Annotated in this window: 49 protein-coding genes, 2 tRNA genes and 5 pseudogenes (1 of these 56 cut by a window edge); 33 read left to right on the top strand and 23 right to left on the bottom strand. The window is 50.2% G+C overall.

The window, feature by feature from the left end; genetic code table 11:
- Positions 1 to 393, top strand: the 3' portion of a protein-coding gene (locus tag BSZ32_RS12075; protein ID WP_105043647.1) for a DOMON domain-containing protein. Its footprint begins 210 nt before the window's first position; the window shows 393 of its 603 coding nt (coding positions 211-603); its start codon lies off the left edge, out of view; the stop codon is at positions 391 to 393.
- Positions 394 to 727: 334 nt separating this feature from the next.
- Here BSZ32_RS12075 and BSZ32_RS18905 read toward each other — a convergent pair whose 3' ends face one another.
- The gene (locus BSZ32_RS18905) at positions 728 to 1345 is read right to left on the bottom strand and encodes a S1 family peptidase (RefSeq protein ID WP_165788814.1); all 618 of its coding nucleotides are present in this window, start codon (positions 1343 to 1345) and stop codon (positions 728 to 730) included.
- Positions 1346 to 1349: 4 nt separating this feature from the next.
- Positions 1350 to 2600 carry a hypothetical protein gene (locus tag BSZ32_RS12065; RefSeq protein ID WP_206018831.1) on the bottom strand — a complete coding sequence of 417 codons (1251 nt, stop codon included), beginning with the start codon at positions 2598 to 2600 and terminating at the stop codon, positions 1350 to 1352.
- 204 nt (positions 2601 to 2804) lie between these two features.
- Here BSZ32_RS12065 and BSZ32_RS12060 point away from each other — a divergent pair, with 204 nt between their 5' ends.
- The 3 genes from BSZ32_RS12060 (at position 2805) to BSZ32_RS12050 (ending at position 4806) form a co-directional block, all read left to right on the top strand.
- Positions 2805 to 3401: a rhomboid family intramembrane serine protease gene (locus BSZ32_RS12060; RefSeq protein ID WP_206018830.1), complete on the top strand. Its 597-nt coding sequence runs from the start codon at positions 2805 to 2807 to the stop codon at positions 3399 to 3401.
- A gap of 109 nt (positions 3402 to 3510) precedes the next feature.
- Positions 3511 to 4311: an inositol monophosphatase family protein gene (locus tag BSZ32_RS12055; protein ID WP_105043645.1), complete on the top strand. Its 801-nt coding sequence runs from the start codon at positions 3511 to 3513 to the stop codon at positions 4309 to 4311.
- A 39-nt stretch (positions 4312 to 4350) separates the two neighbouring features.
- Positions 4351 to 4806 (top strand): 6-pyruvoyl trahydropterin synthase family protein, encoded by a 456-nt coding sequence (locus BSZ32_RS12050; protein ID WP_240610627.1) that lies wholly within the window; start codon positions 4351 to 4353, stop codon positions 4804 to 4806.
- A gap of 98 nt (positions 4807 to 4904) precedes the next feature.
- Here the strand turns inward: BSZ32_RS12050 and BSZ32_RS12045 are convergent, their stop codons facing one another.
- Positions 4905 to 6083: an AraC family transcriptional regulator gene (locus BSZ32_RS12045; protein WP_105043644.1), complete on the bottom strand. Its 1179-nt coding sequence runs from the start codon at positions 6081 to 6083 to the stop codon at positions 4905 to 4907.
- A gap of 266 nt (positions 6084 to 6349) precedes the next feature.
- Here BSZ32_RS12045 and BSZ32_RS12040 point away from each other — a divergent pair, with 266 nt between their 5' ends.
- Positions 6350 to 7273: a homoserine O-succinyltransferase gene (locus BSZ32_RS12040; RefSeq protein WP_105043643.1), complete on the top strand. Its 924-nt coding sequence runs from the start codon at positions 6350 to 6352 to the stop codon at positions 7271 to 7273.
- 60 nt (positions 7274 to 7333) lie between these two features.
- Here BSZ32_RS12040 and BSZ32_RS12035 read toward each other — a convergent pair whose 3' ends face one another.
- The gene (locus BSZ32_RS12035; protein WP_105043642.1) at positions 7334 to 7744 is read right to left on the bottom strand and encodes an AIR carboxylase family protein; all 411 of its coding nucleotides are present in this window, start codon (positions 7742 to 7744) and stop codon (positions 7334 to 7336) included.
- A 96-nt stretch (positions 7745 to 7840) separates the two neighbouring features.
- On the opposite strand from BSZ32_RS12035, the gene BSZ32_RS12030 reads away from it, so the two are divergent.
- The 3 genes from BSZ32_RS12030 to BSZ32_RS12020 all read left to right on the top strand — a co-directional run bounded on the left by BSZ32_RS12030 (position 7841) and on the right by BSZ32_RS12020 (position 10620).
- A complete protein-coding gene (locus BSZ32_RS12030; RefSeq protein WP_165788813.1) occupies positions 7841 to 8266 on the top strand; it encodes an RNA-binding S4 domain-containing protein in 426 nt (141 codons plus the stop codon).
- A gap of 470 nt (positions 8267 to 8736) precedes the next feature.
- On the top strand, positions 8737 to 9456 hold the full coding sequence (locus BSZ32_RS12025) for a phosphatase PAP2 family protein (RefSeq protein ID WP_105043640.1): 720 nt from the start codon (positions 8737 to 8739) through the stop codon (positions 9454 to 9456).
- A gap of 717 nt (positions 9457 to 10173) precedes the next feature.
- The gene (locus BSZ32_RS12020) at positions 10174 to 10620 is read left to right on the top strand and encodes a hypothetical protein (RefSeq protein WP_105043639.1); all 447 of its coding nucleotides are present in this window, start codon (positions 10174 to 10176) and stop codon (positions 10618 to 10620) included.
- A gap of 78 nt (positions 10621 to 10698) precedes the next feature.
- Here the strand turns inward: BSZ32_RS12020 and BSZ32_RS12015 are convergent, their stop codons facing one another.
- Positions 10699 to 12171 carry a catalase gene (locus BSZ32_RS12015; protein WP_105043638.1) on the bottom strand — a complete coding sequence of 491 codons (1473 nt, stop codon included), beginning with the start codon at positions 12169 to 12171 and terminating at the stop codon, positions 10699 to 10701.
- Between the two features lie 123 nt (positions 12172 to 12294).
- Between BSZ32_RS12015 and BSZ32_RS12010 the strand changes: the two genes are divergently transcribed.
- Together BSZ32_RS12010 and rph are read left to right on the top strand one after the other, a co-directional pair.
- Entirely contained in the window at positions 12295 to 13167 is an 873-nt protein-coding gene (locus tag BSZ32_RS12010; RefSeq protein ID WP_165788812.1) for a LysR family transcriptional regulator, read from the top strand.
- 245 nt (positions 13168 to 13412) lie between these two features.
- Positions 13413 to 14192 (top strand): ribonuclease PH, encoded by a 780-nt coding sequence (gene rph / locus BSZ32_RS12005; protein ID WP_105043636.1) that lies wholly within the window; start codon positions 13413 to 13415, stop codon positions 14190 to 14192.
- Between the two features lie 79 nt (positions 14193 to 14271).
- Here the strand turns inward: rph and BSZ32_RS12000 are convergent, their stop codons facing one another.
- Positions 14272 to 15651, bottom strand: coding sequence for a mechanosensitive ion channel family protein (locus tag BSZ32_RS12000; protein ID WP_105043635.1), 1380 nt, complete (start codon positions 15649 to 15651; stop codon positions 14272 to 14274).
- 158 nt (positions 15652 to 15809) lie between these two features.
- On the opposite strand from BSZ32_RS12000, the gene BSZ32_RS18900 reads away from it, so the two are divergent.
- From BSZ32_RS18900 to BSZ32_RS11960, 9 genes and pseudogenes are all read left to right on the top strand, one after another.
- Positions 15810 to 15974: a hypothetical protein gene (locus tag BSZ32_RS18900; RefSeq protein WP_165788811.1), complete on the top strand. Its 165-nt coding sequence runs from the start codon at positions 15810 to 15812 to the stop codon at positions 15972 to 15974.
- A 247-nt stretch (positions 15975 to 16221) separates the two neighbouring features.
- Positions 16222 to 17817, top strand: a complete 1596-nt coding sequence (locus BSZ32_RS11990; RefSeq protein ID WP_105043633.1) for a glycine--tRNA ligase — start codon at positions 16222 to 16224, stop codon at positions 17815 to 17817.
- Positions 17818 to 18334: 517 nt separating this feature from the next.
- On the top strand, positions 18335 to 18919 hold the full coding sequence (locus tag BSZ32_RS11985; protein WP_105043632.1) for a TetR/AcrR family transcriptional regulator: 585 nt from the start codon (positions 18335 to 18337) through the stop codon (positions 18917 to 18919).
- An 82-nt stretch (positions 18920 to 19001) separates the two neighbouring features.
- Positions 19002 to 19124 carry a hypothetical protein gene (locus BSZ32_RS20140; protein WP_276308434.1) on the top strand — a complete coding sequence of 41 codons (123 nt, stop codon included), beginning with the start codon at positions 19002 to 19004 and terminating at the stop codon, positions 19122 to 19124.
- 24 nt (positions 19125 to 19148) lie between these two features.
- A pseudogene (locus BSZ32_RS11980) lies at positions 19149 to 19970 on the top strand (alpha/beta fold hydrolase); the annotation flags it as partial.
- Positions 19971 to 20249: 279 nt separating this feature from the next.
- Positions 20250 to 20678 (top strand): nuclear transport factor 2 family protein, encoded by a 429-nt coding sequence (locus tag BSZ32_RS11975; protein WP_105043631.1) that lies wholly within the window; start codon positions 20250 to 20252, stop codon positions 20676 to 20678.
- Positions 20679 to 20806: 128 nt separating this feature from the next.
- A complete protein-coding gene (moeB, locus tag BSZ32_RS11970) occupies positions 20807 to 21934 on the top strand; it encodes a molybdopterin-synthase adenylyltransferase MoeB (protein WP_105043630.1) in 1128 nt (375 codons plus the stop codon).
- A 53-nt stretch (positions 21935 to 21987) separates the two neighbouring features.
- Positions 21988 to 22266 (top strand): annotated as a pseudogene (locus tag BSZ32_RS11965) (phosphate acyltransferase); the annotation flags it as partial.
- 5 nt (positions 22267 to 22271) lie between these two features.
- Positions 22272 to 23258, top strand: coding sequence for a transposase (locus BSZ32_RS11960; RefSeq protein WP_105043628.1), 987 nt, complete (start codon positions 22272 to 22274; stop codon positions 23256 to 23258).
- A 209-nt stretch (positions 23259 to 23467) separates the two neighbouring features.
- Here BSZ32_RS11960 and BSZ32_RS18895 read toward each other — a convergent pair.
- A tRNA-Sec gene (locus BSZ32_RS18895) sits at positions 23468 to 23563 on the bottom strand.
- Between the two features lie 232 nt (positions 23564 to 23795).
- Between BSZ32_RS18895 and rpoN the strand changes: the two genes are divergently transcribed.
- Together rpoN and BSZ32_RS11950 are read left to right on the top strand one after the other, a co-directional pair.
- Entirely contained in the window at positions 23796 to 25190 is a 1395-nt protein-coding gene (gene rpoN / locus BSZ32_RS11955) for an RNA polymerase factor sigma-54 (RefSeq protein WP_105043627.1), read from the top strand.
- A gap of 191 nt (positions 25191 to 25381) precedes the next feature.
- Positions 25382 to 25454: transfer RNA gene (locus BSZ32_RS11950), tRNA-Lys, on the top strand.
- Positions 25455 to 25742: 288 nt separating this feature from the next.
- Here BSZ32_RS11950 and BSZ32_RS11945 read toward each other — a convergent pair.
- Complete coding sequence (locus BSZ32_RS11945; protein WP_105043626.1) at positions 25743 to 26114, bottom strand: glutaredoxin family protein; 372 nt, start codon at positions 26112 to 26114, stop codon at positions 25743 to 25745.
- 219 nt (positions 26115 to 26333) lie between these two features.
- On the opposite strand from BSZ32_RS11945, the gene rplS reads away from it, so the two are divergent.
- The 3 genes from rplS (at position 26334) to ychF (ending at position 29091) form a co-directional block, all read left to right on the top strand.
- On the top strand, positions 26334 to 26684 hold the full coding sequence (gene rplS, locus BSZ32_RS11940; protein ID WP_105043625.1) for a 50S ribosomal protein L19: 351 nt from the start codon (positions 26334 to 26336) through the stop codon (positions 26682 to 26684).
- A gap of 198 nt (positions 26685 to 26882) precedes the next feature.
- The gene (locus BSZ32_RS11935) at positions 26883 to 27845 is read left to right on the top strand and encodes a hypothetical protein (protein WP_105043624.1); all 963 of its coding nucleotides are present in this window, start codon (positions 26883 to 26885) and stop codon (positions 27843 to 27845) included.
- Positions 27846 to 27975: 130 nt separating this feature from the next.
- Complete coding sequence (gene ychF / locus BSZ32_RS11930) at positions 27976 to 29091, top strand: redox-regulated ATPase YchF (protein ID WP_105043623.1); 1116 nt, start codon at positions 27976 to 27978, stop codon at positions 29089 to 29091.
- 80 nt (positions 29092 to 29171) lie between these two features.
- On the opposite strand, the gene BSZ32_RS11925 is transcribed toward ychF, so the two are convergent.
- The 3 genes from BSZ32_RS11925 to BSZ32_RS11915 all read right to left on the bottom strand — a co-directional run bounded on the left by BSZ32_RS11925 (position 29172) and on the right by BSZ32_RS11915 (position 31987).
- On the bottom strand, positions 29172 to 30704 hold the full coding sequence (locus BSZ32_RS11925; RefSeq protein WP_105043622.1) for a cell division protein FtsZ: 1533 nt from the start codon (positions 30702 to 30704) through the stop codon (positions 29172 to 29174).
- A 121-nt stretch (positions 30705 to 30825) separates the two neighbouring features.
- Complete coding sequence (locus BSZ32_RS11920; RefSeq protein WP_105043621.1) at positions 30826 to 31122, bottom strand: DUF971 domain-containing protein; 297 nt, start codon at positions 31120 to 31122, stop codon at positions 30826 to 30828.
- Positions 31123 to 31267: 145 nt separating this feature from the next.
- Entirely contained in the window at positions 31268 to 31987 is a 720-nt protein-coding gene (locus BSZ32_RS11915) for a YggS family pyridoxal phosphate-dependent enzyme (RefSeq protein WP_240610626.1), read from the bottom strand.
- A gap of 1032 nt (positions 31988 to 33019) precedes the next feature.
- Here BSZ32_RS11915 and BSZ32_RS11910 point away from each other — a divergent pair.
- The 4 genes and pseudogenes from BSZ32_RS11910 to BSZ32_RS11895 all read left to right on the top strand — a co-directional run.
- Positions 33020 to 33496 (top strand): annotated as a pseudogene (locus tag BSZ32_RS11910) (RNA-dependent RNA polymerase family protein); the annotation flags it as partial.
- A gap of 251 nt (positions 33497 to 33747) precedes the next feature.
- On the top strand, positions 33748 to 38358 hold the full coding sequence (gltB, locus tag BSZ32_RS11905; protein ID WP_105043619.1) for a glutamate synthase large subunit: 4611 nt from the start codon (positions 33748 to 33750) through the stop codon (positions 38356 to 38358).
- Between the two features lie 914 nt (positions 38359 to 39272).
- The gene (locus BSZ32_RS11900) at positions 39273 to 39476 is read left to right on the top strand and encodes a hypothetical protein (protein WP_105043618.1); all 204 of its coding nucleotides are present in this window, start codon (positions 39273 to 39275) and stop codon (positions 39474 to 39476) included.
- 142 nt (positions 39477 to 39618) lie between these two features.
- Entirely contained in the window at positions 39619 to 40038 is a 420-nt protein-coding gene (locus tag BSZ32_RS11895; protein ID WP_129589734.1) for a Fic family protein, read from the top strand.
- A 180-nt stretch (positions 40039 to 40218) separates the two neighbouring features.
- Here BSZ32_RS11895 and BSZ32_RS11890 read toward each other — a convergent pair whose 3' ends face one another.
- From BSZ32_RS11890 to BSZ32_RS11880, 3 genes are all read right to left on the bottom strand, one after another.
- Positions 40219 to 41175 (bottom strand): Fic family protein, encoded by a 957-nt coding sequence (locus tag BSZ32_RS11890; protein WP_105043616.1) that lies wholly within the window; start codon positions 41173 to 41175, stop codon positions 40219 to 40221.
- 195 nt (positions 41176 to 41370) lie between these two features.
- Entirely contained in the window at positions 41371 to 43008 is a 1638-nt protein-coding gene (locus BSZ32_RS11885) for a peptide chain release factor 3 (RefSeq protein WP_105043615.1), read from the bottom strand.
- A gap of 220 nt (positions 43009 to 43228) precedes the next feature.
- Entirely contained in the window at positions 43229 to 43978 is a 750-nt protein-coding gene (locus BSZ32_RS11880) for a 3-keto-disaccharide hydrolase (RefSeq protein WP_105043614.1), read from the bottom strand.
- Positions 43979 to 44151: 173 nt separating this feature from the next.
- Here BSZ32_RS11880 and BSZ32_RS11875 point away from each other — a divergent pair, with 173 nt between their 5' ends.
- Positions 44152 to 45471 (top strand): DEAD/DEAH box helicase, encoded by a 1320-nt coding sequence (locus BSZ32_RS11875; protein WP_105043613.1) that lies wholly within the window; start codon positions 44152 to 44154, stop codon positions 45469 to 45471.
- A 103-nt stretch (positions 45472 to 45574) separates the two neighbouring features.
- On the opposite strand, the gene BSZ32_RS20380 is transcribed toward BSZ32_RS11875, so the two are convergent.
- The 4 genes and pseudogenes from BSZ32_RS20380 to rpsN all read right to left on the bottom strand — a co-directional run bounded on the left by BSZ32_RS20380 (position 45575) and on the right by rpsN (position 47996).
- Entirely contained in the window at positions 45575 to 45724 is a 150-nt protein-coding gene (locus BSZ32_RS20380) for a PspC domain-containing protein (RefSeq protein WP_343125953.1), read from the bottom strand.
- A gap of 85 nt (positions 45725 to 45809) precedes the next feature.
- The gene (locus BSZ32_RS11865; protein ID WP_105043611.1) at positions 45810 to 47261 is read right to left on the bottom strand and encodes a hemolysin family protein; all 1452 of its coding nucleotides are present in this window, start codon (positions 47259 to 47261) and stop codon (positions 45810 to 45812) included.
- 95 nt (positions 47262 to 47356) lie between these two features.
- Positions 47357 to 47617 (bottom strand): FmdB family zinc ribbon protein, encoded by a 261-nt coding sequence (locus BSZ32_RS11860; RefSeq protein WP_105043610.1) that lies wholly within the window; start codon positions 47615 to 47617, stop codon positions 47357 to 47359.
- A gap of 110 nt (positions 47618 to 47727) precedes the next feature.
- Positions 47728 to 47996: pseudogene (rpsN, locus tag BSZ32_RS11855) on the bottom strand (30S ribosomal protein S14).
- A 158-nt stretch (positions 47997 to 48154) separates the two neighbouring features.
- On the opposite strand from rpsN, the gene BSZ32_RS11850 reads away from it, so the two are divergent.
- Both BSZ32_RS11850 and BSZ32_RS11845 read left to right on the top strand, forming a co-directional pair.
- Positions 48155 to 49324, top strand: coding sequence for a redoxin domain-containing protein (locus tag BSZ32_RS11850; protein ID WP_105043609.1), 1170 nt, complete (start codon positions 48155 to 48157; stop codon positions 49322 to 49324).
- A 34-nt stretch (positions 49325 to 49358) separates the two neighbouring features.
- On the top strand, positions 49359 to 50945 hold the full coding sequence (locus BSZ32_RS11845) for a cation:proton antiporter family protein (RefSeq protein ID WP_165788810.1): 1587 nt from the start codon (positions 49359 to 49361) through the stop codon (positions 50943 to 50945).
- A 22-nt stretch (positions 50946 to 50967) separates the two neighbouring features.
- Here BSZ32_RS11845 and BSZ32_RS11840 read toward each other — a convergent pair whose 3' ends face one another.
- The 5 genes from BSZ32_RS11840 to BSZ32_RS11825 all read right to left on the bottom strand — a co-directional run bounded on the left by BSZ32_RS11840 (position 50968) and on the right by BSZ32_RS11825 (position 54649).
- Positions 50968 to 51654, bottom strand: coding sequence for a hypothetical protein (locus BSZ32_RS11840; RefSeq protein ID WP_105043607.1), 687 nt, complete (start codon positions 51652 to 51654; stop codon positions 50968 to 50970).
- 275 nt (positions 51655 to 51929) lie between these two features.
- Positions 51930 to 52202 (bottom strand): SUMF1/EgtB/PvdO family nonheme iron enzyme, encoded by a 273-nt coding sequence (locus tag BSZ32_RS20610; protein WP_129589837.1) that lies wholly within the window; start codon positions 52200 to 52202, stop codon positions 51930 to 51932.
- The gene (locus BSZ32_RS11835; protein ID WP_165788809.1) at positions 52203 to 53243 is read right to left on the bottom strand and encodes a reverse transcriptase/maturase family protein; all 1041 of its coding nucleotides are present in this window, start codon (positions 53241 to 53243) and stop codon (positions 52203 to 52205) included. It abuts the gene before it with no gap.
- The gene (gene avd / locus BSZ32_RS11830) at positions 53240 to 53599 is read right to left on the bottom strand and encodes a diversity-generating retroelement protein Avd (RefSeq protein WP_105043605.1); all 360 of its coding nucleotides are present in this window, start codon (positions 53597 to 53599) and stop codon (positions 53240 to 53242) included. Before avd ends, BSZ32_RS11835 begins: the two co-directional genes overlap by 4 nt.
- 120 nt (positions 53600 to 53719) lie before the next feature.
- Complete coding sequence (locus BSZ32_RS11825) at positions 53720 to 54649, bottom strand: SUMF1/EgtB/PvdO family nonheme iron enzyme (protein WP_105043604.1); 930 nt, start codon at positions 54647 to 54649, stop codon at positions 53720 to 53722.
- 154 nt (positions 54650 to 54803) lie between these two features.
- Between BSZ32_RS11825 and BSZ32_RS11820 the strand changes: the two are divergent.
- Both BSZ32_RS11820 and BSZ32_RS11815 read left to right on the top strand, forming a co-directional pair.
- A pseudogene (locus tag BSZ32_RS11820) lies at positions 54804 to 56437 on the top strand (fumarate hydratase).
- Between the two features lie 148 nt (positions 56438 to 56585).
- On the top strand, positions 56586 to 57620 hold the full coding sequence (locus BSZ32_RS11815; protein WP_105043603.1) for a M23 family metallopeptidase: 1035 nt from the start codon (positions 56586 to 56588) through the stop codon (positions 57618 to 57620).
- Positions 57621 to 57671 lie beyond the last annotated feature (51 nt).

Genomic DNA, 57671 nt, shown 5'->3' with positions numbered 1-57671 from the left:
CTCTGGAAGTACGATGTCGCCGAGTTCTTCCTCACTGACCCCAAGACCGGACGCTACCTCGAGTTCAATCTCGCTCCCAATGGAGCATGGTGGTCAGCCGAATTCACAGCCCCGCGGATTCGCGCTGAAATAGCAGACAATCCCTTTCCAGAGGTGGCAACATTCGCCGACATGGCTCAGGACGGGTCTTGGCTAGCTGCAGCTGCCATCCCACTGGAACAATTGCGTAACAAACTCAACTTTAGCCCGGAGTCCCACCTCAACGCCACCTTCATCCTCAACTCACCCGAGCAACAATTCCTCAGCGCCACCAAGCTCGGCGGAGGTGAACCCGACTTCCACCTCCCCGACAAGTTCCCAAAAGTGAACTTCTTTCATAATCAGAAAGAGTAGCGGGCTTTTAGTAGCAAGGAGCCAGTAGTGAAAGCCCGTACTGCTGCGGGGAGACAACATCCTACACGCACGCCCCCGAAGGAGCCTAACATGGCAGCCGCAGCGCGATACCTTCGGCATCGTATTTATACGGAGAACTCCTCCCTCCAGTGGCTAGCACTATCAAAGGTCGGAGAGTCGCAAGTCGAGCGACAAAGTCTGGTGACTTTACTCAAAAGCGCGACCACGCGATGAGACTCAACCTTTGACGTTCTGACTTTCGACAGGTCCAGTAAACTGGAGATCTCAGTCTACTGAGCACACGGCTATATCAGCTCAGACCTAGGCTCACACGTTACTTAGCTTCAATCAGCTTCTGAATACCCGCGACTCTCACACAGTTGCGGATCACCATTTGGAATGGTCCGCGTAAATCTGATTTTTTCTTCTTTGGATAATAGATCGATTGGGTGTTCGCCACCATTCCTACCACATTCCCGCATTCGTCTAACACTGGACCACCGCTCGATCCACGAGCAAACTCAGCGGTCACAGCCATCCAGATCGTCTTCGCTGATTTGCCACTGCGGGCGGTATAGTAGCGCGATACCAATCCGGCGGTGTATGTGAAAAATCGACTATCTGGGTGCGCAATGATATGTACCTCACCACCCACTTTTTGTGGCTCTCCTAGTTTGAGCGCGTTGAACCCCTCACCTTCTACTCGAAAAATAGCGATATCGGCCGCCTTGTCCGCAGCCAGCACCTCCTTCACCGGGCAGACTCTTCCGTCACGTAGAAGCACTCCCCAGCCCGGAAGACCTTCTAACAAAATGTGACCACGGGCCAGCAAGCCGGTGATGACTAGATCAATAAGCTCGGACTGACCGAACAAAACCCCATTCATAGATTTCTGTAATGCCCGGATATGAGGCACCGCCAATTCGACTTCCTGTTCACTTGCGTATTCCATCGTTCTATTTAAAAAATTTCTTTAATGCTTTTTGTTCATCTGGGAGCAATTCGCTTTGCCAGACACGTTCGCCACCACGGCTTTCAGATTTGAGCCCACCGCCCGATTGCGCGGAGGTGGCTGATTTGTCGACATCATGCTCAGTCGAGCGAGTCTCTAGCAGATCTCCTGGCAGCGCATCATCCAAAGTTTTAGGGTCGATCCCCTGCATATCTCCCGGGTCTAGCTCGTCACCTAGCACCCCTGGTGGATGACCCGGCCCACGCTCAATCCCGCCATTACCAAATCCTTCCCCCTCGCCCTGGCCTTCGCCCGGCCCTTGACCATTCTGGTCAGCCATTTCTCCAGGCTCGTCCCCGATGTCTCCGCCATTTTTCTTTTGCTGTTGGTCCAGCCGCTCGGCGTGCTCGCGCATTTTCTTGCGCATCGCCTCGAGTTGTTCTTTCGGAATGCCTTCCAGCGCCTTTGGGTCGAGTGCTTTGAGCTTCTCCATCAACTCTTTGTTAGGCTTCATCGCCCCGCTATTCATCGAATCCAGCGCTTGGCCAAACTCGTTCAGAAGCCGCTCTTTATCCTCCTGCGAAAGCTTTGCATCTTGCTTACTGAGCACCTGCAGCGCTCGCTCCGACTTGCGCAAATCTTGTTCCAGCTGCGCGGCATTGTTCTGGTGGGACTCACGCAGAGAATCTATCGCCTCAAGGCTCGCATGGCTAAACCAGTCCTCGCTGTTAGCGTCGCTCAGCTCTTCCATCTTTTCTTCAATTTCTTCGATGTATTCTTCATCGACCACTTCGTTCAGATCCAATTCTTCGATCGACTCAGCCAGATCCGTAAACCCTTTCGGGGCTGCGACGGTGTAGACCTCTTTGCCACGTTCCCCAATCGGGATGAATGCCGAGGATGTCAGCAGGCATAAACCACCCAACAACGGAAGCACCATGCGCGGCCATTGCCATTGCACCTTTACCGAGGCTCCCTCAGGCACTTCAGGCCAAGCCCGCACTCCCACCCTTGCTGAACTCAGCGCATTGTTGAGCCCCAAATCTGACTCTGAACGCACTAAACTTTGCTCGATTGATTCGAAATGCTTTTTAGCAAACATCCAACAAACCACTCCAACAACCATCAAAGAACAAACTGCAATGCAAGTAAGCATCAGCCAATCCACTTGCTCCACAATGTAACGCACGCGTAGAACTAAAAGAGCTAACAGCAGTGCTAGCGCCACCATTGGCAAGCTCCAGCCACCACCCAAGATTTACCTTCCTGGATGCCCGCTTTGCTATCCGCACCCACTGATGCTCTAGTCCGCAAGTTTGCATTTTAACGACACAAGTAACTCAATAGGACACCCCTAGGTCGAGCCACTTCCGTAGAAACTAGCTTTTTTACCCGACTAACAAGCAAGAAGCCGCGAATTTCTCTTTGCACTCGGCCAATTGAATGGAATCTTCGTTGGGTGAAGTCCGCACACCCAAAACGCAATCGTATCAATTACCGCGCCGAGCGACCCACCTTCATGTACTTGCTCGACCTCGTTCTGATCGTCTGGATTATCGAGGCGGTGGACCAGTTCCTGCTAGGTGGTTCATTGGATAGATTCGGCATTCACCCACGTAAACTCCACGGGCTATTAGGAATCCCACTCATGCCATGGTTACACGGAAGCTTCGCCCACCTCATTTCTAACACAGTTCCCTTCCTCACCCTCGGCTACATCATGCTCAAGTCAGAAGGCCGGCGCTTTTTCTACAGCTCATCAATCATCATCTTGTTAGGCGGGCTGGGAACTTGGCTGATTGCAGGGAAAGGCGAAGTCCACATCGGCGCCAGCGGCCTGATCTATGGCTACTTCGGCTACGTCATGACCAGAGCCCTCATTGAAAAACGCCCGATCTGGCTGTTCACCGGCGTCCTCGTCGCCCTATTCTACGGAGGCATGATCTTCGGCGTCCTGCCACAAAACCAACTCCCCGTCTCCTGGGAAGGCCACCTCACAGGAATGCTCGCCGGCATCTGGCTCGGCCGAAAACACAAAGGCCTGCGCGCTCATTAGTTTCTATCCACTCTCTTAAACTAATAGGTGTCGTAAAGATCTTTCCTCTTGATCGGTGCCGAGCCACTACACACTTTACACATCTCCCTCCCAACCACAGTCTGAAGTCATGCAAGATCATCTCGTTTCCATCCTCCCTCAATGCCTAGCGACTGTAGCTCAGGCGAGTGCTTTTCAGCTGAAACATTTCCGCTCGATGCCGGCGGGCGCTGACGACCAAAAGGCGGCGCGGGAGATGGTTTCCTTTGTTGATGTCGAGTCCGAGAAAATCTTATTTGATGAACTTCTGCCCTTGGTTGAGGGAGCTGGATTTTTTGGCGAAGAATCTGGCAAGACTGGCTCGCAAGAGCTTGTCTGGATAGTCGACCCACTGGATGGGACGACGAATTACCTGAGTGGGTTGGATCACTTTTCGATCTCGATCGCGCTCGTCAAAAACGGCCAGCCAATCATGGGAATACTGCACAGACCCTGCACCCAAGAGACATGGACCTGCATTAAGGGCAAAGGCCTTCACTACAAATCCGAGCCGGTGGCGCAGGTTTCCCAATCACTCGAAGCTAAGGACGCGCTGTTTGTCACTGGTTTCCCGTACCGCTCGCAGGATATTGCCTCCAATTTTTTTGCCTGTGCCGATGAAGTGCTTGTCACTGGCCGAGGCATCCGCCGTACCGGCAGCGCCGCCCTTGATGTAGCCAACCTCTCGTGTGGTTGGTACCAAGGATTTTGGGAAAGTGACCTACAGCCCTACGATATTGCAGCGGGACTTCTTTTCATGCAGGAAAATGGGTGTATAGTCACGAACCACCACGGCGGAGCATACAACATGTTCAACGACCGTATCATGGTCGCAGGACTGCCAAAGGTCCACGCCACCCTCCAACAGATCGTAGCCAAACACTACACTTAGGACTTATCACTTCACACTTATCACTTATCACTTTTAAACATGTCTTACCGAATTTGCAAAATGATCGAGGTCGAAAACGGCCACCTTCTCTCCAAGCACCCAGACAAGTGCCGCTTCCCGCACGGTCACACGCGTAAAGTCGAGCTCATCTTCGAAGCCGACAGCCTAGACGACCACGAAATGGTGTTCGATTTCAAGTTGGTCAAACGGATGGTCGACGAATTCCTAGAGACCTACGACCACGCCCTCTGCATGAATACCGAGGACCCGAAGTTTGAGTTCTTCAAGGACGCCTACGGTGAGCGCATCATCGGATTCGAAGGGCTCGACCCTACGACTGAAGTGATGGCTAAAACAATCTTCGACCACACCGCTGGCGAACTGAAGCATCACATCGACAACCCAGATCCAGAGTACCCAGTGCGGGCCGAGGTCCGCCTCAAGACTATCCGAGTCTGGGAAACCACCAGCTCATGGGCCGAGTACGGAGAATAAGACCTCCCATCAAGCACACTTACTCTATCAGTAAGTCTCCCTTCACGCGAAGCCCTAACAAGCTTCGCTTTTTTGTGCCACCCTTTACGGCACTTGGCTTATCGCTTCGACTTAAACAAAGGAGAGCGGTAAACATTGCGGTACTCCTGAGGCGACATGCCTATCTCGCGGCTAAATGCGTGACTTAGGTTTGAACTATTTGAATAACCGCAATCGGCAGCGATGGATTCAATTTTGGTATCTGTCTGCGAGAGACAATTCTTAGCGAAATCTAATCTAATTCTCCGGAGTACCGCTGCAGGTGAATCGTTGAGGTGGCGCTTAAATGCTTTCTCTAACCCCCTCTTTGTCACTCCAGAATATTCGTAGACATCCCCCAGTTCTAAGCCATTTTTAAACTCTCTGCGCATCAGATCCAGAGCCTTTGCCACCGCTGGGTGGGTCACTACTAGAGCCTCGGTGCTGCGACGATTGACTATCGATTTTATAGCCACTGTGACTGGAGGTTCATGGTTATCGATCCCACCATCCATCAGCCTACCTAACTGGGCGGCCGCAGCATATCCAAGTTCTGTGAGGTTAGTATCTATACTCGAAAGTGGCACGACTGCGCACTCGCAAAGGAAGTCGATATTATCGACACCCAGCACAGCAATTTCGTCTGGCACTGAGATGCCCGCCTTGGTACACACATCCACAAGCGTCACTCCCAAACTATCCTGACCAGTAAAGACAGCCAAGGGGCGAGGAAGATCTTTGATATGCCCAAGAATCGACTCCCTGTGTGCTTCCCAATCACCCATCTCTTGGATGCTGGATTGGTGGATGATGTGAATCCCTGCTTCTGACACTCCAGCATCTTCTAAGGTTTCTATAAAAGCCTCTTTCTGTACTTGATTCGCAGTCACGTTCTCCCATGAATAATAAGCGAAATTTCGATAACCTCGCTCAAGAAAGTGCTTTGCCGCGCGCCTTCCAATTTGGTCATTATCTACGGTTACACGCGGGATCGGTGTAGGCAGTGGATTGTGCGTGATATCAATTTTAGGCATGTCGAGCGAGAGGATGAAATCCGCTAGAGCCCCCCCAAAACATGTGATCGCTCCATCACCTTGCCACTTTGTAGGGACAGTCCTTTCGGAGAAAAGGTACGGCGATAGATGCCAATGGTGCTCAGCACAGTATTGGGCAATCCCTCGGTAAATCCGGTGGTCGTACCAATCAAAGACGACCAAAATTGATTTAGGGCTCTCGCCGGATGCTGCCTTAGTATCCATGGGACCAATCTAGCGACGAGGAACCTAACGATCAAGGTGCAATCATAAATTTCGGGCGCTTTCTCAGTGCATACTTGACAATATGCACCTACTGCTCTCCCATCCCATGCTCCTTTGATACAGGTCAATCTAGTAGAAAGGATACCGCAGATCATTTACAGTAAGTCAATTAGGACAACTCCAATCAATCATCTTGGTACTCATAAAAAACCTCACTGGATTTCTCGGCGTGGCAGTGTATCAAGTCCCTAAGAACACGCGCTTCTATGCCAATCAAGATTCCAGACACGCTCCCTGCTAGAGAGGCACTTCGCTCAGAAGATGTCGACCTCATCGATAGCTCCTCAGCCTCACGCCAGGACATCCGTCCGATGAAGGTATTGCTGCTGAATCTCATGCCTAAAAAAGCGCAGACTGAAATCCAGTTTGCACGTCTGTTAGGAGCCTCGCCTCTCCAGGTCGAGCTCACTCTCATGACCACAGCGAGCTATTCCCCACGCAACGTAGCCCAAGAACACCTCATCGAGTTCTACCGTACTCTCGATGATGTCCGCGACGAGCACTTCGACGCGCTCATCGTCACTGGCGCCCCGATCGAGACACTTCCCTTCGAGGACGTCAAATACTGGAAGGAACTCACTGAAATCATCGAGTGGTCGAAGACCCACGCCTTCCGTCGTCTAGGAATTTGTTGGGGAGCTCAAGCGCTGATGAAGGTGATTTATGGAATCGAAAAATTCCAGATGGATGCAAAACTTTTCGGTATTTACGACCACAACCTCCAGCACTGCTCAAGCACCCGGCTGATGCAGGGATTCATCGACCGCTTCCCAATGCCGGTCTCGCGATTCACAGCGAACCAAGCAGGTGATATCGAGTCCGCAGGGCTCGAAGTCCTCGCCAAGTCCGATGAATCAGGCGTGGCGATGGCCCGTTGCTCGCGCAGTGGCGACCTCTTTATCCTCAACCACCTCGAGTACGATGCCGACACCCTCGGCCAAGAATACCTGAGGGACAAAGAGGCTGGGGCTGACACTCTGATGCCGGAGCACTACTACCCTAACAATGACGACTCACAAGAGCCGATCAATCGTTGGCGCCCCTATGCATTTCTCCTTTTCAACAACTTCATCAACGAACTCTACCAAGACACCCCCTTCGATCTCACACAGATCAAGGACCGTACCTAGGTTTCAACAAAAAACCCGTGAAGACCTAAGCCGCCACGGGTTTTTGAAAAGAGGGTCAACTTACTTGCTAGCGAGCTGGATGATGCGGTGAGCCGCCATCGCTGCATTCATAGGAGCCTTGCTGTGGAGGCCCACAGTTGTTGCTGGAACTCCACCAGGAAGTTGGCTGATGGAAAGAAGCGCGTCGATACCATTGAGCGGGCCACCAGGAACTGGGACGCCGATCACTGGAAGGGAAGTCTTCATCACAACCACGCCAGGGAGTGCGGCAGCAAGACCTGCGATCGCGAGAATCACAGCCTTTTCACCAGATTTCTCAAGCTCCGCGAGGAAGTCGATAAGTTCGCTAAGGTTGCGGTGTGCGGATAGCACGGTCTCCTCGAATGCTACACCTTGGTCATTAAGGTAAACACGAGCTGGCTCCATGAACGGCATGTCGTTGGCACTGCCATAAATCATAATAACTTTCATCGAACAAACCAGTAGACGCTCACCTACGGTTTGGCAAGTCAAAGTCCCTAACTTCCGCTATTGCTATTTTCGCCAATTTTAGAGAATTTAAGATTTGTGGACGAAATCACTTCTGTACGTATCGACAAATGGCTCTGGGCTGTGCGCCTTTTCAAAACTCGCACCCAGGCTGCGACGGCCTGCAATAATGGAAAGGTGAAGCGCGCCAATGCCTCGGTCAAAGCCTCCGCCATCGTTCGGATTGGTGACCACCTTGATGTCCCGACCCATGACGGCCTGTACAAGCGTCACATTGAAGTCGTTGGCCTCTGCGACAAACGGGTAAGTGCCCCGCTGGCACAGGCAGCCTACTCCGACCATACCAGCGAAGACACTCTGAAGGAGGCTGCACTAAGACGCTCAGAAAACCGCGAGAACCGCCTACTCCGAAAAGATGGAGACCAGGGTCGCATGACCAAGAAACAAATGCGCGACTGGAAAAAGGGGCTGCAGTCCTACAAACGCGAACGAGGCGAACTCTAAGACAGTCTGTCGTGCTCCACTTCTATGAAACCATTTTACCGCGAAAAATACGAAAAACGCTAAAACTGCCAGCATGATGAATCGGCTTTACCACGAATCTCACCGATCTCACGAATAATATTGAGCTAACAAATCCAGAATCCTAAATCTAACTGCGAAATGACTTACTACAGATTAAACAGATTTTTACAGATTCCTGCAATGCGATTCATTACTGAAAAGGCAGTCTTAAATCAGTCAAATCCGTGGCTAACAACACCGCCCCCGATGAAACCATTTTACCGCGAAAAATACGAAAAACGCAAGATTTGCCAGCCGAATGAAGCGTCTCGACTACGAATCGCACGAAATTTCACGAATAATGTTGAACTGCCAAATCCAGAGATCTTGCCTCCCGATTTCTCCAAAGGCACATTTTGTGCGTTCTGATAATTCTGTAAAAAAAATCTACCGCGAACTCTAAGAATTCTATGAAAATCATCCTTCTCTTTTCCCTGATCCTTTCAGCTGTGGCTGTGGCGGAGCCGCTCAGTTTTTCGGTTACCCAGAGCTGGAATAAGCGTTACCTCAAATTGTCTACAACGACTCCAAAATTTCTCACCGCGGGTTGGAAAGTACAACTTCTCCCCGACACTCCCCCTACCAATACCAGCGTTGAAACGCATGCGGAGCTAGCCACCCTGCTCCAACGGCAAAAGCAAAGGACCAATAAGGATGTGCTAGCCATCAAGCGCGAGATCAAACCCTCTGGCCACCGCTTCCTAGGGGTTTCCCCACTAAGTACTCAGGCTAAAAAACTAAAGCCGCACACCTATCAGTTACTAAGCTCAGTTAACACAGAGCTGGCCAAGGTGGTATTCTACTACAAACACCATTTCAATCGTGTCAGTCCGTCTTATCTAGAATCTCAGCTAACAACAGCGATCCCGAACCCGGCTCACCCAGCCTATCCATCTGGCCACGCCAAGCAGTCCATGACTTTTGCGCTGCTACTTGCCGAAATCCTTCCAGCCAAGCGCGAGCAACTCATCGGAGAGGCTAAAATAATTGCCCGTAACCGCGAAATCGCAGGCGTCCATTACGCCTCAGACTCAGATGCTGGGTTCGTCCTTGCTCAAGGGCTGGTGAAAGAATTTCTCAACGACCCGCAATTTCTCTCACTCCTGCAAGGAGCGAAACTGGAATGGTAATAGAAAACGGGAGCCATTGCAGGCTCCCGTAAACACACGTTCCTTGATTTAGAAATTTATCGGCACCTTGTATAAGATGATCTGTAGCCTCTGTTACTTGTGTACCCCGAGCCTCTCCGCTGGCTCACATAGGAAAACTGTATTGAGCTAGAAGGCTTGTAAGATCTGTAGCTGCTAGAGTGACTTGAATGCCCATGACCATGGTTATACTGGCGGCAGCGGTGCGTTATTGCTTGCTTGTGATATCCGTAGACTGGGTGGCCGTGACAATCGTAGTAGCGCACTACACGCTTAGTATAGATAGGGCAACCACAGCTGGTGCGACCACTGACGTAGGTGTAGCTATGATCGGAGCTGCACGTCCTCGCCTCTGCGCTTTGAGGTAAAACTAAAACGGCAGATACGGCGACGACGAGGGATAATAATAATTTTTTCATAAGTGATTGTTTCGAGTTCACATGATTCGACGGCGGCTTATTCAGATTTATTCACCACAATTGAAAAAAAGTTTTTATTCTCAAAGTTGAGATCCCAATGGTGGGCTTGCTGAAGTGGTAGTTAGCAGCTAGAAAGGCAGGAGAAATCATGCTCGCCCGCGATAATCCATTTTCTACTCACAGAGTGGAACGCATTCTATCCTTTGACCCGCAACTCAGCAGGACCAGCTGGGTGGAAATCGAACGGCGCTAGATAGCTCTGTATAGTCGGGCATCTCTGGTGGCTCCTCACGGCGCGGGGAAGTCCACCTTCATGGATGCTTTCCAAACCCGCCTAGAAACCTCCGGTCACTCAGTCCTCAGGCTCTTTCTTAATCAAGAAAGTAATAAGCTCGATAATATACAATGGCAGATGTTAGAACATAGCCAGCAACAAGTTGTGATGCTCGATGGAGAGGAACAACTTGGCTACCTTTCACGGCGCCGCTTCTATCAGCTCACCCAGAACTGTTCTGGTCTACTCATTTCCCGCCACAAGCCAGCAAAGCTGCCGCAGCTTTTTTCTCTGGAGCCAGACATCCAGCTTTTGACCACATCTATTGATAGATTAGCACCTGAGCACCTCTCTCAGCTGCGGCCAATGCTCAGTGAATGGTGGCGCGAGCACGATGGGAATATCCGTGAAATCCTGCTTCGGTGTTACGACTCCGTGCAAAATCTGAAGTAGGCTCCCCTCTAAAAATAAAGACGGCCAGCAAGCCCCCCAACTCAATGATCATCCTAGGGTCCCTCAGTAAACAAAGTTTCAGCCGCGTAGGGCTTTCATCTCGGCTTCCAGATCCAGCCCTAGACCATCGGCTATTCTCTTGCCATAATCTGAATCTGCGCGAAAAAAATTACAAATAGCTCTCAGCTGAATTCCCTTGTGGGTCACATTTTTCATGTGCCCGACAATATTTCCTACCAACCTAGATTTCTGCTCAGGATCCATCAGCCGGTAGAGGTCACCAGCTTGCACGAAATCATCTTGGATGTAATCTCTGGCGTGGCTTCCCACTTCTCCATGGACTGGATGTGGATAGACCTCGGCATCTGGCCTTTCCTTAATCCCATCCACGCTGTTTGGTTCGTAGTTAGGAGAACCCTCGGCGGCTCCATCATACATCGCACCATCGCGTTGATGGTTAGCAACCTGCCGAGCCATGTACGGGCAATTGACTGGAATCTGTGTGAAATTCGCGCCTAGACGATAACGATGGGCATCTTGGTAAGCAAACAACCGACCTTGCAGCATCTTATCTGGACTCGCTTCTACCCCTGGAATCATGTTGCTCGGAGCGAAGGCTGCCTGCTCAATTTCTGCAAAGTAATTTTTAGGATTGCGGTCTAACACCAGCTTGCCAATGGTACGTACCGGGAAGTCCCCGTGCTGCCAAACTTTGGTCACATCAAAGGGGTCGAAGCGATAGGTCGCGGCTTCTTCCTCGCTCATCACTTGGATTTGCATTTCCCACTCTGCGGTCCCTCCTGTCTCAATTTTCTGGTAAAGGTCCTGGGTCGCATGGTCGGCATTTTCGCCACACATCTTTTGCGCTTCCACCGCTGTGAAATTCTGAATTCCAGCGAGGGTCTTGAAGTGGAATTTCACCCACACACGCCCCCCGGCGGCATTGACCATGGCGAAGGTATGACTACCATAACCATTCATGTGACGAAACGACTTAGGCGTCCCGCGATCTGAAAAGAGAACCGTCACTTGATGCGTTGCTTCAGGTGTCAGGGAGAGAAAGTCCCAAAACATATCTGGATCTTTGCAATGCGTAGCCGGATGCCTCTTTTGTGTATGGATGAAATCTGGAAATTTGAGAGGGTCACGCAGGAAGAACACGGGAGTGTTATTACCCACGAGATCCCAGTTTCCCTCTTCGGTATAAAGCTTCAGAGCAAAGCCACGTGGATCACGCTCAGCATCCGCGCTCCCTTGCTCGCCCCCCACTGTCGAAAATCGCAGTAAGCAGGGGGTCTTTTTTCCAACCTCAGCAAAGGGTGCTGCCTTGGTGAGGTCTGTGATGTCTTCGGTGATTTCCAAATACCCAAATGCGCCAGCGCCTTTCGCATGCACCACACGCTCAGGAATCCTCTCGCGGTTAAAGTGCGCTAACTTCTCTAGTAAATGCACATCCTGCAAAAGCACAGGACCAAAGCGCCCGGCAGTTTGGCTATTCTGGTTGTCCGCCACTGGGGCTCCACTCGCGGTTGTTAGGTCTATATCACTCATCGTTTTGTTCTAGGACTTACTATAGTTATAACCCCTTTTTGTGAGTAGGAAATGGTATTGATAGAATTCTATTTATTAGCACACCTTATCGTGCATACTCCTCTCACTCCCAGACTGATGTCCATGCACCTCACTACTACCCAACTCTCCGCCCTCGATGCGCTCTCTGAGCTCCGTCATTTCACCAAAGCAGCCCAACGACTCGGCATCACCCAGTCAGCTCTCAGCCAGCAAGTCAAAGCGCTAGAACAATCCGTTGGCCTGCCCCTGATCAACCGCGACACCCGTCCACTCACCATGACTGCCATGGGTGAAAAGCTCCTTATCCGGGCACGCCTCATTCTCCAGCAAGCCAGCGCGATCGAGGCCGAATGCCGGGAAACCGAAGACCTGAAGGATGGAAAGCTATCGCTAGGCATTATCCCGACGATTGCTCCCTATTTGACCCGTCTCGTGCTACCGCACTTCATCACCGCCTACCCGGGAATCCAGCTCGACATCCACGAAGATACGACCAGCAGCTTGGCTAAAAAAGTCCACCAAGGTCACATCGATCTCGCCATCACCAGCGACCTCGACACCCTCCCAGCCAGCACCGTTGCTCACCTCGACCAGCATCCTCTATTCCGCGAAAAACTCTATCTCGCCACTCCGCTCGACCCCCATAGCCCCGATCAAGACCTCCCAATGATCGGCCTCAAAGATGGTCATTGTCTGCGCGACCAAGCCATTGCTGTGTGCAACCAAACGATCGACCACAACATCAGCTGCGACCAAATTTCCACCTTGCTCTCTCTCGTCAAAGCTGGTCTCGGGGCAGCCGTGATCCCGAGCATGGCGGTGCCCAATCCACTCGACCCAGCAATAGTGGTCAGCGAACTGCCAGACGCACAAAGACTCGTTCAGGTGGTCACCCGCCCGCAAGTGCATCCCAACCCAGCTGCCAAAGCCTTCATCGACACCCTCAACACCCAGCTACCACAGGTGAAAGGCTGAGGTCGCTACGCTCCAATTAAGAATTAGGAATTTTTCGCGGGTGGCACGGGTCAGGACTTAGGTGAGAGGTGGAGTTCCCAGCCTTTCCATTCGTGTGAATCAGTGTGGATTCGTGGTCAAAACCGTTTCATTGTGCTGGCTGTTTCGAAATTTTCGCGTCTTTCGCGGTTCGACGCATTTTCCTGCCCTCGAATCACCACCACTTCAAACTTGCATCTTGAAGGCTAGCCACTAACACTCGCTCCATGACTCGTCCTGACAGCCGTGATGTTGACGCCCTTCGTCCTATCTCTTTCATGCCCAATGTGGCACCCTACGCCACTGGCTCCGTGCTAGTATCCTTTGGTAATACACGCGTCATTTGCGCCTGTACCGTCGAAGAAGATGTCCCACGCTGGATGAGGTACCAAAAAGTCAAGGGAGGCTGGCTCACAGCGGAGTACAGCATGCTCCCCTACTCCACGCTCGATCGTAAGCAACGCGACATCACTCGCGGCAAGATCGATGGTCGTTCCTCAGAAATCCAGCGCCTCATCGGCCGCTCAATCAGAGCTGTAGTCGACCTCAAAGCGCTCGGCCAACGCACCCTCTGGATCGACTGCGATGTACTCCAGGCCGACGGCGGCACCCGCACTGCATCGATCACCGGTGGTTGTGTTGCAGTAGCCATCGCCATCAACAAACTCATTTCTGAAGGGAAGCTGAAGAAGTCTCCACTCAAACAGTTAGTGGCCGGCATCTCAGCTGGTGTTTACAAAGAGACTCCGATTTTAGATCTCAACTACCCAGAAGACCGCGATGCCAGCGTCGACTTCAACGTCGTCATGACCGAAGACCTTAACTTCGTCGAAATCCAAGGGTCAGGCGAAGAAGCCACCTTCTCATCCGAGCAAATGGCTGCGATGTTAGAACTCGCTAAAAAAGGCACTATCGAGATCGTGGAGCTACAAAAGACCGCCATTGCCGCAGCCGACCAGCCAAACACTGACTCTCTCGCCGACTTGGCCGCCGCCTTTGGTCAGTAATATCTATACATACTTTCTCCCTCTCTGGCTCGTTCGGAGAGGGATTTTTTGTCCTCATTTAAAGGCTCTGCAACTGGAATCACTCAGCTTTATGCACTAGGATTTCCTGCTTAGGAATCGTGATTCCCTCTTTATCAAAGAGAGCTTTGACCTGCTTGGTTAGTTCCCAATACACTGGCCAGTAATCGTCGGTCTTTACCCAGGGACGGAGGAAAATTTCCACCGCCACATCGGAGAGCGAGTTGACGCCCACCATAGGCTCGGGCTTACCCAAAACACTATCATGCTTGCTAGCCAACTCTACCAGCAGCGTACTGGCACGCTCAATGTCGTCGCCGTGGCTGATGTAGAAAAGGAAGTCTACGCGGCGCACTGAACGCCCAGTGTAGTTAGTAATGGTATTCCCCCAGGCCTTCCTGTTAGGTATCACTAACTCTTTATTATCGATGGTCACTAAGGTGGTAGAAACGAAACTCATTTTCTCAACCTTGCCCTTCACTCCATCGATCAGTACGAAATCGTCCATGTCAAATGGCTTGTAAATCATGATCATGATGCCGCTGGCAAAGTTAGCAATCGAGTCCTGCAGGGCAAAACCAATGACCAAACCACCAGCACCTGCAGCGGTCGCCATAGTTCCCACTTGCACCCCAATTGCTGAAAGCGCTACAATTACGCCAATGAAGAATACCACGAAGCCTATCGTCTTTTGCACAAACTGACGCAGCATCCGTGAACCTCGCTTTTGACGCCTTAGTATTCGTCTAACAATAAACCCTGAAAGCTTGGCTAAAACCGCAAAAAATAGAAGGATAGCCACAAATCCAATAGTCTTCTTTAAAAATCGATCACCACCTTCACGGCTCTCAAACCACACCCCAAAGTCTGCAGCAAAGGCGCTGATTTGATCCACCGAATTGTTCGTCACATCCTTGGTGACCACCACGGCATCCACATATTTCCTCTGATCTGTAACGTCTCCGCCCTTTTGCTCCAACGCATCAATCAAGGTCCTCGTATGTTTGACTAGCATGAGCTCTTTACGTCTCTCATCTAGTTGTTTGGTGCGCAGCGCATTCCCTTCCTCAGTCTCTAAAAGCTTAGATTCCATCCGTAACACTTGCAGATTTGTTCTAGAGGATTCCGCTATTAACTGCTTCATCAGAGCCATCCACTCATTCAGCTCCCGCTCAAGTTCCTCACGCCCCAGTGGTCTTAGCATCATCTTAAGCTCACTCGTTGGCAGGTCCACCCCACGCTTATATTCATTAAGTGCGTAATTAACCGAATTAACAACTAGTTCAGTCTCAGCAATCATCGCGACACCAACTTCTTTTTCCTCAAACTTCCCCCCCTCAAGCGCAGCAGGCGATTCTACCTCAACAGCAGAGAGATTCTCGTAAGTTCCGCTAAAAAATAGGGTCAATAAGAGAGCCAATATCGATAAAGGATGTTTCATAGGTCTGATCTTAGGCTATGAGGCTATAGCCACAACACTCAAGGACGAATATTCAAAGTACCGCCTGGAACTACGCCAATTAAGCTGGTGAGCCCGCCACCGATTGCTCACTTTACAATCAACTCTCAAGCGGAGTAAGGTCTAATAACAACCGTACCATGAAAGCTTCACCCATTATCACTCTAGTAGCAGGAGTTTTCTCTTCCCGCCTGATTCAGCAAGTCACCGTGATTTGCATAGCATTTGGTATATTCCTCCTCGCTTGGTTCATCATAAAGCGCATCTTCCGTTGGATCGGCACCGAGGACGGACGTTTTTTTTAAGCGACGTATTCGCTCGCTCAAACTCCAGGATCAAGAACTACTGAATGCTGAGGGAATTCTTACTAGGAAACCTAAAATCAAAGGTTCCTGAAAATCTACCACTTCTCATTAGGGCTATCTCATTCCTCTGGAATGCTGTGGCTAAGAACAACTGGGAAATGCTTCGGAAGCTGATAAAAGCAGTCAAAGTTCATTCTTGCTCAAGTGCCGCCTCACTGCTTTGATCCGCCTCTAAACACTTTTTATCATGGCTGAAAGAGAAAACACCGACCCACAGAAGATGGAGAAAATTGTCTCCCTCTGTAAGAGCAAAGGCTTCATTTACCAATCCGCAGAACTTTACGGCGGACTCAATGGTTGCTGGGACTACGGCCCACTCGGCGTAGAACTCAAGCGTAACCTCAAAGACTACTGGTGGCGTAAAAACGTCCAGGAACGCGACGACATTCTCGGCATGGATGGCTCCATCCTCACCCACCAGGCAGTACTCACAGCATCTGGCCACGTTGGCGGATTCTCCGATCCAATGTGCGACTGCCTGCTTTCAAAAGCCCGTCTCCGCGCCGATCAAATCGATGCTCAGACTGGCACAGCCTACCACTACACTGGTGCTAGCCACGAGGAATCTGAGTGGTCTATCGAGCGCCCATTCTCCGTACTCATCGATCCTACCGCAAATCAGAACGAGAACAACGCCCGCAAAGTTGCCAAGCAATACTACGCGCAGTTCCTCAACGACAAGCAGATCGCGCCTAAAAAGCTTGCTCTAGCAGGTGAATCCACCACTGAGGAAACTGACACCATTCAGTACAACCCTGAGAATGGCTCACTGCTCACTGAAGCGCGTGAGTTCAACCTCATGTTCCAGACCAAGATGGGTGCGTCTTCTGACGACAACGATCCTAATGCAGTTGCCTACCTTCGTCCTGAGACGGCTCAGACTATTTTCGTCCAGTACAAGAACGTGCTCGATTCCTCACGCGTGAAGATTCCATTCGGCATCGCGCAGATTGGTAAAGCATTCCGCAACGAGATCAACCCACGTAACTTCACATTCCGTTCTCGTGAGTTCGAACAAATGGAAATCGAATATTTCTGTCGCCCAGAAGACGGCCTCCGCCTCACTGAAGAGTGGCTCGAAAAGCGCCTTTCCTTCTATGAAGAAATCGGTGTCCCACGCACAAAACTCCACGTCCTCGACGTGCCTGATGCCGAGCGTGCTCATTACTCAGAGAAAACCTACGACATCGAATACGAATTCCCATTCGGCATCCAAGAGCTCGAAGGTGTCGCCTACCGTGGCGCGTACGATCTAGGCAAGCACCAAGAGCACTCAGGAAAAACCATCGAGTACTTTGATGAAGAAACCAAAGAGCGCTTCATCCCACACGTTGTCGAGCCTTCTGCTGGCTGTGACCGCAGTGTCCTCGCAGTCCTTTGCGAAGCCTACGATGTAGAAGACCTCACCAAAGAAGGTGGAAAGAAAGACGAACGCACAGTCATGCGCTTCAAGCCATGCATGGCTCCTATCAAGGCTGCCATCCTTCCGCTTCTTAAAAATAAGCCCGAGCTCGTAGCCAAGGCAAAGGAAGTCCAACACCTCCTTCAGCCGTTCATGAACATCTTCTACGATGAGACTGCGGCTATCGGACGCCGCTACCGTCGTCAGGACGAAGTCGGCACACCATTCTGTATCGCTATCGACTTCGAAACCCTCGGTGAAGAAACGCAAGATGGTCAGGACCTAACCGACACAGTGACAGTCCGTCACCGCGACTCCATGGAGCAAGAGCGTATCGCTATCAGCGACCTCCTCCCATGGCTCCTCCAGCGTATCCGCTAGAGAAATCCAAAACACTCCAAATGTAAAAGCGCAGGGCTCCGGCTCTGCGCTTTTTTTGTTACTAGCCAAACACATGGTACCGCCACTCTGGACTGCACGTGGCTTGACACCGCTCTGCGGCTGGCTCGGTTTGACGAGCGCGGCGGGGCTTCACCGGTTCCAGCTCCTAGGTCGATGAAGTCATCTCTACCGCGAAAATTTCGAAAGATCCGAAAACTGCCAGCAGGATGAAGCGAGTTCTACCACGAATCTCACCGATCTCACGAATGGCTGCCGGGACGATGAAACGAGTTCTGAGCGCAGATCACACGAATTCAAGACAGATTTTATTGGAGCTGCCCAATACTAGCCACTTGCAACTGAATGCTAGCAGCTCCCCTTAGCTCTTCATTCTTCCCCCCCATTAGTGCGCAGAGACTCTATTCCAGTACCCTCATCTCTAGATGCCAGGTTCACCTTTTATTAATACCACAAAAAATATCTTGACCGACTGGTCGGTTTATGTTTCTCTGTGAGTATGAGCATAGCAGCAACCAAACGTGACGAGATTATAGAAATAGCTTCAGAGCTTTTCTACACTCAGGGATTTGGCGCCACAGGAATCAAACAAATCATAGATGCTGCTGGCATTGCCAAAGGTACTTTTTACACACACTTTGCATCCAAAGAACAACTCGGCGTCGCATGGCTGACTAACAGACACCACGTGTGGAATGCTTGGCTAGAAACCTCACTCACAACTATTGATGGCAGCACGAACAAACTTTCAGCCTGCTTCCAGTTTTTGAAAGATTGGCTCCAGGAAAGTAATTTCAGAGGCTGCGCCTTTCTCAATACAATGGCGGAAACACCCGATTGTGAGAACTCCATGCGCGCCGTTGTCACACAGCACAAGCAGCAGCTTCTTGAAAAGTTTCAGCAACTCACTTCCGAACATTTTTCAGGAATACCTCTGTCACCTGACTCAGCGATTCAACACGGATCGACTATCTACCTCCTCTTTGAAGGCGCACTCGTCGAATCCCAGAACTTTCAGGACACTTGGCCAGTAGACGCAGCTCTGACTCAGGTGCATCAAATTCTCAACTCAAAGGCAGCCTAACCGACCGCTCCCTTTTTTTACACACACAGAAACTGACAGGTCGGTTTAACTTATACCAATATTCAACTAAACAACAAATACCATGAAAACAACAAAACTAAGTAATCGCCTCACTAAAGTGGGCATGACAATTGGAACAGCAGCATTAGCAGCGACAACACCGATACTAACAGCTACTGAAAATGACACCTCAGTGAAATACTGAACCACTGAGGTAGAAAGTCAAAAGGTCTTCTACCGTGAGGCAGGGCCAAAGGATGCTCCAACCATCCTATTACTCCACGGTTTCCCTACCTCCTCTCACATGTTCCGAAACCTGATTCCCCAGCTTGCGGACAAGTACCATATAGTCGCTCCCGACATGCCAGGATTTGGCCAAAGTTCGGCACCAAGCCCGACCGAGTTTGAATACAGTTTTGATCACATGGCTTCAGTGATTGATCAATTCACACAGGAGTTAGATCTCAAGAAATTCAGCCTCTACCTGATGGACTATGGTGCTCCAGTCGGTTTTAGAATCGCCCACAAGCACCCAGAGAAAATTCAAAGCCTAATCATCCAGAATGGTAATGCCTATGATGAAGGCCTCAAGGATTTCTGGAAGCCGATCAAGCTCTACTGGGAAAAGGACACCACTGAGAATAGAAACGCTCTCAAGTCATTGCTCACTATCGAAGCCACAGAATGGCAATACACCCATGGAGTGCGCGATAAATCATCCATCAGCCCAGACAACTGGACCGTAGACCAACGCCTGCTTGACCGAGAAGGTAATAATGAGATCCAGCTCAACATGTTTAAAAGCTATGGGACCAACCCAGCCCTCTACCCACAATGGCAAGAATACCTCCGTACGCACCAACCACCCACACTTATCGTATGGGGGAAAAATGATCACATCTTTCCAGCTGACGGAGCGCATCCCTATAAGCGAGACCTCAAGGATCTCGAATTCCACTTGCTAGACACTGGTCACTTCGCCTTAGAAGAAGATGGAGAGAAGATAGCCGAACTCATGCGCGATTTCTTAGATCGTAAAGTGAAGCACTAACAATATTCGAAACAATAAGCAGCTAGGGCTCCCCCCGCTATTGCTGTTTTATACCATTTTCACAGTTACCTTGGAGTAATGATCGATTTTTAGGTTTGAGAGTAGTCAGCAAAGCTGAATTTCAAGAAACGCTAAACCTTTCCCATTCTAGCAGCGTTCCGCGTCAGTCACATAGCTCGCTATGCTGCTTCCTTGTGCCTTGCTAGAATAGAAAATCTTCAGCGTCATTAAACCAACCTAACTACTCAAATCGTATTATAACCTTCAAAAAATAAAATTATGAATGAGAAAAGACACCCACTCCCCCCCTTCACCCTGCAGACAGCCACCGAGAAAGTTCAGCTGGCAGAAGATGCCTGGAACTCACGCGATCCCGAGAGAGTCTCGCTCGCCTACAGTCAGGACACAGTCTGGAGAAACCGTACAGACTTCCTAACTGGGAGAAATGAAGTCCGCACATTTCTGCAAAATAAATGGGTCAAAGAGCAAGATTACCGGCTCAAAAAAATACTCTGGTCCCACACCGACAACCGAATCTCCGTAAAATTCTTTTACGAATACCACAATAATGCAGGCCAGTGGTTCCGCGCCTACGGCAACGAACAATGGGAATTTAACGCCAATGGCCTGATGACCGAGAGAGAAGCCTCCATCAATGAGATGCCTATCACAGAGCCAAGTCTTCTTCCTAAAGATAGGCTTCGGTAAAACAACTATTCGATTCTTCCCACTTCCCACTTCTCACTTCTCACTTCTCACTTCTCACTTCTCACTTCTCACTTCTCACTTCTCACTTTCTCCTTTCTACTTTCCTACTTTTTCCTTAAAAACAACGCATGCTCACACCTGCCGAGAAGCAACGCTACGCCCGACACTTCACATTACCTGAAGTCGGCGAACAAGGACAAGAGAAGCTCAAGCAGAGCTCGGTTCTCTGTATCGGCACTGGTGGACTTGGCTCGCCAGTGGCTATGTACCTCGCCGCTGCTGGGGTAGGCCGTATTGGCCTAGTCGATGCGGATCACGTGGAGTCCTCGAACCTACAACGCCAAATCATCCACGGTGAATCCTGGGTCGGCAAACCAAAGTTAGACAGCGCCAAGGCACGCATGTTAGAAATCAACCCACACATCGAAGTCGAATGCCACGAAGCACGCTTCACTGCCGCCAATGCCAAGCAGATCGCAGCCAACTTTGATATCATCATCGATGGCACCGACAACTTTCCGACCCGCTACCTCAGCAATGACGTCTCCTTTTTACTAGGGAAACCAAATGTCTACGGCTCCATCTTTCGCTTCGAAGGCCAAATTTCTGTATTCGCCCCCCACCTCGGTGGACCATGCTACCGCTGTATGCTCCCCACCCCACCAGATCCAGGCTCCGTACCCAGCTGTGCAGAAGCTGGCGTTCTCGGCGTCCTGCCCGGAATTATTGGCTCGATGCAAGCGATGGAAGCCATCAAACTGCTGCTGAACATTGGCAAGCCACCACTCGGAAAACTCATCCACTACGATGCGCTCAATACCGAGTTCCGCAGCTTCAACCTACGCAAGGATCCCAAATGCCCACTCTGCGGCGACAACCCCACCGTCACAGACCTCATCGACTACGATGGATTCTGCGGCGTACCTAACACCTCTACTATGAAAGAAATAACCGTACTTGAACTTAAAGAAAAACTCGACGCTGGCCTCGACGGCATCCTCGTCGATGCCCGCACACCGCAGGAAGTCGCAGCAACAGCGCTCGACGGCACCCTCCGCATTCCACTTCAAGAAATCGAGGCACGCTACGCGGAAATCCCTACCGATAAAACGATCTACGTCCACTGCAAAGCTGGCGGACGCAGCGCCAAAGTATGCGCCTTCCTAGCAGCTCAAGGCATCACCAACACTGTGAACATCAAAGGCGGAATCGACGCTTGGCGCGACCTCATCGACCCCAGCTTACCACCAGCGTAAGCTAAACATTCATTTCCAAAAAATAAGCGAGCTAATATTGTCTGTTCCTTGAATTACGTCCAGCTCTACAAATCATTGGAACAGCGCCCGGCTCAAAAGGAGTCTCATCAGTCTTCTTCATGTATCTCCCTGAGCAAGTCCTCGTCTACAGCGACTGCGCCGTGAACCTAGACCCCACACCTGAAATGCTCGCTGACATTGCTGTGCAGAGCACCGCCTCAGCAGAAGCTTTCGGCATCGACCCGAAGGTCGCCATGATTTCCTATTCTACCCTCGGTTCCGGTAGTGGAGCCGATGTTGAAAAAGTCATTGCCGCCACTGAAATAGTTAAAGCTATCTGCTAGATCGATCACAACAGTCGTTTAAGAAAAAAGAAGGTGGCTTCCATGAAGCGCTCGACGGCTTTCACATCTATGCTGGGGATGGTCACTTTCATAGGCCAAGCACTCACGAAGATAGAGATGAAAAGGGTAAAAAACACGCCATCGGTCATCTCTACGCACTCAATTTAAGAAACCGAGACGTCAGCCACCTAGTTCTATCAAGTGATGGCACAAAGAAGAAGCCTCATGATATGGGCACACTCAAGCGTATGGAAATAGACACCCTGAAGCAAGGGGCTAAGAAGGGCCAAAAGGTATTGATTACTTGGGATCGAGCGATTGTCGACTTCGCTCAATGGATGCGATGGAAGCACAATAATGGAATCTATTTCATCACTCGAACGAAAAGCAATATGACCAAGGAGGTGATCGGCGAGCTTCCGTTTGATAAAGGTGATGCCGAAAACTCAGGAGTTCTCAAAGATCAATATATTGGAGCAGGCGAGGCTATTAGAATGATCACTTACCACGACCTAGAAACGAATGTGACCTATGAGTTTATCACCAATTTGCACCACTTGGTTCTTCCTGGCGCTATTGTTCAACTCTACCGCATGAGATGGGATATTGAGAAGGTCTTCGATGACTTTAAAAATAAACTCGATGAGACGAAGGCTTGGTCGAAGAGTCTAACAGCTAAGTGTATGCAGGCTCAGTTTATCGTGCTGGCTTATAATCTTCTTCTTAGAATGCGACAGCATATTGAAGAATCTAAAGATCTCAAAGAAGAGGCAATTATCAAAAAAAGTGAGCAGCGTTGGGGTCAAACAAAGAGGGTTTATGCAGACGCCAAGAAGCCGATACCGTCGTGGCTCGAAAAGCTTCGGAGAATCACTCAGATAAGTGTGAAGTTCATTCGTTGGGCGCGAGCACTATTTACACGGCAATGCTCGTGGGATACACCCTTGGAACTGCTGGATCATGAATACGGCCTAAAATAAACGCCACTTTTAACCACCGATGTTTAGAAAGCCAACACCTCAGCTGTGCAATCACGCAACCAGAGTTCTTCGAATATAGCCCCAGAAACCTCTGCCACTTCTCTGCCAAATACAGCATACACTTGGGGTCATTCCTGTTCACATCGGCAGAAACAACTAAGGGGTTATGACTCAGAAACGTGAACCGTAACCCCTTATTTCATAAGCAATGGCGGAGGGGGAAGGAATCGAACCAACCCAGAACCATAACAGCCCTACAACGGTTTTGAAGACCGCGGTGACCAACCAGGCACACAGCACCCTCCATTGCTTGATGCGGGAAAGTAGCACATCGACGGTAAGGCGCAACTCAGAGAGTTGAATAATTTATTTTGAGGCGCCCTGATTCACACAACCTGCTGAAAATGTGGTAGTTAGCCTCAGAAGAAATCAACGATGTTCGATATGGCACAAAATCTGCTATGCGTATTTTAAGAAGCTGCCTATAATCTCTAGCAGAAGGAAGCTCCCCCTCCTTGACTAGAAATCATCAATTGTATGGCAGGTATCAATCTCCATCAGAACTTGGGTCAATCTCAGGTCATGTCGCCACAGATGCGACAGAGTTTAGAGGTGCTTCAGGCAAACTCGTTAGAGCTTGGGCAAATCCTACAGCAGGCACTTGTCACCAACCCGGTGCTAGAGATAGACAGCAGTGAGGAACAGCTTGAGGAATCCATCAGCCCAGATGCAGAGCACGATATGGAGACGCTCTCCGAGCTCGAAGATGACTTCCGTGAACTCCAGATCACGGAACAGCGCAGCAGTAATGTGGGGATCGACGATGAGGCAAAGCGTGACCACCTCTACAACTCAATCGTGGCGCCAGAGACCCTGCAACAGCACCTGCTAAGCCAACTGGCACTAGCCTCCCTAACTGAAGACACTAAACAGATCGCCACCATCCTGATTGGCTACATCAACGACCGTGGATTTTTCGATTGCAGCCTAGAGGAAATCTCCACTTCTAACAACTTCACATTACGTGAAGCCGAACATGCTCAGGCAGCACTGCAGAACTTTGACCCAGCGGGAGTTGCAGCAGTCGACCTCACTGAATCACTACAGATCCAACTAGCGCGCCGCGATATGCTAGGTTCACTAGAGTACCGCATTGTCAGCGAGTTCCTCGATAGCCTCGCGCGCAAAAAGATCCCCGAAATAGCCCGTAAACTGGGTGTGACCACTGAGTCGGTTAACCTAGCAGCGGAAAGCATTGCAACTCTCACTCCAGACCCTGGTGCTGAATTTGATCCCACATCGAACCCGCACATCACGGCAGACATCCTTGTTTTTAGGAATCTAGCAGGTGACTGGAGTGCGCAACTCACTAACGACAACATCCCAGACATCGCGATCAGCAACGCCTATAAAGATTTGATGGCGAGCACTGATGACAACAAGGCTCGGCAGTACCTGCGTGAGCAAATACGCGATGGCAAAATACTGATACGCTCGGTCTCACAACGGCAGCAAACGCTCTACAAATTAGCGCTTCAGCTGATTCAGCGGCAGCCCGAGTTTTTTGAAACTGGACCAAAGGCGCTCAAGCCAATGACGATGAACGATGTAGCAGAAAGCATCGAAGTTCACCCAGCAACCGTCTCACGCGCCGTTGCCGGAAAGTACGTGCAAACCCCTCACGGCTTAATCGAGCTCCGCACCTTCTTCACCTCCGGTTACACCACCGCAAGCGGGCAAGAAGTTTCGAATACGGGTATTAGGGAAACTATCCAGCAAATTATTGCCGATGAAAACCCGAAGAAACCTCTCTCAGATTCAGCCATTGAGAAAATTCTTAAAGAAAAAGGGATCAAAGTAGCTCGCCGGACGATTGCAAAATACCGAGACCAGCTGAATATCTTACCCAGTCACCTGCGCAAGAATTTCTAAAGAGGCTCATCGATTTTTCATCGTTAGATTCTGACCATTAATCTATTAAGAATATCTCACACTTATTCCTGAAATCCACAAGCAAAGCTCTATCGCAATTCCCTCAAAAAAGTAGCAGAAACTTCTTGCGCCAAAGCTCAAATCACCCTACGTCTCTGCCCGCACCGCAAGGGGCACAAATCACCAATAACGCGCAGGTAGCTCAGTTGGTAGAGCAGTTGGCTTTTAACCAATTGGTCCTGGGTTCGAATCCCAGTCTGCGTACTTTTTATAAACCCGCTACAGCGTAATGCTTAGCGGGTTTTTAGCTCCCCCTCACCCGGCCACCTATGCGTCGACAACTTCCGAGCAGTGTTTTGCTTTCAGCCTCCTTAAGCCAACATCTCGCGGTGCGCACATTACCGTTCAGCTAGCGACTCACTCTGCAGAGCCCACAAGGGACTTTAACCCTCAAGTCAGTGAGGCCTGTCGGCAACAGCACAAAAAAAGCCGTCTCTATAAGAGAACGGCCTTTGATCAGCTCGATTGAGCCAAAGTTGTTACGAAACGGTATTAGTCAATAAACTTAATCTTCTGGGTAGTACCCGGCACTTCGCCTCGCGCCATTGCATCGTGTTGTTCATCTGTACAGGCAGAGTCAGTAGGAGAATCTGCTGCAGTGTCGTTTGCTTCCAGCACATTATTCTCAATCATCCACGCTTCTACTTCATCACCAGAAACATCGGCAAGCATTGTACCATTGATTTCAACACAAGGGCTGAGCGGTTGACCGCTCTTCTGCTCCATCTCCCAGCGGAACGCTGGATTCTTGATGATGTCCTTTTCTTCGAATGGCAGGTCGTACTTGCGCATGATTGCTCGTACTCCCTCACTCCAACCACAATAGGTCTTTAAATACGTCGTAATCTGAATGTCTTTGCTCATAATAAATTTGTTTACTGGACAGACCTTACACCTGCACTCCTGCCGTGCAACTCCAGATTCTAGCGAAAATGAGCACCTCTTCTCTGTTGATCAGGCAGATTCTAGTCCATCAGTCAGAAAATTCCAAAAAACCAGTTGCACTCTTATACAATTTCCTGTAGCAATCCGCCCCGCACACGTCACTCGGCGTATCGAACAATTTTAAACAGGAACAATCCGATGAACATCATTGATAAAATCGAAGCTGAACAGCTTAAATCAGAAGTAGCCGACTTCAATGTAGGCGACACAGTTAAAGTTCACACTCGCGTTGTCGAAGGTGGTAAAGAGCGTATCCAGATCTTCCAAGGTCTCTGCATCGGGCGTAAAGGTTCAAGCGTAAACCAAGCATTCACAGTTCGTAAGATTTCTTACGGTGAAGGTGTTGAGCGTGTGTTCCCAGTTCACTCACCACGCGTATCACACGTTGAAGTTGTAACACGCGGCAAAGTACGTCGTGCTAAGCTTAACTACCTTCGTGACCGTATCGGTAAACGCGCTCTTCTTGTGAAGACTGCCGCTAGAAAGTAATTCTTTCTACTCCATACTTTTTGAAAACGGCTATTGCTCTCAGCAATGGCCGTTTTTCGTGCTAGTTAGCAGTAGATAGTAGCTGGCATTTAGGACTGGGACGATGAAGCCTTGCTCACCAGACAAAGATCAGACTCGTCAACTCAGATGATAGTTTCAACTCGCAAAGAGCGTGACCTAGACTAGCCTTACAAGCACATGCGTATTCCTTGGTATCTCGTAGTCCTCATAGCCACCGCAGTCTTCGGCTGCGCGTTATGGCTTGGCGTGCGCCACAAGGACTTCATCATCGCTCCTGACGACCAAGCCATCGCACAATCAGTCAGCGAGTGGAAGAGAAAGCACCCCTCTCTCCCCCAAAGGAAAAGAGCCCTCCCCTCGCCAAAGCCAGCTACAAAAACAAAAGCTCCGCCCGAGAAACTTAGCGCACCACAAATCCCCCTCGGCCAACTCGAAACTTTCCCGAGCTTAGAGCACTTTCGAGAGCATCGTGACTACGGAACTCATAGCTACATTCAATTAGCCATCCGGCTCGAATCCAGCGGTAAGCTCGACCACGCACTCCTCGCATGGGAACGCGTCATCGACAGCAGCGACACCAACGCTGCACAATCCCTCCAAGCCAGCAAAGCGATCACGAAACTGCAAGTTGCTCAGCCGATTTGGAACACCGACCCTGAGAACAATTTCGACCTCATCCTCCACATCAACACTCCAACTGAGCACAAGACTCAAATCTCAGCTCTACTCGGACAACTCAGCGACGACATTCGAGACGCCTCCAGCTACCAAGTCGCACCACAAATCCTCCTCAAGACCACTCCCCAGCGCGATGGCTACCCAAGCCCACCGATCCGCGTCTGGCTCAGCTCCACCGGCAAACAAGCCAAAGAAACTCCCCAGCTCACTCTCCACTTCAACGAAGGTGAAGCCCCGCTGGGTGAGCAACTCTACATGGCGATCTATCGCTCGATTTCAGGCCAGCTCCAGCAAAGTTCAGAGCTTATGCCTCCTGCGACACTCTCGGCAACGGAAACTCCTCGTGAGTCACTCACCACCAATCTGACCCGCCTTCACTGGAAAGAGCTCTGCAAGTCTCTCCACGTTGAACAAGAGAAGGTCCCCCGCGCCGTGATTATTATTGAAGAGAGAAGTGAGTAGGAAGATTAGGTAGTAACGAGCATTCAGAGCCAGGGCCCTGACCCGTGCCGCTCTATACTTCCTAGTCACTACTCACTAGTTCTCCGCAATTTAGCTTGAATGTTCCATTTGCTCTACTAGCGTCCGCTGCATGCTCCAAGCAGGAATCGTAGGCCTACCAAACGTCGGAAAATCCACCCTATTCAACGCAGTCACCCGCACACGCAAGGCGGAGGCGGCGAACTATCCATTCTGTACTATCGACCCGAATATTGGCGTCGTCACAGTGCCGGATGAACGACTCGCTGTGCTCAGTGATCTTTCAGGATCCAAAAAGCTCATCCCAACCGCAATCGAGTTCGTCGACATCGCCGGTCTGGTGGAAGGAGCCTCTGAAGGAGCGGGCCTCGGTAACAAGTTTCTCGCCACTATCCGCGAAGTTGACGCCATCGTTCAAGTTGTTCGTTGTTTTGAAAATGACGACATCATCCACGAACTCGGATCAGTCGATCCAGTCCGCGACATCGAAATCATCAATGGTGAGCTCATCCTTGCCGACATGGCTGCGATGGAAAAGCGCCGCTACTCGCGCGCTAAAAAAGCCAAGAGCGGCGACAAAGAATCCAAGGCTGAAGTCGACCTCATCGACAAACTCATGCCCCACCTCGAGGACTGCAAGCCAGCCATCACTCTCGAACTCAACGACGACGAGCGTCTACTGCTTAAAGAATTCTCCCTACTCTCCAACAAGCGTTCTATCTTCGCCTGCAACGTCTCCGAAGCCGACCTCGCAGGAGCAACCGAAGATCCAATGTCCCATCCTCTTGTCTCTAAAGTAGTGGAACTCGCGAAGGCAACTCACGGCGCCGAAGCCGTCATCATCTCCGCTCAAATCGAAGAAGAATTGATGGACCTCGACGAAGCCGACGTGGCTGAATTCCTCGCTGACATGGGAGTTACCGATTCTGGTGTATCCACCCTCATCAAGGGCGTGTACAACCTCCTAGGTCTCCGCACTTACCTCACCACTGGCGTCCAAGAAACTCGTGCATGGACAATCATCGCGGGCGATAAGGCGCCTGTCGCTGCCGGCGTGATCCACACCGACTTTGAAAAGCAATTCATCCGCGCTGAAGTTATCAGCTACGAAGACTACGCCACACACAAAACCGTCGGAGCCGCCCGCGAAGCTGGTGCCCTCCGCGCTGAAGGCAAGGAATACGTCGTCCAAGACGGCGACGTCATCAACTTCCTGACCGGAGCTTAATTTAGCTGCTAGATATATTTTAAAAGAAAAAGCCACTCACCTAACAGTGAGTGGTTTTTTAGCTTTAAAATCAAATCTCCCTAACGCTTATTGCGCAAGTACGGTGGAATATCGAGGTCTTCTCCGTCCACAAGATTAGGCGCTTCGCCCTCGAACTTGCCACGCGGCCCACCGTCTAGTTCTAACTCAGCTTGAGAGCCCTTTACTGCAGCAGCAGCCGACTTCATTGCTTCGTCTATAAGATCACCAGTGACTTCTTTTTCTAACTCCTCAAACATCGTCACCTCATCGACCTCATCCGAGACTGATTCCTCAGCCACTTGATCGACTTCTACTGACACCTCCTCCACGGACTGCTCGTCAGACACTTCCGCTTCTAACTCTTCATCAGGAAGCAAGGCGACCTCGCCTTCAATAAGTGATTCAGCTTCCTCGACTACCACAATAGACTCAGAAGAATCCACTTCTTCAGCCATTTCAGAAAGTTTATCCAAAAGGCTCCCCTCTGAGGCCACTTCGATGTTCAACTCTTCTTTAGCAAGCTCTTCCTCCACAACAGGCTCTACGGCAATCGGATCTTCAAGCTCGACAACTTCGGGAAGTTCTTCAACAGCAACCACAGTCTCTTCTTGCTTCACAAAGCTACCTTCCGGCAAAGAACTAATGATCGTGACACTCAGGCTATCACCCATATTCGGATCTACTGCTACTCCAAATAAAATATGCGCATCGTCCGGAACGTGCTTGCTGAGATCACGCATCAAGAGCTCGACCTCAAACAGCGTCATCCCCTCGCCACCACAGACATGCACCAATGCTGTCTTGGTATTCTTGAGCAGGCGACCCTTGTCCAACAATGGACTTGTAAGAGCATTTTGCAGCGCAGCTTGACTACGATTTTCACCCTCAGCCACCCCTGAGCCGAATAGACAACGGGAGCGAGTCGCGCTGAGCGAGCTCATCAAATCATCTAAGCCGATATTGATAATACCTGGCTTAACGACCAACCGTGTCACAGCCTGAATACTTTCAGAAATCATTCTATCTGCCGCAGCAAAAGCTTCGTGAATCCCTTGGGAAGCTAGAACCAACTCACCCATACGGCCATTCTCAAAGGTGACTAAGGCATTTGCTATCACGGAAAGTTCCTTGAGCGCTGTCTCAGCCTGATCACGCCGACGTTTCCCTTCAAATTCAAAGGGCATGGTTGCAAACACCACTACAAAAGCGCCAAGCTCCCGAGCTATTCTCGTCACCAATGGCGCAGCTCCTGAGCCTGTGCCGCCACCAAGACCGACACAAACAAACACCATTTTCCGATCTCTCAGAGCATCGCGAATTTCTGTCTCCTGCTCCTTAGCCGCACGCTCACCATGAGCTGGATCACCGCCACATCCCAAGCCCATCGTGAGATTTGCACCTAACTGAACTTTTTCAGAAGCCACCGAACTGGTTAGTGAACGCGCATCTGATGCCAGAGCTAACAACTCAGCCCCCAGCATACCGTCGAGAGCCACACGGTCGATCATATTCAATCCCGCGCCCCCTACACCGATAATTTTAACTTGGGAGTCTGGAATGGTCTGCTGCTCGTCGCGTTGGTATTCAATCATGGTCGCTTAAAAATGGTTAAGCATTCCTTACTATTTCCCTCCAGCTTTGACCAGTCGATAAAACCTAATACTGAAATTCATCAGGAAACCTGCAGTAACAAAACGCCGCCCGACATAACACCTATTCCCCTAATTTACGCAGGTATTCATAACTGAAAATCCCAGTCGAGTGGCCATCGGCCCAGTGGAATGCAATCGCGTAGCCTCCGACATTCTCCCAGCGCACGAGGGTGAAACTCTTCTCGTTGTAGTGTACTGGAGGCTTCACCACACGACCGAGCGCATCTGGCTCACCTTGACAGTTGGCACACGGGCAAGCCTTACGCAGTTCATCATGCTTGATGTAAGTTTCGAGGCCATCGCCCCACGCCAGTGCCAATTCGTCACCAATGCTTGCGATGTTTTCAAGTTTGAGCATGAAGCGGGCTTAGTCGTTTGAGTCGCTTGTAGCAAGTGGCAAGTGGCTAGAATACTTAGCGCGACCGTCTCGGTTACCTCGTTATTCCCTGTGATGAATACACCATTTGCCTTCGGATCGATTTAAAGCGACCGAGACGGTCGCGCTACTTCTGATAGTTTCGGCCACCGAAGATCGAGCTGCCGACTCTAACCATGGTGGCACCTTCTTCGATAGCTACTTCGAAGTCTCCACTCATCCCCATGCTGAGTTCTGGGAGTTCTACTCTGTGTTTATCGATGAGTTCATCGCGTAGAGTCACCATCGCTTTGAAAAACTTTCTCGCCTGATCGGGCTCGGCAACCGCAGGCGGGATACACATCAACCCTCGGAGCTCGATATTCTCGAGAGCTACCATTTCTGAAAACTGTTCACCAAGTCCATCGAGTGTGAATCCCCCTTTGCTGAGCTCCGCACCGATATTGACCTGCAAGAGCACCTTTGGTTTCACTCCTAAATCAGCGGCAACCCCATCGGTATATTTCGCTAGTTTGAGTGAATCAATGCTGTGCACCCAGTGAAAAAGGTCTAACACCTTCCGTACTTTATTGCGCTGAAGTCCACCGATGTAGTGCCACTCAAGGCTCTGATCCATCGCCGGAATTTTGTCCTGCCCCTCTTGAAGTTTATTTTCACCAAAAATATTCTGCCCAGCATCAACAGCGAGCTGCACGTGATCCACTGGCCAGGTTTTAGAAACCGCCACTAACGACACCGAATCAGCAGTTCGCCCAGAGCGCTCTGCCGCCTCCGATATTCGCTGCTTCACTGCTACTAAATTACGCGCGACATCATTCATGCCGCCATCCTCATTTCCCAACGACAAAAGGCAATAGCTATTTTCTTGCAACGCATTCTCTGTTCATTATTACTAAGGCGAGAAAATCGCATCGAAGCTAAGTTTGGGAGAAATCCTTCTCTGAGGTAACCTCAGGGCATTTATTTAACTACTACGCGGCAAAGCAAAGGGTGCGTCCCACCACACTGGGAGGAGCCCTTCGCCATACGAGATTGGTTAGCTTCGATGTTGATTTTCTTCATTTTTGGCAATTCGTATGGATGTATTAGAAAGGTTAGCAATTCTCATACTAAGTGGAGAACTCACGTTCGACGCTTTGGATCAGCGTCTGGAATCCTGCTTTGAAAGTCAGCGAACATTCCGACACAAACTCATTCACCGGCTAATCGAACATTTTGGTGTTGGCAGCAGACCCTCCATTCGGGCCGTCAAAGAATGGCTTAGTAATGACCCAGCACTGCGGCGAAAAAAACAACGGAGAATCACTTTATATCCTGACACCCTTCCTGTCACGATGGCAACGGATCGCACCCTTTCCTCTGACTGGAATGTTCTTAGTATCTGCACTATAGGAAAGCTGGCTCACTGGCTAGATATCTCGCCGGAAGAACTCGATTGGTTTTCGGGGGAAATGCACTTCACCTCTGGAAGCACGAAACTCTGTCACTACAACTACAAAACTATAGCTAAAAGAAGCGGCGCAATGAGGTTGTTAGAAATCCCAAAGTGGCGATTAAAGATGATCCAACGTCGAATACTTCATGGTATTTTGGATCGCATTCCGTCACATGATTGCCCACACGGATTCAAACAAGCTAGATCCATTTTCAGTTTCACCCAACCCCACAAAAATAAAAAGGTAGTTCTTAAATTTGATTTGAAAGACTACTTTTTGAGCACTGAGCGAGCACGTGTTAGATCTCTATTTCATCTGGCTGGCTACCCACCGACAATTTCTAGACACCTCGCTGGTCATGCTGTCATCAGGCAAACCCGCATCACTTGCCGAACGACCTCAAAGGAAAGTGGCTCTAAGAGCGGCCACATCTTCCCCAGGGTGCACCAAGCTCACCAGCACTTGCGGACAAGTTACTCTACCGACTTGATCTTAGATTACAGGGGCTCGCTAAAAAAATGGCTTTATCCTTCACCCGCTACGCCGATGACATCGCATTTTCTTCAGACAAGCCACTGGGCAATAAATCCATTGCATCGTTCACCCTGTTGATCGAAAACATTATTTCTGAAGAGGGGTGGCAACTTAATCGTCAGAAAACCAGAGTGATGCGACAAAGCCAACAACAACGGCTCACGGGACTAGTCGCCAACCAAGGGACCAATCTACCCAGAAAAGAATACGATCAAATCCGAGCGATACTTCATCAATGTAAACAGCATGGATTTGAGGCTAAAAACAGAGAGTGCCATCCTAACTTCGTCGCCCACCTCGAAGGACGTATACAATGCATCCTTCAATCAAACCAAAAACGCGGTGAGAAGCTGATGACCACGCTGAAAGGGATTTCTTCACACTAAACTCGAGTTTCTTTTCACCTGCAGATCTGCGCTTAGCTCTTACTCTACTTGTGCCTCCAGACTGGAAATAGCCCCCTCCCCCCACTTGCATTTACCAGAAGCGAGCAGAGATTCGAATCGCTGCCACATTTCACGCTTTCCAAGTAGGCTTTAACCCTTTTAAATGCAGAGCCGTGCAGGCATTCTACCTGCAAGGAATGGCAAACTCACCCGAGCAGCGACATAAACTTTTCACACTCAATCATTAGGATATGAAGACCAGCCCATACGATCAACGATTCACACCGGACACCACCGGCTCCCTTCACTCATTTACCAACGAACGCGACAACTGTGGCATGGGCGCTATCGTCCAGATTCACGGTAAAGCATCGAAAAATATTCTCGACCTCGCAGTTGAGTCGGTTTGCAACATGACCCACCGTGGAGCTGTTGACGCAGACATGAAAACGGGTGACGGCTCTGGTATCCTTTCACAAATTCCGCGACCACTTTTCGCACGCGAAGCTAAAAAGCTAGGATCTGACGCAGCTGCTGAAGACATCGCTGTTGGTGTGTTCTTCCTACCACGCGACAACGAGTCCTGCCACGCAGAGATCCAAGCACTCGCTGAAAAGACAGTGAAAGAGCGTGGTATAAACATCATCGGCTGGCGCGTATGCCCAGTCGCACCTGAAGAACTCGGCGAACTCGCTCAGAAGACTCGCCCACACGTTCTCCACTTCCTCATGTCCAAGCCATCAGGCTGGGAGGAACTCCAGTTCGAGCGCCAACTCTACCTTGCGCGCCGCACTATCGAGATCGCAACTGCCGAGACCGCAGGCTTCTACATGCCTACATTCTCTAGTCGCTTGATTTCCTACAAGGGACTCGCAATGCCAGCTACCTTGAAGGCGTTCTATCTCGACATGCAGGACGACGACTTCCACACAGCGATCGCTCTCTACCACCAACGCTTTTCCACCAACACCTTCCCAGCTTGGCCACTCGGCCAGCCGTTCCGGATGGTGGCACACAACGGTGAGATCAACACAGTCCGCGGCAACCGCAACTGGCTCGCATCCCGTGAAGAACTTTTCGAATCCGACATCTGGGGCGACGACGTTGCTCTGCTCAAGGATCTCACCTCCGACAACGAGTCTGACTCCGCGTCACTCGACCACGCACTTGAGCTTCTCGCACTTTCCGGTCGTTCGATCGAGCACTCCATGTGTATGCTCGTCCCTCCAGCATTTATCAACGACAAGGACATCTCCGAAGAGCTTCAAGGCTTCTACAAGTACCACAGCTCGTTCTCCGAGCCTTGGGACGGTCCAGCTGGTCTCGTTTACACAGACGGAACTAAGCTCTGCGCATCACTCGACCGCAACGGTCTCCGCCCATCACGCTACGTGCTCACTGAAGACGGCCTCCTTTACATCGGCTCAGAGGTTGGTGCTATCCAAGTAGACGAAACATCTATTGTCGCCAAAGGCCGTCTCGGACCTGGTCAGATGCTTCTAGCTAACCTTGCTGACGGCACTCTCACTAAGGATCGCGAGATCAAAGAAGGCCTTGCCAAGCAAGCTCCTTACCGCCGCTGGGTCGACGAAAACCAAGTCAACCTTCGCGACTACATTTCACCAGAGCCACAGGTTCCCGCTGTAGACTTCGAAGAAACGGAAATCAAACGCCTTCAGATCATGAACGGCATCAGTGACGAAGACCTCGCTATGGTATTCCCACCAATGGTAAAGGGCGCTCAAGAAGCGGTCTACTCCATGGGTAATGACATCCCGCTAGCGATCCTCTCCACCTACCCACGACTTCTTTACACATACTTCCAGCAACTCTTCGCACAGGTCACCAACCCACCGATCGATCCGATCCGTGAGTGGGCAGTGATGTCACTCGAAGCCGGTCTCGGCTCTGAGCGTAACCTTCTCGGCGAAACTCCTGAGCACGCTAAGATCATCAACCTCGAGTCCGCTATTCTCCTTGAGCAAGAGCTCGAGAAGATCAAGCAGATGGACGAATACGGATTCAGCTCTATCCAGCTCGACACCACTTGGCCAATCAGCGAAGGCGCAGACGGAATGCTCCAAGCAGTCCAGCGTGTTTGCGCACAAGCTGAAGATGCTGCCGACGCCGGCACTGCTATCGTCATCCTTTCAGATCGCGCCGCCTCACCTGAGCGCGTAGCGATCCCAGCACTGCTCATCACAGGAGCAGTTCACCACCACCTCAACCGCGTTCGCAAGCGTCTCAGTTCATCTCTCGTAGTTGACACCGCTGAAGCGCGCGACACGCACCAGATCGCCTGTCTCTTCGGATTCGGTGCTACGGCAGTTTGTCCTTACCTTGGTTACGCGACTGTCCGTCAGGTCATCGCTACCGACACCAAAGGCAAACTCGGTGACGACATGACTCCTGAGGTTGGCATGAAGAACTACCGCAAGGCGCTTGAAAAAGGCATCCTCAAGATTATGTCCAAGATGGGCATCTCCGTGCTCAACTCCTACCAGAGTGCGCAGATCTTCGAAGCTATCGGCATCGGCAACGACGTCATCGACACATGCTTCACCGGCACCAAGTCCCGCATCGCAGGAGTTGGCTTCGCGGAAATTGCTGCTGAGTCCATCATCCGTCACCAGTCCGCACACAGCGACCTTATCGACGGCACTGAGCTCGAGCTCGGCGACCCAGGCTACAACCGTTACCGCAAGACTGGTGAGCGCCACGCGATCACTACCGACGTCATCAAGAACTTCCACACATTCGTCAGAAATGGCAAAAAGGAAGACTACGACGACTACGTCCAAGCCTCTCTCGAGACTGGCCCAGTAGCCATTAAAGACCTCTTCGAGTTTGTGCCTCCAGCATCTGGCGCAATTTCAATCGACGAAGTTGAGCCAATCGAAGACATCCGCCGCCGTTTCACTACAGCAGCAATGTCCATGGGCGCACTTTCTCCAGAAGCACACGAGACTCTCGCTATCGCAATGAACCGCATCGGCGCTAAGTCCGACTCCGGTGAAGGTGGTGAAGATCCAATTCGCTTCAAGAAATACCCGAACGGCGACCTCGCGAAATCTCGGATCAAGCAGATCGCTTCTGGTCGATTCGGTGTCTCCGCTCACTACCTCGTCAATGCTGACGAACTTGAGATCAAAATGGCACAGGGCGCCAAGCCTGGTGAAGGTGGTCAGCTTCCTGGCCACAAAGTGAATGGCATCATCGCTCGTCTGCGTAACACGCAGCCAGGTGTGCAGCTCATTTCCCCACCACCGCACCACGACATCTACTCAATTGAAGATCTCGCCCAGCTGATCCACGACCTCAAGGAAATCAATCCGAGAGCAAAAGTGACAGTGAAGCTCGTATCCTCAGCTGGTGTTGGAACAGTCGCCTCCGGTGTTGCTAAAGCATCCGCTGACGTGATCCTCATTTCCGGCCACGACGGCGGAACTGCAGCATCCCCACTCTCTTCTACCAAGCACTGTGGACTCCCATGGGAGCTCGGTCTGGCAGAGGCGCAGCAGACACTCCTCGCTAACAATCTTCGTACCAAAGTCACTCTCAGAACGGACGGCGGCATGAAGAATGGTAAGGACATCGTCACCGCAGCCATCCTCGGAGCTGAAGAATACAACTTCGGTACTATCGCGATGATTGCCATGGGTTGTGTTTACGTTCGTAAGTGCCACCTCAACAACTGCCCAGTGGGTGTTGCGACTACTGATCCTAAGTGGCGCGCAAAGTTCAAAGGAACTCCTGAGCAGGTGATCAACTTCTTCAACGCAGTTTCCCAAGAAGCACGTGAAGTCATGGCAAGCCTAGGAATCAAGAAGCTCGACGACCTCATCGGTCACCCAGAGTACCTTCGCCAGCGCGAAGTCCCTGAGCACCCGAAGGCAAACCTCATCGACCTTTCTACCGTCCTCAAGGACATGACTCCAGAAATTTCCAAGATGACAGGCACTCCTGTATCTGAGATTGCCCGCATCTGTAAGCAAGATCGCAACGATGGCATCGACAAGCCAGCGCTCGACCTACAGATCCTCAAAGATCTCTACGCAAAGATCGGCTCAGAAGACCTTAGCGTCCTCATGGACCGCGCTCCGGTGAACCTCAGCTATAATGTGGTCAACACCGACCGCAACATCGGCACACGCCTTTCCGGGCGTGTCGCAGAAGTCTTCGAAAACCGCGGACTCCCAGCAGGATCAATCAACCTCACAATCAACGGTTCCGCAGGTCAGTCCTTCGGTACATTCCTCGCAGGCGGAGTCACACTTGACCTCATCGGTGAAGGCAATGACTACGTAGGTAAAGGCATGGCAGCTGGCAGCATCAAGGTGCGCCCAGTCGACGGTCACCAGTTCGAAGCGCACGAAAACTCTATCGTCGGTAACACATGCCTCTACGGAGCAACTGGCGGAGAGCTCTTCGTCAATGGCCGCGCAGGTGAACGCTTCGCCGTGCGTAACTCCGGAGCAACAACAGTTGTTGAAGGAGTTGGTGATCACGGTTGTGAGTACATGACTAACGGACTCGTAGCGATTCTCGGCCTCACAGGTCAGAACTTCGGTGCAGGTATGTCCGGCGGTACTGCCTACGTCTACGACGAAGACGGTCGCTTCCAGTCACGCATCAACACCGAGATGGTCAAACCACTTCCGATCAAGCGCGCTGAAGACATCGCCGAGCTCAAACTACTCATCGAGAAGCACGCCGAACTCACCGGCTCAGCTCGCGCTAAAAAGTTCCTAGCCAACTGGGAAAAGACCGTGAAGAAGTTCATCCGCGTCATCCCCAAGGCCCGCGCGTCCCTCGAGAAAGCAGAAGAGCAACACGAAGCAGCCTCCACACCAAACGCGTAACGTAGAAGAGGCTTCCAGCCTCTTTACCATATCTCCAAAGACCTCACCCTATTCTAGGGATGAGGTCTTTTTGCGTATCGTGACGGCGGTTTCCAACCGCCTAGTCCATCCTAGGCGTGGCGGTTAGAAACCACCGCCACACTAAAACAAAGCCCGCCCGGAGAAAGCCAAGCGGGTTATTCGTGCGGAAATGCTTACAGATGTGCGGATTCAATTATATTCACACCATTTTATGCTAATTTGTTTATTTCCCAGTCATTTCATGCGATTTCAATTACCGCCCCATGCCCCGAATTTCGGAGTCCACCTCACCTCACTGGAGGTGAATAACTCCATAGCCACCAGTCAGCGCACAGCGATGTCTGGGGGTATCCATAGATGCCGAAGGCATCGCACTTCTCTGGCAGTGTTGGCCCCCAATTAGGCCAATCTCCCCACTCTTCATAGGATCTACTACAACAAAACAGCTTAAGTTCGCGCACTCAAGACTGCCCATATTTACACGTAGTTCAACTGATGCATAGCGTTTGATGTCGAGCTATCAATTTTCAAGATCACTTATAGATAAAGGGATGCAGAACTCAGCCTCAGATATTGTGTGTCTAGGTCTGCACGCGCCCTTTACCGTGGCATCTTAGAGGAAATGCAATGGTCTGCCCCCATATGCACATCTCCACATCGGCGCCCATCGGAAGTTTCAAATGCTACTTGTCTGATGGGTAGATGACTAAGGTTGATTTTGTATTTCTACTGCGGCCTCATTTATGGGCTGAGGGACGCTATTAGAGGTAGTAAGGGTGGATTTCGAGTTGACTGAACTTAGTTGATCGTCTACCAACCAGCAAAGCGGAGCTAATCCGATCCTGTCGATCAGCCAGTTCTTTCAATTTTTAACTACAAATCTAAACACTATTATGGCCAAAACAACATTAGAACGTAACCCAAGCAGAAGTCGTCCAACAAAGTCAGCTGGAGCAAGAACTCAGCGAGTAAAAGCGCAACGCCGCCGCCTTGTCGCTCTAGGTGTGGACGAAGCTACTGTTGCAGCAATGGACTCAAGTGCAGTTCGTGCAATGCTTAAGTACCCAAAGAAGGTGACTGCATCTCTTAAAGGATAATTTTTCTTCTCACGTTGCCTAGTCTTACTGATTAGGCCGATATATCCCCATGCTACTCTGATTTTTTTGAGTTGCATGGGGATTTTTTTGCTCCGGCTGGGAAATTGCATGCCAGCCATTTAGTAGCGGGTTCTCCTATATTGTGTGTCTTTTAGTGCGCGCTAAAAACCTCACCGCATACTATGAATCTATCAGTGTTGGAGATTCTCACAATTACTATATGGGCCGTGCCGAGGCCGATATTTCTCATTGGGTAGAATACTTTTGCGGAGGGATGGCAGACTCGTTCTCGCATGTTCAGTCTCAAGCAGAACAAATGAAGTCGATTCCTGATCAGAGCTCGCTACTCAGGGAACTAGATCAACGCCAAAAGCTAGTACTCGCACTCTTTAGAAATAGCCGATTTTTGAGCACCGGTGAGATTGCTAAAATTTTAGGTATTCAGCCCAGAGCTACTCTCAACCTTTGTAAATCATGGGTAGAATCAGGATTCCTATTACAAGAAGGTGAACGTCGAGGGCGACGCTATGAACTGGCTAGTAAATGGCTGGAGCTTCTCTAGTCTCCATTCACACATATCTATAAACCTCGCCGGACGTTTTGGAAAACATCCATGCCTAGGTGAATGGTGGATGTATCAGGCTCGTTCTCCGAGAACCCCTGAACAACCGACCCCGTCGAGCTCTCAAGTCAGCTTTCGGACTTTGTACTCCGAATCAAGACGCGCCTGTAACATCCCGAACTAAGAGAATCTATAGAGAGTGAGAGCTTTATCTCCACTCTTCTCCAGCAACTTCTCATCCACGCCAACCCTCAAATCTCTACTCGCTGTGGCAGTTGAGATGGTCTTGTGAAGATCGAGGTAGTCTTTCCTTGAAAAAGACGTATCTGAAAAATGCTTTCGCGCATTCGTCAATCTATCAATGGGTGTTGTCGTTTTGGGCCTAAATACCTCCATGAAATCTTCTAGAGATTTCATGATCATCTCGAGAGAGAATTCTATAAATTGTGTGGATTCACCAGCGTGATCACATTGCTCTAGAGTGTTGTAGTATTGCTTCTGGTGATCTTTGATTAACGACTCAACAGGAATGTACTCAAAGACCTCGTGATAGTGATACAACATCAAGGTATGCCAGAATCGGCCTATCCTGCCATTACCACCTTGGAACGGGTGAATGAATTCGAACTCATAGTGGAACACACATCCCTGAATAAGCGCATGCGTGTCGGTTTTAAGAAACTTAAATAAGTCGTCCATCAAGTAGGGAACCCGTTCAGCTGGCGGGGCCATGTGCGAGATTTCATCGCCTTTCATCACTCCCACGTTCCCAGACCTCCACCTGCCAGCTTCTGCAATCAGTCCCTTCATGATGACTGCATGAGACTTTAGTAGGTGCTTCTGATTTGCAGGTTTATAGATGGGGAGGTTCTCGTAAGCAGCATTAGCATTAAGAACTTCTTGGATATCGTTCTTGGGTGCAATCACCCTCTTCCCATCGAGAATGGCCGTGACTTGTTCTAAATCCAGCGAGTTACCCTCGATTGCCAAACTACCTTGTAGCGTTCTAACCCTGTTTGATTTACGTAGTTGCGGCTGAGGCTTAGGGTGGTCTAAACTTTCAATACGACCAATCAATCTCTCGATAGTTGAGACTAGGTTGAGGATTTTATCTGTAATCGCGAAAGGTGGCTTCATGCGTGATAGTATCAAGTGATACTATCATGAATCAAGATAAAGGTGATACGATCGCGAGCTACAGGATTTTTGCGTCGGCTCCAAATCACTTAGTCTAGAGGCTAAAGAGGCTGGAAGCCTCTTCTACGAATAAAAAAGCCCGCTCGGAGGAATCCAAGCGGGATTTTTGTTGGGTGATTTATGAGCTATTTCTGTCTACTCGTTTGCGGAGTCACGGAAGGTGAGGTGCTCGTTGCGGTCCTTGACGAAGGATACAAGGTATTTGGAGTTCAATAGAACGACCCAATTGCCATCTTGGTCTTGTGCTAGGACACATCCCGAGGTGAGGTTCACTTTGGGTGGATCTTGGGCTTTTCTTGCTGTGTCAGGCTCGTTTTCCTTGAACCATTGGACAACCGACCACGGCGGGCTTTCCACTCGGGTTTCGACTTTGTACTCCGAAAGAAGTCGCGCTTGGAGCACCTCGAACTGGAGGGGGCCAACCGCTCCCAGCATAGGGACTGCCTGAGAACTGCCGTGCACACGGTAAGCCTGAGCCACGCCTTCCTTCATCAACTGCGCCATTCCTGAACGGTAGCGTTTGATACCGGCAGTGTCATTGTTGAGGATGTAAGCGAAACACTCAGGAGTGAAGCGTGGCATCTCATTATAAACAACTTTAGAATCTGTCGTCAGGGTGTCCCCGATGAGGAAATCGTAGTTTCCAACAAGGGCTAGAATATCTCCAGCATAGGCAATATCGAGAGTTTCGCGGTCCTGACCAAACAACTTCTGGGCATTCGAAAGTCGGACTTTCTTGCCAGTGCGTTGATCGACAACCTGCATATCACGTTCAAAGATTCCGGAAACGATCCGTACGAACACAGCTCGGTCGCGGTGGCGTGGGTTCATGTTTGCCTGAATCTTGAAAACAAACCCTGAAAAGTTATCGGTATTTGGAGAGACCATTTCTCCGCCATTCACTCGACCAGCCGGAGCGGGAGCCAACTCCAGAAAGCTCTCCAGCATGTTCTGCACACCAAAGTTGTTCATAGCGCTACCGAAATAAATCGGCATCTGCTCGCCAGCCAGCACTTGTTCGATATCTAATGGTTCGGTCAGACCATCGAGCATTTCGATCTCCTGGGTCACTGCCTCATAGATATCATCATCCATAGCCTCACGGACCTGATCATCCTCGATACCGGCGACTGAAAGAGGAGCCTTGAACGCTCCGTGCGCGGTTTTCTCAAAAAGATTCACCTGCCCTTTTTGCCTATCGAAAACACCACGGAATCGTGGTCCATCACCGAGCGGCCAGTTGACTGGAGCCGGTGCTAGTTTCAGCACAGTTTCCAATTCGTCGATCAATTCCAAAGGCGGACGCGAAGGACGGTCCATTTTGTTGATAAACACGAAAATGGGGACGCCGCGCTTACGACAAACATCGAACAACTTCAAAGTCTGCGCCTGAATCCCTTTACCTGCATCGATAACCATTATGGCTGCATCCACAGCGGAAAGAACCCTGTAAGTGTCCTCGGAAAAGTCATGGTGCCCTGGTGTGTCGAGCAGATTGACGCAGTAATCTTTGTAGTCAAATTGAAGCACAGTCGAGGAAACCGAAATCCCACGCTCTTTCTCCATATCCATCCAGTCACTGGAGGTGGACTGTTTTTCTTTCTTTGATGTGACGCTCCCGGCCAAGCCGATCGCTCCGCCGTAGAGAAGCAGCTTTTCGGTGAGAGTCGTCTTCCCCGCATCCGGGTGGGATATGATCGCAAAGGTTCGGCGACGTAAAATCTCGCGGGCGGCGACGGCTGGAACCGTGCTTGTTGTAGCTAAAGTAGTCAAAGCAGGAAATCGGTAACTCGAAGCTGAGCAATTTGCAACCCTTGCTCTCGATCACCTTCGAGTAAGCTTATCAATGGCTTATGAAAACGCAACCTGTATGCCGAAAATGGATGTTTCGATTGGCGGGAAGCAATCATTGCCTAGTTCTTTCTTCAGACAATCCAAGGTCACTTGAGAAAGTCTCTAGAAATTCAACAAATGAGGCTACTTAGTGAAAACCTTACTTTTTAGTAATTGGTTTCACAACTTCCTCGGGCGTGATCACGCCACTAGGAAGTTCGATGATGCGAATGTTCCTAAAGCGCACATCAGAGCCCTCAGCCTCAAGGCAGAGATAGCCTTTTTTTTTAGAACTGTTGCGAATGCTGTTCACGAACTTGCCATTGATACTTAGGTTTACTGTCCCATTGATAGCAACGATGCTGTAATGATTCCATTCGCCTACTCCCTTACAACGAAACTCCTTAGACATACTGCGTGGACCTTTGGGATTATCAGGTCTCGGGTTGTCTGGAGTTGCAGTGAGCTTTCCAGCACCAAATAGTTCTCCTGAGATATAGCTGGGATGTGCTTTAGTTCCATTGGGCCTGTTTATCCAGTCCAGCTCTAGCATCTGAACCTCCATGCCACTTGGAAGCCTGTTGCGACCAGGGACAGCATCACACCACAGGAAGACCCCGCTATTGCCCTTTTTCTTCATGTGCTTCCACTCAATTTCCAAAATAAAATTTTCATACATTTTCTCAGAACGCATCACACCGATCGGTAACCCTGTGCAGTGCATCTCGCCATCAACAGCCTTCCAAGTGGCTTTACTGGTATTCACATCGACCCATCCTGAGAGATCTTCACCGTTGAAAAGACTTACCCATTTAGGCTGGATGACAGTGGTAAGCTTAGCTTCTTTCTTCTGTGCTGTGGCAGCGCTGGTAAGAGCCACTATCGCTAGAAGTAGTGTGAATATTTTCATGAAAAACGAGTACTCAATAATCGGGCGTGATGCACGTTTTTTAGAACTCTCTCAATAAATAAACCCAGATCTGCGGATATGACAGCGACCAATACCCTGTGCGATGCCCCTCAAAAAAGAAATGATTTCACTAGGAATTGTGTTTGGTCCCTGCCAGATCCTTATCCAGTTATATGACATTCGCTAATCTAGGGCTCTCCGCACCCATCGTTAAAGCTTTAGAGCAAAAGGGCTACAAAGAACCTACTCCTATTCAGTTGAAGGCTATCCCCGTGGTACTGAAGGGAAGAGATGTGCTTGCTGCAGCCCAGACGGGAACAGGCAAGACCGCGGCATTCACTCTGCCGATCATGCACGCTCTATCGAAGTCTTCTTCTAGTAAGCGTCAGATCAAGGCTCTTATCATCACTCCGACGCGTGAGCTTGCAGCTCAGATTCAAGACAACTTGAACCTTTACGGGAAATATCTATCGCTTAAGAACACAGTGCTTTTTGGCGGAGTGAGTGCGGGCCCTCAGATCCAAGATTTGAAATATGGAGTCGACATTGTCGTTGCCACACCCGGCCGCCTTCTGGATCTTTGCGACCAAGGCCTCTGCAATCTTGAGGCAGTTGAAATGCTGGTGTTGGACGAAGCGGACAGAATGCTCGATATGGGATTTATCAGTGACATCCGCAAGATCGTGAAGCTGCTTCCTAAAAAGCGTCAGAACCTACTTTTCTCTGCCACCTTCTCGAAAGAGATTCGCGTGCTCACCAAAGAATTCCTCAATGACCCAGTTTCTGTTGAAGTCGATAACAAGACTACCGCAGCCCAGACAGTCAAACAACGTGCCTATCGTTGTGATGGTGCTGAGAAACCAAACTTAGCCGTCACACTCATCGCTAAAGGTAAGTGGAAGCAAGTGCTCGTCTTCACCCGCACCAAGCATGGAGCTGACAGGCTCACTAAGCACCTCAACGCTTCAGTGATCGAATCGGCCGCTATCCACGGTGGAAAATCTCAGAATGCCCGTGTGCGAGCGCTGGATGATTTCAAAGCGGGCCGCATCCGTGTGCTGGTTGCCACCGATATCGCTGCACGTGGGATTGATATCAATCAATTGCCCCACGTCATGAACTACGAACTGCCCAATGTCCCCGAAGACTATATTCACCGTATTGGCCGCACTGGCCGCGCCGGACAAGAGGGTGAAGCAGTTTCATTAGTGAGTAATGAGGAGCGCGCATTCTTCACAGACATTCAGCAACTAATCGGTCAGAGCATCGAACTAGAAATAAGAAAAGGCTATGAGCCGAAAGAATGGCCAGCCCGCATGCCAACCACCCATGAAGTGCAAAAAGCACGTGATGCGCGTCGCAATAAAATGATTAAAGAACGAGGACCTCGTCCGCCTCGCGGCAGTGCTGAAAAAAGGCCCGCCAAGCGAAAGTTTAGCGGTGGGGGACGAAGTGGTTCTAAAGCAAAGCGCCCACCACGCAGCAAGGACTAACGGATTAGTCTCTCACCTCTTCTAGAGCCCGGTGGAATAAGAAAGCGACACGAAGCGTCTTTGATTCGCTTGAGAAATTACAGAAAGAACCAAGATGGTTCTTCTACGGCGCTTTCGGCATGAAGACCCATAAAATAATATATGGGATAAGTCCGATACCTGCGAAGACTACTGAACACACAAAGATCACTCTCATGATCCAAGTTTCGATATTGAATTTCTTAGCTAGAGTGTAACACACTCCGCCTATCATTGGTTCATTTGCTGACGCACTCATGCTGTAACTCTAACTAAAAATTTAGACAGGTCGATTATTAATCTATCGGTTATTTATACCTCTAGATTGCCTCAACAGGTTCAGGCTCTGGCAGTTTCCTAAAATGTACTTGGCTGACACGTCGGCCATCAGTGCTGGTCACACGCGCTTCAAAGCCCTCGACTTCACAGATTTCACCAGGTTCAGGGATTCTCCCCATCTGCTGAGTGATGTAACCACCGACAGTGGTGACCTCGTTACTATTCAAAGCAATTCTCGGCTCGTGGTCCGAAAGCTCATTGAGCGTGAGTGAGCCCTCCACCACGAATTCGCTTTTATTGACACGGGTGAATGAGCTCACCTCTTGGTCAAACTCATCTTGAATATCGCCAACCAGCTCCTCGATCACGTTATCGAGGAAAACTAGGCCAGCGGGATCACCAAATTCATCCACGACCATCGCCAAATGCGCGTGCTCTTTAAGGAAGAATTTGAGCAACACATCGAGCGGCATAGTCTCTGGAACCACCTTTAGCTCGCGCTTCACCGTCATCAAATCTGGTTGATCATCGTGTGAGAAACGCAACAAATCTTTGATATGAATCAAGCCAATAGCATTGTCGAGATGCCCTTTGATCAGAGGAAACCGTGTGTGCTTCGTATGATTTGCAATATCGAGATTCTTACGGAAAGAATCATCAACATCGAGAGCCACCACATCACTGCGGGTCGTCATGACGTCCTTCACATAAACATCATTGAGCTCCAGAGCATTGATCAGAATCTCGCGTTCAGTTTCCGTAACCTCATGCTTCTTCTCACTTTCCTCTACCAGCAAGGCCAACTCCTCAGAGCTATGCGCGTGCTCGGCCTCACTCAATGGATCAATTTTGAAAACCCTCTTCAACACGATATTCGCCAGCCCGTTGAGCCATTTGATAGGTAGATAGAAGGCTAGGAAAAAATAATCCAACCACCTAGACAGCGCTAGAGTAGTCTCTAATGGCTTGCGGATAGCGATCGCCTTCGGAATCAACTCACCAATCACCACGTGAAGCACAGTGAACAGAGCCAGCGCTGTGAAGTAGGATAGACCGCCAATAAACCTCTGATACTCACGTAGATCCACTGTGCCATCAGTCCATTCATAAAAACGATTCAACAGGAGGTAGTTCAGCACTCCCGCGATATAAGGCTCAGCCAAAAGACCTAGTGCCAATGAAGCTATCGTTATTCCCAGCTGGTTAGCAGACAAGTAGCCGTCCAAATTATCAACAATCTTACGCGCCTTTGCTGCGCGCTCTGGGAAATCTTTTTTAGCCGTATCAATCTGGCTAGGGCGCACTTTGACGATGGCGAATTCAGATGCCACGAAAAATGCATTAAGCAAGAGAAAGAACACGCACCCAAGCACAAAAAATACGGTATAAGTCACCGATGGCCACTCTGTGGGGATCTCTGTCGTGGCGGAGGATAATAGCTGCAGACTACTCTGCAGCATCATACTGTAAGGCTCAATTTCTAGTGTATTCATTAGCGATCACAACTGCCATGGTGGTTCTTTGAATCTCTGGCAGTCGCTGGGAGTGGTTGATGTCCTATCAACCCAGTTGTTGGAATTCCAACCGTTTACAATTTTTCGTAGTTTCCATCAATACGTTTTTCAAGAACTGTGAATCCAGCGTTCTTCGCATCAATAGTGGACATTGGTTTGGTGATGGTCGGGGTATTAGTCAGACTGATCACTTTTTTCACTGGGTGTTTACAAAGTGGGCAAACCTCCAAAGGGGCTCTATCCACTGGTCGTCTTAGCTCGAAACCTTTAGAACACATACGACAACTCTTACCAGCTACACCGGCAGATTTGGATATGTATTCGTATAAAGGCATATTCTAAGTATGGGTGATAACGTAGACAAAAATAAACATAAAAACGTGAGATGGGTATCTCACCATCTCACGCTTATAAAAAATTTGTGTCTATAGCACTGTAGTGCCGACTACCAAGAGGACTTGGTAACACCCGGATCATCCCGTGTGATGCAAGTTCGCGGAAAGCAATACGAGAAAGCTTAAAGCGACGTAGGAAACCGTGACGACGTCCTGTGTACTCACAACGGTTTACAACGCGTGTTGGCGATGCATCACGTGGAAGCATAGTTAGTCCAACATAATCTTTGTCTTGCTTAAGTTGCTCACGAAGTTTCGCATACTTAGCTACAGTTTTCTTTTTGCGCTCGTTCCGCGCGATCCAGCTCTTCTTTGCCATAGGGATTGCGATGTGTATCTAGAACCTCTCGTCAATCAAGACATTTTTGGTCTTTTTCTGAAGTTCTTCCTTCTAGCTGGGTGATTACTATACATAATCACCCGCGAAGAACATGTTTCTGGCCCAAGTCATTAAGCTAACTTAATTAACTACCCACTATGATCACCAAACCACTCACCGCAATAATCGCGGTAGCTAGTCTCACATTTTCAGCCACTGCGGCACCTCAGAATGTGACCACATTAGAAATCGGCGCATCAGCCCCGGATTTCTCACTCCCAGCCACCGATGGCAAAATCTACACACTCAACTCCTTTAAAGATGCTAAGTACCTTGTCGCTGTCTTTACCTGCAATCACTGCCCTGACGCCATAGCTGCGCGTGGTAAGGTCAACCAGTTCGCAAAAGACTACGCGGATAAAGGAGTCGAGGTCGTAGCAATCTCCAGCGCGTCGATGGCCGGCGTCCAGATCTGGGAGAATGCCTACTCAAAGTACAACGACGACTTTAAATCAATGAAAGCCGTGGCAAAAGAATACGAGCTGTCACACCCTTACCTCTACGACGGCGAAAATCAGACGGCCTCAATCGCCTACGGAGCAGTCGCCACACCCCACGTCTTCATCTTCGGTCCCGAGAGAAAGCTCCTCTACCAAGGACATTTTGACGACGCCAAGCGCGACCCAGGTCCAGCGAAAAAGAAAACCGTCCTCAATACGATGGATGCACTTCTAGCAGGAAAGCCCGTTCCTGAAGCTAAGACCCGCGTCTTCGGTTGCTCCACTAAGTGGAAGGGAAAGTCTGAACTCGTCGATCAATACAATAAGCAATGGAATGCCCTTCCAATCTCCGTTGAAGCTATCGATGTAGAACTCGCCACGAAGCTCGCTAAAAACGACACTGGAAAAATGCGCCTCATCAATCTCTGGTCGACCAGCTGTGGTCCTTGTGTCGCTGAGTTTCCAATGCTGGTAGAAACCTACCAACGCCATTCTCTGCGTCCGTTTGAACTCATCACTATCTCGATTGATCCTAAGAAAGATGCGGATTCAGTTTCAAGCTTCATCAAGGAACAACACCTCCCACTCGCCAGATGGACCAAGAAATCTGTGGAAAAAGAAGGACGCAAGACCAACAACTTCCATTACCGTGGTGGTGACCTCGAAGCTCTGGCCAATGCGATCGATCCAAAATGGCAAGGCCCTATCCCGCACACTCTGCTCATTGCCCCAGGAGGCACAGTAGTCTGGCGTAAAACTGGAGGCCTCGATGAGCAAGAACTCCGCGACGTCCTTATCGACGAAATGGCCAAAGCGAACATTCGCTAACCATTCCACCCTCCCCCAATCTTCTATAGCCATCATGAATGATTTAGCCTGGATCGGCCCAGCCCTCATTTTTGGTTTGGTCGCCACCCGCTTCGGCCTACCACCGATGATTGGCTACCTAGCGGGCGGTTTCTTGCTAAATCTATTCGTCGATGGCAACAGCGTGAACCTAGCAAGCATCGGCAACATGGGTGTGACACTCCTGTTGTTTTCCATCGGGCTCAAACTCGATGTTCGTTCCTTGCTAAAACCCGTGATTTGGGCGGGAACCTCACTACACATGCTTGTCACGGTGGCTCTGTTTGGCCTCGCAATTTTCTGCATGAGCTTCACAGGTGTTGCTCTGCTCGTCGACGTAGGCTTCACCACAGCCATTCTGATCGCCTTTGCTCTGAGTTTTTCCAGTACAGTCTTTGCAATCAAGACCTTGGAAGAAAAAGGAGAAATGTGCTCCCGCCATGGTCAGATCGCCATTGGCGTACTGGTCATGCAGGATATCTTCGCTATCCTATTTCTTGCCCTTTCGACAGGTAAAGCGCCGTCACCGTGGGCGCTGGCTTTGATTTTACTTATCCCATTGCGTCGATTCCTGCTCCGAGTTATGAGCGATGTCGGCCATGGTGAGCTGATGGCTCTACTCGGTCTAAGCATAGCCTTTGGCGGAGCCTTTCTCTTTGAGTTAGTCAGTGTGAAAGGAGACCTTGGAGCGCTGATCTTTGGAGCAATGCTTGCGGCTCACCCCTCTGCCAACTCGATGGCTAAAAAGCTATTGAGCTTCAAGGAACTCTTACTTGTCGGCTTCTTCTTGAGCATCGGCATGTCTGGCTCGATCACTACCGCTACAGTCCTAACAGCTAGCGTACTCGCCCTCGCAGCAGTCCTGAAGGTAGTCCTATTCTTCTGGCTATTTACCAAGTTGAGGCTTCGCTCCCGTACGGCAGTGCTGAGTTCGTTCAATTTAGCAAACTTCAGTGAGTTTGGCCTAATCGTGGCTTCCGTGGCCCTAGCCAACCAATGGCTCAGCGGAGATTGGGTGGTGGTTATAGCACTGGCACTCACCTTCACATTTATTGCCGCATCCCCACTCAACAACCACGCTCGCGCCATCTATAGCCGATACAAAACAAAGTTCGACAGCCACCAATCTGATAACATTCTACAGGAGGATTCTGCTGTCGTACCAACCGCCACTCAGATCGTCATCATCGGCATGGCCAGCATTGGCTGTGGAGCCTACGACACGCTCGTTAAGGAATTTGGCGAGGTTATAGTGGGCGTCGATACTGACTCGTCTGTTGTCTCTGGGCACAGAGAGAACGACCGCAAAGTAATTCTAGCTGACGCGACGAATGAAGAATTCTGGCATCGCCTGTCACTAGGGAATGTGAGAATGCTCCTATTGGCGATGCATGACCACGAAACCAATATCGCGGTTACGAAACTCAGCCAGCATCTGGGGGCTGTACGATTTGCAGTTTCCGATTATGACGACCAAGCTCAAGCCTTAGAATCGGCAGGGATCGACAAAGCGTGGAGCCTAAAATCCCAGGCTGGCATCCAATTTGCGGAAGATGTCATCGAGCTAGATAGCCATAAGCTGCCCCATCCCACTCACGGTTGATCTACGGTCATCCATGACGCCGCTACTCCACCCAGCCAACAGTCACAAGCCTCTTCACCTCGAACAGACATGCGCCATCTAGCTTTCCCTTAGCCTCCAGCTCCAGAGTCATGTGCTGTCGATAGTTCTTAGCTCGCAGCACAATCTCCTTCATTTTCTCGGCATTTTCTTCACCTACTTTTCCGTAGGCATAGAGAGTCTCGCCACAGTCGGGTGTTTCTAGCTGGAAGCACAGCCACTTCTTTTGATCCAGGTATTCACCTGCGTAATGACTCCCTGGTCGCACAAAAACCCGCACGAGAGCTGGATCAACACTTTCCCCGTTGGTTAGGGTGTCCCAGCTAACAGAGCAGTAGCGTGCGTAGCTATCCCAGTCCACCTTAGGTCCCTCATCAGTCTCTAGCACATTGAGCAGCCGTAGACTACCGCTGGTAAAACTCACAGCATAAGACGTCCTCTCTTTGTCTCCAAAAGTCCTGCGCATCATTTCTCGGATCTCCACACCTGGTTCTTTAAGCGCCTCTTCCGTATAACTGCTTAGATGCGTTTTCACCACTTCCCTATTTCGTACCATTGTCAGCCGTTTCTCCACATTTATCTCGGCGATAAATGCTCTCGCTACCTCTTCAGCGTTCGGTTCTTTTTGAACAATCGCCGACGCTACCACTTGCCTATCGGCAACCACTTCCTCCTCGCCTCCAGATAGCATATAGTTCCCCCTAACACCAGAGCCACCACCACAAGAATCGCGACAGCACAACCTCGTATTTCAGACTGATCCTCTTGACTATGATTATCACTCTTACTGCGCCTCCGGCGAGTCACCTCGCTCTCTGACCGCTCATTTCCTCCAGACTCATTCATATCTATCTTAAAATTCTCACATTCACTAAGCATCACGGCTTTCAGCTTATCGCTTACTCACCGCAATACCTTTTCCTATTCTTATTTGACCTAGAATGGTTACCCATCCCAGCTCTGGGGCTACCGGTGGTTCCAGAGCGCGGCACTGCCGTAGAGACACTTGTCCACTACGGTTCTCACCGTGAACATGAGCTCAGCTAGAGTCACTCTTTTAGGAGGTATCTCTATCCTGGAGCCTGCGACTCGAAAACCTATGTTGTTGTTCTCATTGCCCGGGCTGTTGTTGTTGCGGTTAGACGACTGCAGGTTGTTGGAGTTGTTGTTCCAGTTACCCCCGCGGATAACGCGCGACTCAGCTGCCGTTAGTCTCCGAAAGCCCCGACAATCTAGAATCTAGCCTCCCAGTATCCTACTACGCAAGCGCCAACTTTGCGCATGCTCGGCATGCGCTATCCATGATCTCACGGATACGCCAACCTCCTTCCACCCCAGATCACCGTGAGACACCTCGTAGCGCATCTGCTTCAGTCTTCGCTGAAATCTCCTCACACCAGCCGAGCGCACCTTCACACGCCCATCAGCACGCAGAACAAAGCCACAGAAGTCCACTCCATCAGCCGTCCTACACATCCTGTATTTGTCAGGGTGTATCACTAGCCCTTCACCCTCTAGATACTTGTGGCAGCGTTCACCTATCCTACGCAGCTCCGCCCTATCTTCTCCAAACAGCAAGAAATCATCCACATAGCGCACATATCCCTTCACTCGGATGCCTTGCTTCACGTAGTGATCAAATGCATCCATGTAGATATTAGCAAAGAACTGACTCGTTAGGTTCCCTATCGGCAGCCCCCACCGCACCGCTTTCACATCAAATAAATTACCATTCTTCCGCCATTCCTGGGTCACAGTCTCAGAATGTGATCCCACGATCAGCGCTATCAGGTTCAGCACTTGCTTGTCCCCCACCACCCGCTCTAGCTTACTCAGCAGCAAGTCATGCCGGATAGAAGGGAAATACTTCCGGATATCACATTTTAGAACCCACGCGTAGCGCTTACTAAAAAATAAAGCTCTCCGCATTCCTGCATGGGTTCCTTTGCCCGTTCTACAGGCATAGCTATCCTCGATAAAGCGTGGGTCAAACAGCGGCTCTAGCACCCTAACCAGCGCATGATGTACCACTCTATCTCTAAATGGCGCTGCCGCTATCATTCGCCTCTTAGGCTCTAGGATTTCAAAGTAATGGTACTCGCCTGGGCGGTACTCACCTGTTCGCAGCTCACGCTCTAGCTTCACTACCTCGGTCTCCCACACATTTGAGAATGCAGCCCCACTCGCTCCCGTCCTCTTTCCTGACATAGCAGCCTGTGCGGCAGCCACTAGATTATTCAGGCTAGCAACCTGGTTCCATAAATGTTTATGCCGCTTCACAGCTTGATTGAGCGTGCCCAGCCACCGACCATCCTGCCGCATTCCTCTAGCGATTGGATGCTGAAGAGGAATTGCTTCTTACTCACCAGATTTCTATCCAATGCCAAGCGCATGAGCCAGCGCACCACCTCTATTTTACGGTTTGCTTGATCTAGAAGCTCACGCTTCTTACCCTTTTCAGAGAAGGTAGCCTCTCCTAGCAGCTCGACCACCAGCACCACGGCATCCGCGAGCCTAGTCCCTAGCACAAACCTCTGATTCTTTGGGAAGCCATCCACACGGTCTAGCACCCACTTGGTGTAGTCATACCACTTTACCAGCACCACTGGCTGGTCTTTTGCTTTTTCTATCTTCATTTTACTAAAAAAAATCGCGCCGGCTTACGCCGACACGATTCCAGAAAATTTCGCCTTTCTCCTCAGCCCTTTTACCCTTCTAAAGAAAAGGGAAAAGAGACAAAGAGGAAAAGGGTAATATTATCCACGTTTACGACGCATGAGAAGACTAATGGCACCTAATACCAGCAAAGTCACTGACGATGGCTCTGGAACCGCAGCCACGGCTGCGACTCGAAAACCTATGGCGCTGTTCTCAGGGCCCGGGCTGAGGCCGTTGCGGGTAGACGACTGCAGGGCGAGGGAGTAGTCGAACCAGCCACCCCCGCGGAAAACGCGCGACTCAGCTGCGCTGTCATTTGAAGCGTCATAGCCAGACTCTGACCACTCCCAGACATTGCCGCCCTGCCCCATCGTGCCATACGCACTCAGACCACCAGCCTTGGTCACATCTGCGGGGCCTGACTGACTGTACACCGCTGTACCAGCAGCTACTCCACCACTCGTGGTAGTAGAAGCTGTGTCACTGCCTGTTGCATAATCCCAGTAACCAGCCCCACCGGACTTGTTCGGATCGTAGTAAGCGGCTTTATACATCTCATTCTCACTCGGCAGGAAGTAGTGCGCATTGCTGTTGCGGAAGCGGTTACTAGCTTCATAGCCGGCATCTCCAGAATCCCACAGCGCTATATTATCATTTCCCCCAGCAATATCGAACTGGTAAGCCGCACTGTGACCAGAACTGGTGTTGAGCCAGTTCACAAAACGCGCCGCCTCATTCCAACTCACATTAGTTGATGGACTATCCATTCCACGGTTACTTTGTGTTATATCCGGACCCGCACTCAATGCATTGTAAGAATCGATCATAGACTCACTCACCTCGTGCGTCCCCATGCGGAAATTATTGTCTACAGAACCGTAGCCAGTGCCGTCCCCTACATTTCCTGCGTTTCCAATATTCACAAAATCCATAGTGAAGGCATTGCCCCCAGTTCCGAAACTATCTGCACTAGCCATAGGAGCGGCCATCAGGGCGGCTCCATAAATCATAGGAGTTAATTTAAACATAAGATCTAGTTAGATCTAAAATATTCAAAAAATAGCACCCAAAATTTTCACTTTAATATCAGCACCGAGAAAATATTCTACCACTCTTAGGGTTTTCCATTGAAAACCCCGCCCACTTCAAACTTAATACCTCCAACCAAACACTTTCACACTGATGTCCGATAAACCATTTCACTTTCAAAAGCCATTTCCACTAGGTCCAGACCAGACCCAATACGAACTCATTTCCACCGATGGCATTTCCGTCGCCAAACTCGGCGAGCGCGAGATCCTCACCGTCGCACCAGAAGCTCTCACCCTACTCGCGAATGAGGCGATCAAAGCAATCTCCTTCAAACTCCGCCCATCCCACCTCAAACAGGTAGCGGCAATCCTCGACGACCCAGAATCGACAGAGAACGACCGCATGGTAGCCCTCACGCTCCTGCGCAATGCGGAAGTCGCAGTGAACGGAATCCTCCCTAACTGCCAAGACACAGGCACCGCCATTGTCATGGGTAAAAAAGGCGAGAACGTCTACACTGGCGCCAACGACGAGGAAGCGCTTTCTCACGGCATTTACAAGACCTACACCGAGGAAAACCTGCGCTACTCGCAGACCGTCCCACTCACCATGTACGAGGAGATAAACTCGAAGACCAACCTTCCAGCGCAAATCGACCTCTACGCTACTCAGGGAGACTCTTATGAATTTCTCTTCATCACCAAAGGCGGTGGATCAGCCAACAAAACATTCCTTTTCCAAGAGACCAAAGCGCTGCTCAACCCGAAGACACTGACTTCGTATTGCATCGCTAAAATGACAACCCTCGGCACCTCGGCCTGCCCGCCCTACCACGTCGCTATCGTCATCGGTGGCACCTCGGCTGAGATGAACCTCAAAACCGTCAAAATGGCGTCGACGCGCTACTACGACGAACTTCCAACCGAAGGCAACGAGCATGGCCAAGCATTCCGCGACATCGAGCTCGAGAAGGAACTTCTCAAACTCTCTGCCGACATCGGCATTGGCGCTCAGTTCGGTGGCAAGCATTTCGCCCTCGATGTGCGCGTCATTCGCCTACCACGCCACGGAGCCTCCTGCCCGGTCGGCATCGGAGTTTCCTGCTCGGCTGACCGCCAGGCGAAAGCGAAAATCACCAAGGACGGAATCTTCCTCGAAAAGCTCGAAACAAACCCAGGCCAGTACATCCCAGAAAAATTCAAGGACTGGAAATTCAAAGGTGTAGAAATAGATCTCGATCAAGGCATGGAGAAAACACTCAAAACCCTTTCCAAGTACCCAGTCACCACTGCTCTCTCGCTCAGTGGCCACATCATCGTTGCCCGCGACATCGCTCACGCAAAGCTCAAGGAAATGATCGATAACGGCCAAGAACTCCCAGACTACGTCAAGGACTACCCTATTTACTACGCTGGACCTGCGAAGACTCCAGAGGGGCTGGCATCGGGCTCCTTTGGCCCAACCACAGCTGGCCGGATGGATGGCTACGTGCCGATCTTCCAAGCTCAAGGCGCCTCGATGGTGATGCTAGCTAAAGGCAATCGCTCACAGCAGGTGACAGATTCCTGTAAAGAACACGGCGGCTTCTACCTCGCTCTATCGGCGGACCAGCAGCCATCCTGGCCAAAGATCACATCAAGAAAGTCGAAGTCGTCGACTTCCCGGAACTTGGAATGGAAGCTGTATGGAAGATCCGCGTCGAGGACTTCCCAGCCTTCATTCTCGTTGATGACAAAGGAAACGACTTCTTCCAGCAGCTCAACAGCTGCCCGACTTGTAAATAAGCCGCTTCATTACTAATCTGGAGAGGCGTAGATAAAGCAACGCTCAACGCATGTAACCATCTCACCCCCAATAATCGGTGAATTCAAAAAAACTGGAAGGTTCGTCTCGAATACTAGGAAAAACATTACTCAAGCATCACAAAATACGATGAAAATTTTATTCACAGCTCTCGCCAGCTCATCACTTGCTCTGACTAACCTGACAGCAGGGTCGGCTCTAAGCCTCAAACTGCCCACGGAGAACCAATACATTTTCAGTAAGACCCCTGAGAAATTCTACATGTACACGTTTAGGAACTTTGAGGGTGTTGACTCCCACCCTTGGACAGCTGGAAAGTACGGTTATGTCAGAACTCTACGCCGAACACCTGAGGGTATTATAGCCACCAAATTTCACGAAGGAATCGATATTCGCCCCATAAAACGCGACCGCTACAGCCGCCCGATGGATATAGTTTCAGCCATAGCCGACGGCAAGGTCGTCTACACCAATAAAGTTGCAGGCAACTCAAACTATGGCCATTACGTGGTTGTCGAACACGACTGGGGCATTGGACCATTCTACAGCCTTTACGCCCATCTTCAGTCGATCTCATGCAAAACTGGGGCAAAAGTCTCAGCAGGTTCACCACTAGGTAAAATGGGCTACACTGGAGCTGGTATCACACGTGAGCGCTCCCACCTCCACCTTGAACTGGGACTCTTGGCCAATAAAGATTTTGAACAATGGCATAACGCCTACTTTCCCTCCAAAAATCACCACGGACTCTATAATGGCCTCAATATGAATGGCCTCAATATTTCAGAGCTATTCATTAGGCACAAAAATAACCCCAACCTGACCCTCACATCATTCATCTCCAAGATACCAACTTATTTTAAGGTCACTATCCCTCGACGGCGTGAATTAGACCTAGCGAAACGCTATAGTTGGATGTGCCAAGGTGATCATTCAGTCATGACCCCCGCTTGGGAAATTAGCTTTGCTAGCTCAGGGTTCCCACTCGCCATCACCCCCAGCAATCGTGCAGTGATTCGCCCAACTGTGACTTACGTTAAGCCCACTCAGTCAAATCATAAATACCACACCAAAGGAATCCTTACTGGTACTGGCAAACAGGCCACACCCACTAGCCTAGGGAAACGAGTCATCAGCCTTATGACAAGCAGCTTCTTAGACTAACCCCAGCTCGGCAACCGGTATAACTTTTCCCTTTATCCTTTCCCCTTCTTT

The sequence above is a fragment of the Rubritalea profundi genome (assembly GCF_002954445.1).
Taxonomy (GTDB): Bacteria; Verrucomicrobiota; Verrucomicrobiia; order Verrucomicrobiales; family Akkermansiaceae; genus Rubritalea; species Rubritalea profundi.
The sequence above is the reverse complement of the archived record's forward strand: the minus strand, read 5'-3'. Positions and strand labels throughout refer to the sequence as shown.

Coding starts and splice junctions, on each gene's coding strand:
- rph (WP_105043636.1), top strand. CDS start 13,413: ATGACTCGTCCTGACAGCCGTGATGTTGACGCCCTTCGTCCTATCTCT.
- BSZ32_RS11890 (WP_105043616.1), bottom strand. CDS start 41,175: ATGAAGCCACCTTTCGCGATTACAGATAAAATCCTCAACCTAGTCTCA.
- BSZ32_RS12040 (WP_105043643.1), top strand. CDS start 6,350: ATGCCAATCAAGATTCCAGACACGCTCCCTGCTAGAGAGGCACTTCGC.
- moeB (WP_105043630.1), top strand. CDS start 20,807: ATGCTCACACCTGCCGAGAAGCAACGCTACGCCCGACACTTCACATTA.
- BSZ32_RS11880 (WP_105043614.1), bottom strand. CDS start 43,978: ATGAAAATATTCACACTACTTCTAGCGATAGTGGCTCTTACCAGCGCT.
- BSZ32_RS11900 (WP_105043618.1), top strand. CDS start 39,273: ATGGCCAAAACAACATTAGAACGTAACCCAAGCAGAAGTCGTCCAACA.
- BSZ32_RS12025 (WP_105043640.1), top strand. CDS start 8,737: ATGAAAATCATCCTTCTCTTTTCCCTGATCCTTTCAGCTGTGGCTGTG.
- BSZ32_RS11990 (WP_105043633.1), top strand. CDS start 16,222: ATGGCTGAAAGAGAAAACACCGACCCACAGAAGATGGAGAAAATTGTC.
- BSZ32_RS11860 (WP_105043610.1), bottom strand. CDS start 47,617: ATGCCTTTATACGAATACATATCCAAATCTGCCGGTGTAGCTGGTAAG.
- BSZ32_RS11985 (WP_105043632.1), top strand. CDS start 18,335: ATGAGCATAGCAGCAACCAAACGTGACGAGATTATAGAAATAGCTTCA.
- BSZ32_RS12055 (WP_105043645.1), top strand. CDS start 3,511: ATGCAAGATCATCTCGTTTCCATCCTCCCTCAATGCCTAGCGACTGTA.
- BSZ32_RS11815 (WP_105043603.1), top strand. CDS start 56,586: ATGAAAATTTTATTCACAGCTCTCGCCAGCTCATCACTTGCTCTGACT.
- BSZ32_RS11945 (WP_105043626.1), bottom strand. CDS start 26,114: ATGAGCAAAGACATTCAGATTACGACGTATTTAAAGACCTATTGTGGT.
- BSZ32_RS11825 (WP_105043604.1), bottom strand. CDS start 54,649: ATGTTTAAATTAACTCCTATGATTTATGGAGCCGCCCTGATGGCCGCT.
- BSZ32_RS12015 (WP_105043638.1), bottom strand. CDS start 12,171: ATGAGTGATATAGACCTAACAACCGCGAGTGGAGCCCCAGTGGCGGAC.
- avd (WP_105043605.1), bottom strand. CDS start 53,599: ATGAAGATAGAAAAAGCAAAAGACCAGCCAGTGGTGCTGGTAAAGTGG.
- BSZ32_RS12000 (WP_105043635.1), bottom strand. CDS start 15,651: ATGAAACATCCTTTATCGATATTGGCTCTCTTATTGACCCTATTTTTT.
- BSZ32_RS11920 (WP_105043621.1), bottom strand. CDS start 31,122: ATGCTCAAACTTGAAAACATCGCAAGCATTGGTGACGAATTGGCACTG.
- gltB (WP_105043619.1), top strand. CDS start 33,748: ATGAAGACCAGCCCATACGATCAACGATTCACACCGGACACCACCGGC.
- BSZ32_RS11850 (WP_105043609.1), top strand. CDS start 48,155: ATGATCACCAAACCACTCACCGCAATAATCGCGGTAGCTAGTCTCACA.
- BSZ32_RS11840 (WP_105043607.1), bottom strand. CDS start 51,654: ATGCTATCTGGAGGCGAGGAGGAAGTGGTTGCCGATAGGCAAGTGGTA.
- BSZ32_RS20380 (WP_343125953.1), bottom strand. CDS start 45,724: ATGATAGGCGGAGTGTGTTACACTCTAGCTAAGAAATTCAATATCGAA.
- BSZ32_RS11875 (WP_105043613.1), top strand. CDS start 44,152: ATGACATTCGCTAATCTAGGGCTCTCCGCACCCATCGTTAAAGCTTTA.
- BSZ32_RS18905 (WP_165788814.1), bottom strand. CDS start 1,345: ATGGAATACGCAAGTGAACAGGAAGTCGAATTGGCGGTGCCTCATATC.
- rpoN (WP_105043627.1), top strand. CDS start 23,796: ATGGCAGGTATCAATCTCCATCAGAACTTGGGTCAATCTCAGGTCATG.
- BSZ32_RS12035 (WP_105043642.1), bottom strand. CDS start 7,744: ATGAAAGTTATTATGATTTATGGCAGTGCCAACGACATGCCGTTCATG.
- BSZ32_RS12010 (WP_165788812.1), top strand. CDS start 12,295: ATGCACCTCACTACTACCCAACTCTCCGCCCTCGATGCGCTCTCTGAG.
- ychF (WP_105043623.1), top strand. CDS start 27,976: ATGCTCCAAGCAGGAATCGTAGGCCTACCAAACGTCGGAAAATCCACC.
- BSZ32_RS11845 (WP_165788810.1), top strand. CDS start 49,359: ATGAATGATTTAGCCTGGATCGGCCCAGCCCTCATTTTTGGTTTGGTC.
- BSZ32_RS12050 (WP_240610627.1), top strand. CDS start 4,351: ATGTCTTACCGAATTTGCAAAATGATCGAGGTCGAAAACGGCCACCTT.
- BSZ32_RS20140 (WP_276308434.1), top strand. CDS start 19,002: ATGAAAACAACAAAACTAAGTAATCGCCTCACTAAAGTGGGCATGACA.
- BSZ32_RS18900 (WP_165788811.1), top strand. CDS start 15,810: ATGAAAGCTTCACCCATTATCACTCTAGTAGCAGGAGTTTTCTCTTCC.
- BSZ32_RS11925 (WP_105043622.1), bottom strand. CDS start 30,704: ATGATTGAATACCAACGCGACGAGCAGCAGACCATTCCAGACTCCCAA.
- rplS (WP_105043625.1), top strand. CDS start 26,334: ATGAACATCATTGATAAAATCGAAGCTGAACAGCTTAAATCAGAAGTA.
- BSZ32_RS12045 (WP_105043644.1), bottom strand. CDS start 6,083: ATGGATACTAAGGCAGCATCCGGCGAGAGCCCTAAATCAATTTTGGTC.
- BSZ32_RS11865 (WP_105043611.1), bottom strand. CDS start 47,261: ATGAATACACTAGAAATTGAGCCTTACAGTATGATGCTGCAGAGTAGT.
- BSZ32_RS11935 (WP_105043624.1), top strand. CDS start 26,883: ATGCGTATTCCTTGGTATCTCGTAGTCCTCATAGCCACCGCAGTCTTC.
- BSZ32_RS11975 (WP_105043631.1), top strand. CDS start 20,250: ATGAATGAGAAAAGACACCCACTCCCCCCCTTCACCCTGCAGACAGCC.